Source organism: Streptomyces beigongshangae (genome assembly GCF_019710745.1).
GTDB lineage: Bacteria > Actinomycetota > Actinomycetes > Streptomycetales > Streptomycetaceae > Streptomyces > Streptomyces beigongshangae.
This window is the reverse complement of sequence record NZ_JAHKJW010000007.1, coordinates 1-57671: the sequence shown is the minus strand read 5'-3', so window position 1 is coordinate 57671 and position 57671 is coordinate 1. Positions and strand designations below refer to the sequence as shown.

General features: G+C 73.1%; 37 protein-coding genes (1 of these 37 running past the window's edge). 22 read left to right on the top strand and 15 right to left on the bottom strand.

The window, feature by feature from the left end; all coding sequences use genetic code 11:
* The 3 genes from KM933_RS07395 to KM933_RS07385 all read left to right on the top strand — a co-directional run.
* On the top strand, positions 1-1045 hold the 3' portion of the coding sequence (locus tag KM933_RS07395) for an MFS transporter (protein WP_221349403.1). 206 nt of this gene lie to the left of the window's left edge; the window shows 1045 of its 1251 coding nt (coding positions 207-1251); its start codon lies off the left edge, out of view; it ends in the stop codon at positions 1043-1045.
* Positions 984-1385, top strand: coding sequence for a hypothetical protein (locus tag KM933_RS07390; protein ID WP_308013295.1), 402 nt, complete (start codon positions 984-986; stop codon positions 1383-1385). Before KM933_RS07395 ends, KM933_RS07390 begins: the two co-directional genes overlap by 62 nt.
* Before the next feature lie 83 nt (positions 1386-1468).
* Positions 1469-1672 (top strand): SDR family oxidoreductase, encoded by a 204-nt coding sequence (locus tag KM933_RS07385; RefSeq protein ID WP_221349401.1) that lies wholly within the window; start codon positions 1469-1471, stop codon positions 1670-1672.
* 168 nt (positions 1673-1840) lie between these two features.
* Here the strand turns inward: KM933_RS07385 and KM933_RS07380 are convergent, their stop codons facing one another.
* From KM933_RS07380 to KM933_RS07370, 3 genes are all read right to left on the bottom strand, one after another.
* A complete protein-coding gene (locus KM933_RS07380) occupies positions 1841-2035 on the bottom strand; it encodes a hypothetical protein (protein ID WP_221349399.1) in 195 nt (64 codons plus the stop codon).
* Positions 2036-2259: 224 nt separating this feature from the next.
* Entirely contained in the window at positions 2260-2634 is a 375-nt protein-coding gene (locus KM933_RS07375; protein WP_308013294.1) for an ATP-binding protein, read from the bottom strand.
* 329 nt (positions 2635-2963) lie between these two features.
* Positions 2964-3590, bottom strand: a complete 627-nt coding sequence (locus KM933_RS07370) for a TetR/AcrR family transcriptional regulator (protein ID WP_221349395.1) — start codon at positions 3588-3590, stop codon at positions 2964-2966.
* Between the two features lie 122 nt (positions 3591-3712).
* Here KM933_RS07370 and KM933_RS07365 point away from each other — a divergent pair, with 122 nt between their 5' ends.
* The 3 genes from KM933_RS07365 to KM933_RS07355 all read left to right on the top strand — a co-directional run bounded on the left by KM933_RS07365 (position 3713) and on the right by KM933_RS07355 (position 7591).
* Positions 3713-4117 carry a Dabb family protein gene (locus tag KM933_RS07365; protein ID WP_221349393.1) on the top strand — a complete coding sequence of 135 codons (405 nt, stop codon included), beginning with the start codon at positions 3713-3715 and terminating at the stop codon, positions 4115-4117.
* A gap of 28 nt (positions 4118-4145) precedes the next feature.
* Complete coding sequence (locus KM933_RS07360) at positions 4146-5048, top strand: SDR family oxidoreductase (RefSeq protein WP_221349391.1); 903 nt, start codon at positions 4146-4148, stop codon at positions 5046-5048.
* A 590-nt stretch (positions 5049-5638) separates the two neighbouring features.
* Positions 5639-7591 (top strand): CASTOR/POLLUX-related putative ion channel, encoded by a 1953-nt coding sequence (locus tag KM933_RS07355; protein ID WP_221349389.1) that lies wholly within the window; start codon positions 5639-5641, stop codon positions 7589-7591.
* A 206-nt stretch (positions 7592-7797) separates the two neighbouring features.
* Here KM933_RS07355 and KM933_RS07350 read toward each other — a convergent pair whose 3' ends face one another.
* Both KM933_RS07350 and KM933_RS07345 read right to left on the bottom strand, forming a co-directional pair.
* Positions 7798-8679 (bottom strand): hypothetical protein, encoded by an 882-nt coding sequence (locus KM933_RS07350; protein ID WP_221349387.1) that lies wholly within the window; start codon positions 8677-8679, stop codon positions 7798-7800.
* 10 nt (positions 8680-8689) lie between these two features.
* Positions 8690-9253, bottom strand: coding sequence for a papain-like cysteine protease family protein (locus KM933_RS07345; protein WP_221349385.1), 564 nt, complete (start codon positions 9251-9253; stop codon positions 8690-8692).
* A gap of 763 nt (positions 9254-10016) precedes the next feature.
* Between KM933_RS07345 and KM933_RS07340 the strand changes: the two genes are divergently transcribed.
* Positions 10017-10349 carry a beta/gamma crystallin domain-containing protein gene (locus tag KM933_RS07340; RefSeq protein WP_221349383.1) on the top strand — a complete coding sequence of 111 codons (333 nt, stop codon included), beginning with the start codon at positions 10017-10019 and terminating at the stop codon, positions 10347-10349.
* 396 nt (positions 10350-10745) lie between these two features.
* Here the strand turns inward: KM933_RS07340 and KM933_RS07335 are convergent, their stop codons facing one another.
* A complete protein-coding gene (locus KM933_RS07335; protein WP_221349381.1) occupies positions 10746-11327 on the bottom strand; it encodes a sigma-70 family RNA polymerase sigma factor in 582 nt (193 codons plus the stop codon).
* A gap of 463 nt (positions 11328-11790) precedes the next feature.
* On the opposite strand from KM933_RS07335, the gene KM933_RS07330 reads away from it, so the two are divergent.
* Complete coding sequence (locus KM933_RS07330) at positions 11791-12648, top strand: alpha/beta fold hydrolase (protein ID WP_430727290.1); 858 nt, start codon at positions 11791-11793, stop codon at positions 12646-12648.
* Between the two features lie 102 nt (positions 12649-12750).
* A complete protein-coding gene (locus tag KM933_RS07325) occupies positions 12751-13584 on the top strand; it encodes an alpha/beta fold hydrolase (RefSeq protein WP_221349379.1) in 834 nt (277 codons plus the stop codon).
* Between the two features lie 160 nt (positions 13585-13744).
* Here KM933_RS07325 and KM933_RS07320 read toward each other — a convergent pair whose 3' ends face one another.
* Both KM933_RS07320 and KM933_RS07315 read right to left on the bottom strand, forming a co-directional pair.
* Positions 13745-16780, bottom strand: coding sequence for an AfsR/SARP family transcriptional regulator (locus tag KM933_RS07320; RefSeq protein ID WP_221349377.1), 3036 nt, complete (start codon positions 16778-16780; stop codon positions 13745-13747).
* A 664-nt stretch (positions 16781-17444) separates the two neighbouring features.
* Entirely contained in the window at positions 17445-17894 is a 450-nt protein-coding gene (locus KM933_RS07315) for a DUF5707 domain-containing protein (RefSeq protein ID WP_221349375.1), read from the bottom strand.
* Positions 17895-18276: 382 nt separating this feature from the next.
* Here KM933_RS07315 and KM933_RS07310 point away from each other — a divergent pair, with 382 nt between their 5' ends.
* From KM933_RS07310 to KM933_RS07295, 4 genes are all read left to right on the top strand, one after another.
* The gene (locus KM933_RS07310) at positions 18277-19425 is read left to right on the top strand and encodes a serine hydrolase domain-containing protein (RefSeq protein ID WP_221349374.1); all 1149 of its coding nucleotides are present in this window, start codon (positions 18277-18279) and stop codon (positions 19423-19425) included.
* Positions 19426-19745: 320 nt separating this feature from the next.
* Positions 19746-20102: a peptidase inhibitor family I36 protein gene (locus tag KM933_RS07305; protein ID WP_221349372.1), complete on the top strand. Its 357-nt coding sequence runs from the start codon at positions 19746-19748 to the stop codon at positions 20100-20102.
* A gap of 384 nt (positions 20103-20486) precedes the next feature.
* On the top strand, positions 20487-20855 hold the full coding sequence (locus KM933_RS07300) for a YbjQ family protein (protein WP_221349370.1): 369 nt from the start codon (positions 20487-20489) through the stop codon (positions 20853-20855).
* 65 nt (positions 20856-20920) lie between these two features.
* Complete coding sequence (locus tag KM933_RS07295; RefSeq protein WP_430727289.1) at positions 20921-21187, top strand: transposase; 267 nt, start codon at positions 20921-20923, stop codon at positions 21185-21187.
* On the opposite strand, the gene KM933_RS07290 is transcribed toward KM933_RS07295, so the two are convergent.
* The 4 genes from KM933_RS07290 to KM933_RS07275 form a co-directional block, all read right to left on the bottom strand.
* A complete protein-coding gene (locus KM933_RS07290; RefSeq protein ID WP_221349368.1) occupies positions 21106-22161 on the bottom strand; it encodes an alpha/beta hydrolase in 1056 nt (351 codons plus the stop codon). The genes KM933_RS07295 and KM933_RS07290 overlap by 82 nt on opposite strands.
* A complete protein-coding gene (locus KM933_RS07285) occupies positions 22154-22606 on the bottom strand; it encodes an ATP-binding cassette domain-containing protein (RefSeq protein ID WP_221349367.1) in 453 nt (150 codons plus the stop codon). Before KM933_RS07285 ends, KM933_RS07290 begins: the two co-directional genes overlap by 8 nt.
* 76 nt (positions 22607-22682) lie before the next feature.
* Positions 22683-23348: a response regulator gene (locus KM933_RS07280; RefSeq protein ID WP_221349365.1), complete on the bottom strand. Its 666-nt coding sequence runs from the start codon at positions 23346-23348 to the stop codon at positions 22683-22685.
* A complete protein-coding gene (locus KM933_RS07275) occupies positions 23345-24628 on the bottom strand; it encodes a sensor histidine kinase (protein WP_308013293.1) in 1284 nt (427 codons plus the stop codon). The genes KM933_RS07280 and KM933_RS07275 overlap by 4 nt, the downstream gene beginning before the upstream one ends.
* A 316-nt stretch (positions 24629-24944) precedes the next feature.
* Between KM933_RS07275 and KM933_RS07270 the strand changes: the two genes are divergently transcribed.
* Complete coding sequence (locus KM933_RS07270) at positions 24945-25778, top strand: PIG-L family deacetylase (RefSeq protein WP_221349361.1); 834 nt, start codon at positions 24945-24947, stop codon at positions 25776-25778.
* A 575-nt stretch (positions 25779-26353) separates the two neighbouring features.
* Positions 26354-28549: an MMPL family transporter gene (locus tag KM933_RS07265; RefSeq protein WP_260333204.1), complete on the top strand. Its 2196-nt coding sequence runs from the start codon at positions 26354-26356 to the stop codon at positions 28547-28549.
* Positions 28550-28929: 380 nt separating this feature from the next.
* Here the strand turns inward: KM933_RS07265 and KM933_RS07260 are convergent, their stop codons facing one another.
* Positions 28930-29835, bottom strand: coding sequence for an NADP-dependent oxidoreductase (locus KM933_RS07260; RefSeq protein ID WP_221349359.1), 906 nt, complete (start codon positions 29833-29835; stop codon positions 28930-28932).
* Between the two features lie 222 nt (positions 29836-30057).
* Positions 30058-32136 (bottom strand): pectinesterase family protein, encoded by a 2079-nt coding sequence (locus tag KM933_RS07255; protein WP_221349357.1) that lies wholly within the window; start codon positions 32134-32136, stop codon positions 30058-30060.
* Positions 32137-32312: 176 nt separating this feature from the next.
* On the opposite strand from KM933_RS07255, the gene KM933_RS07250 reads away from it, so the two are divergent.
* The 3 genes from KM933_RS07250 (at position 32313) to KM933_RS07240 (ending at position 36296) form a co-directional block, all read left to right on the top strand.
* Positions 32313-33281 (top strand): DUF389 domain-containing protein, encoded by a 969-nt coding sequence (locus KM933_RS07250; RefSeq protein WP_221349355.1) that lies wholly within the window; start codon positions 32313-32315, stop codon positions 33279-33281.
* Positions 33282-33413: 132 nt separating this feature from the next.
* Positions 33414-34697, top strand: coding sequence for a PucR family transcriptional regulator (locus KM933_RS07245; protein WP_221349353.1), 1284 nt, complete (start codon positions 33414-33416; stop codon positions 34695-34697).
* 120 nt (positions 34698-34817) lie between these two features.
* Positions 34818-36296 carry an FAD-binding protein gene (locus tag KM933_RS07240; RefSeq protein ID WP_221349351.1) on the top strand — a complete coding sequence of 493 codons (1479 nt, stop codon included), beginning with the start codon at positions 34818-34820 and terminating at the stop codon, positions 36294-36296.
* An 18-nt stretch (positions 36297-36314) separates the two neighbouring features.
* Here the strand turns inward: KM933_RS07240 and KM933_RS07235 are convergent, their stop codons facing one another.
* Positions 36315-36881 carry an AMIN-like domain-containing (lipo)protein gene (locus KM933_RS07235; RefSeq protein ID WP_221349349.1) on the bottom strand — a complete coding sequence of 189 codons (567 nt, stop codon included), beginning with the start codon at positions 36879-36881 and terminating at the stop codon, positions 36315-36317.
* A 784-nt stretch (positions 36882-37665) separates the two neighbouring features.
* Here KM933_RS07235 and KM933_RS07230 point away from each other — a divergent pair.
* From KM933_RS07230 to KM933_RS07215, 4 genes are all read left to right on the top strand, one after another.
* Positions 37666-38637, top strand: a complete 972-nt coding sequence (locus KM933_RS07230; RefSeq protein WP_221349347.1) for an ACP S-malonyltransferase — start codon at positions 37666-37668, stop codon at positions 38635-38637.
* A gap of 1 nt (position 38638) precedes the next feature.
* The gene (locus KM933_RS07225; protein ID WP_221349345.1) at positions 38639-39745 is read left to right on the top strand and encodes an arylcarboxylate reductase; all 1107 of its coding nucleotides are present in this window, start codon (positions 38639-38641) and stop codon (positions 39743-39745) included.
* Between the two features lie 134 nt (positions 39746-39879).
* Entirely contained in the window at positions 39880-54003 is a 14124-nt protein-coding gene (locus tag KM933_RS07220; RefSeq protein ID WP_221349343.1) for a type I polyketide synthase, read from the top strand.
* Positions 54004-54021: 18 nt separating this feature from the next.
* A partial coding sequence (locus KM933_RS07215; protein WP_221349341.1) for a type I polyketide synthase occupies positions 54022-57671 on the top strand: 3650 nt, incomplete at its 3' end.

The following is a 57671-nucleotide window of genomic DNA, read 5'->3' as shown; positions in this document are numbered from 1 at the left end:
GTTCTCCCCGGCGACCTGGCTGCTGGCGCCGCTGCGCGGAGCCCTCGCCGACCGGATCGGTCCCGGACGCCTCGTCATGCCCGGCCTCACCGCCCAACTGGCCGCGGCGCTGGCACTCATCGTCGTCGTGCTCCGCGAACCCGTCCCCCTGTGGGCGCTGTTCTGCCTGGCGGCCGCCGGCCAGCTGGCGGGCGGTTTCTACCAGACCGGCTGGATGACCGGGCTCGCCACCATGTTCCCGCGCAGTCCGGCGCGTGCGCGCGGCACCCTGGGCGGCCTCTTCCTCACCACCCAGACGGGCGGCGCGCTCGTCGTGGCCGTCGCCGTGCCCTGGGCCGGCACCGTCGGACTGCTCTGGTTCAACGCCGCTACCATGCTGGCCCCCATGGTGGTGTGGTGGTGCGGGATCCGCCCGGTCCCCCTCACGGAGGCAGCGCCCCACGCGGGCCCCGGCGGAGACAGGGGCTGGGGTCTGGCCGAGGGCTGGCGCGTTCTGCGGGCCGCCCCGGCGGTCTTCGACCTGACCCTGATCCGGATGCCGCTGCTGTTCTCCACCGCCCTCGGCTCCCTGGCGGTCTTCCTCCTCCAGGACCACTGGCGACTCCCGGCCCAGGACGTCGCCACCCTCATGACCGTGGCCCGTTCAGGCGCTGCCGTGGGTTCGCTCGCGGTGTCCCATCGGCGTGTGCTGAGGTTCCGCCGGGTGGCCGCGGTGAGCGTGACCGGGGCCGTGGCGAGCATCCTCGCCATGAGCGCGCCGGTGCTGCCGCTGTTCGTGACGGCATGGGCCGTGTTCACCCTCTCCTCCACCGTCCTGGGCGTGGTGGCCCAGATGACCGTCTACGCCTGCCTGCCGGCCCACGCGCTGGGGCGCGCCAACGGCACGGTGGCCGCGCTGACAGGTGCGTCGGTACTGGCCGGCCAACTGTGTGTCCCGTTGCTGGTCGCCCTGGTCGGCCCCTGCCCGGCGATCCTCCTCCTGGGTGTCACCGGGCTGCTGTCGGTCGCACGTCTGCGGCGGCTCTCGTCCCACCACGCCTGGTGAGAGGCCCACGGCCGCCGGCCGTTCGCTGGGGCGCTGCACCGAAGGCCCCAGCGCCTACCTGACCCAGGCACTGGAGGAGCCGACCGCCCTCGGTGTCGCCACCGCGATCCTGGCCGGCACCGTCCGGACCACCACCCGCCCGGCCCACCCCCATGGGTGTCTGGGCGCCCAGAGCGCCCTGACCACCAGCAACTCCGGGCAGGAAGTCCGTGACCTCCTCGTCGCCCGCCACCTCACCACCTTCGCCTACGGCATCGCCGTACAAGCCGCCGGCGGTGTCGACCGGGACGAACTCCAGGAGCTGGCCGACGCCGCCCTGCGCAACTGGCCCCTCTCCTGAGAGCCGCCCGGCGTACGTCTCCGGGCCGTCCGTGGAGGACGGTCGTCACTCACAGCGTCAACCGCCCGCCTCGGACGGATTCCGTGAGACACGAGCCGGCTGAGACACCCGCATACGGCCCCGACGGCACCGCACTCGTGCCCGTCGACGACCTCGCCATCCCCCGCAACGCCACCCCCGACGAGATCGCCGGCTTCATCCTCTTCGCCGCCTCCGACCAGGCGCGCTTCGCCACCGGCGCCGAACTCGTCGCCGACGGCGGCCTCACCCTGGGCCCCGTCACCTGACCGGGACCGACCGGACACCCGGCGCGAGAACCGGGCCCGCCCCCGGGCGCTGCGGATCGCCCCCATCCCGTGACGGCGGGGGGCGATGCATACGGATTGCTCCTGTCCTGCGACTTACCGGATGGCCGTGGGTGCTGCAGCGCCTGTCGACGGCGTCTGGCATCCGGTTCACGTGGGCAGCCACCCGGGCCACCAGGGTGGGACATTGTCCAGGGGGCAGTTGCCGTTGGTGTCGTTCCCCACCCCGAGCGGGGTCCCCAGCCAGACGAAGTGCGCCAAAACCAGCGCGACCAGTGCTGCTAGGAAGACCGCGGGTGGTATCCACATGTTCAGGTACCGGTGCTTCTGGGTGTGTCTTTCCATGCCAGGGCTTGACGCACTGCAACGCCGCGAGGTTCCTTCACCCGCCCGGCCGGGCCCGGATGTGCAGGCAGACCGGACGTGGGCCTGACGGGTGGGGTGCTGCCAGGCCCCCGCGCTGCCGTTCGGGCGTGCCGCCCGCCAGGTGGGTTGGAGACAGCCTGCGGTGGATGCCCAGGCCCGAGCAGCCCGTGTCCCGGGCCGCTGACCACGACTCGATACGCGCCCTAGCGGGACAGGGCGATGCGGGCACTGACGCGTTTGCCGGACGGTCCGAGACGGACGTGGACCGCCTGGGCGATGGCCTGGACGATCTCCAGACCGTGCTGGCCGATCCGGCGGGGATCGACGCCGCGAGCGACCGGGCGCGTACGGGCGCTGTCCTGCACGCTCACCTCCACCGTGTCGTCAGCGACGCGCAGGTCCATCCGCGCGGGGCCGGGGGCGTGCACACGGGCGTTGGTGACCAGCTCGCTCACCACGAGTTGCGTGAGGTCCACGGCACTGGCAGAGACCGGCACATCCTGCTCGGTACGGACGCGGGCGAGGAAGCTGGCTGCGTGATGGCGCGCCTGGGCGATGCAGGAGCTGCTGCCGCTCAACTCCAGCGTGGTGCAGAGGGCATGAACACGGGGCCTTCCCTCACGGCTGTCACGGGCACCACTGTCACTGGCCGACTGCACGAGTACGTCCACCTTTGCGCTTGTCCGAAGGGGCCGAGTGCCCGATGCCGTGCATCTCATGCGGCTCTCACCGCAGTGCCGGGCCGTTCGAGCAGGTTTCCGGTTCGGCCCTTCCCGGTCGGTAAGCCTGCCGACCGGGATCCGCCTCAGTGAACGCAGTGAGGACACGGTGACCGCTCCGGCTCGACCGCACCGGCATCTCCTCCCTGACGGACGTCGCCCCCGCGCTCCGCTCGTTCCTGCTCCGGTCACGATCCGCTTGAAGACGGACCCCGGTTGCTCGCCGGCATCCCGGTTCGCCAGCCGAGGAGGATCGCGCGGAGTGCCTGTTCGGCGAGGTGGCGGGCGCGATCGTCGCCGACGTTGCCGAGGTGACCGAGCGACGCGATGCCGTACAGCGTGCCCCAGAGGATTTCGCAAGCCTGGTCGAAATCGGCCAGGACCACGTCGTGTGCGGCCGACCAGGTGGTGAGCAGCTCCCTGAGGACGTCGACGACCGGTTCCGCGACGCGTCGGCGTTCGTCCGCGTCGACCAACGGGTCGTTCATGACCTGGAAGAGGTGGGGGTGCTCGCCGGCGAACCGCACGTACTGCGACGCGATGCGCGTCATGCGCCGGTCCGTGTCGGGCTCCTGCGCGGCCCGGTGGAACTCGCTCAGCATCAGGCGGTGACCGTGCGCGACCAGCTCCAGTACGAGCGCGTCCTTGTTGGCGAAGTGCTGGTAGACGACGGGCGCGGAATATTCGACGTCGGTGGCGATGCGCCGGATCGTCAGGGCCGCGACGCCCTCGGTCTCGAGGACGTGCAGCGCGGCCTCGATGATCCGTTCCCGGGTGTTCGCCCGTTCGCGGGCCCGTCTCGTGCTGGTCGGCATGGTCCGTCACTTCGCTTCGATGGTGTCCTCGAAGACTAGTCACCGCCTTGACCGCGTCGGTTGCGCGCATCATAGTTAACGGCGTTAGGAAATCTAACAACGTTAGGAACGGATGGTAGGTCATGATTCACCACATCAACAGGGTCACGATGAAGGCCACTGCGACGCCCGAGCAGATCGAGGGGGTGCTGGAGAGCTGGCGCAATCAGGGCCGTTCGAACCCCGCCGTCAAGTCCTTCGTCGTCGGCCGCGACCACGGCGGCGACTACACGTACGGCGCGGTGTTCGTCGTCGAACATCTCGACGGGCTCTTCGCCTGCCTGACGCACCCGACCACCTACCGGACCGACCACCTCGGGCTGCACCTGGTCGAGCGGCTGGAGATCTTCGACGTCAGTGACGACGACGACCCCGACCTGAACGCCGGGATCCAGGAACTGCACCGGCGCCGCAACGAGCTCAACCCGCAGATCGCCGGCCTGCTCGCGGACGTGCCCGCCTACACCGGCTCCGGCGTGGACGACTGACCGGCACCCCGGAGAAGGAGAAACCGACATGGCCAAGCACGTCATCATCGGTGCCGGTTCCATCGGTACCAACGTCGCCCGTCTGCTCGCCGAGCGCGGCGAGAGCGTCCGGATCGTCACCCGCAGCGGCTCCGGCCCCGAGCACCCGCTGGTCGACCGGGTCGCCGCGGACGCGTCCGACCCCTCCGGCCTGACCGAACTGTCCCGCGGCTCGGAAGTGATCTACCACTGCGCCAATCCACCCTCGTACACGGTGTGGGAGCGCCTGTTGCCGCCCCTGCAGACGGCGGCCGTCACCGCCGCCAAGGCGAACGACGCCGTCCTCGCGCTGACCGGCAGCCTTTACGCCTACGGGCCGCAGCCCGGTGGCCGGATGAACGAACACACCCCCATGGCCGCCACCGGGCACAAGGGCCGCCTGCGCAGACGCATGTGGGAACAGGCCCTCGCCGGGGGGATCCGCACCGTCGAGGTCCGCGGTTCCGACTACATCGGCAAGGACGCCAACGGCATCTACCCCCTGCTCATCAAGTCGGCCCTGCAGAAGGGAAAAGCAGCCTGGATCACCGGCCACCTGGACATGCCGCACACCTTCACCTTCAACGGCGACATGGCACAGGCCCTCATCACGCTGGCCCCGGAAGAACGTGCGTGGGGCCGACCGTGGCACGTGCCGTCCGCGCCCGCCGTCACCATTCGCGAGCTGGCGCGGCGCTACGCCGTCGCGGCAGGCCGGCCACCGGTCAAGCTGATCCGGATACCGCGCTCCGTGACGCGTACGGCCGGGCTGATCGTGCCGATCGCCCGCGAGATGGCCGAGATGGACTACCAGTGGTACGCGCCGTTCCACATGGACGCGACGGAAACCGCCGACACCTTCGGCCTGACCGCCACCGACCTCGACACCGCCGTCCGCGACGAGGTCGGCTGAACTCCCACCGCCACACCGCCGTACCGCCGTACCGGCAGGTCCGCCGGCACCCCGAACGTTCGTGGTCACGGCACCGGCGGCTCCTGCCCCAGGGATCCACCAGCGCATGCCGAGTTCGTCGAGTGCTGTCCGACGCCCGGGGCTGAGCTCGGCGGCCCGGCGACGGGTGTCGTTCAGGAATGCCCCGAGCTCGACCTGCCCATTGTCCACGACCTCGACTCTCGGCTAGGGGAGCAGGCCGAACATGGGAGAGGCATCAGGCGGGGTGAGGCCATTCCCGCGGGTGAGGGGAGCGGCACCCCCCGGCGTCCGGCGCGGCCTGCCGGAGGAGCCCTCCCCGCATGCGCGGGGAGGGCCCGGTACGCGCGGGGATGTCCCCGGGCGCGGGTGCGCAACGACTCGAAAGGGTGAAATGCAGTCGAATGCGCCCGCCGTAGACGCCTGCGAAGCACACTGCAGACCCGGTACGTCCGCCTCCGGGCCCGAATGTGGTGGCAGAAACAGGTCTGCGTGCAACCGGCATGAGCGCCGCCCGGCCTGTCGAAACACGGGCGACGGGGAGGACGGAGGAGACTGAGGGGGCAGGCGGGATGGGACAGCAGCGCGATCCACGCGGTGGGGCCGGTGGGCTCAAGGAGCTCGGTGATCGGATCCGTTACCGGTTCGACAGCACGCTGGCCCGTGGTGCCTCCGCGCTCGTCGGCTGGCTGGCCCTGCTGTGCCTGGCCGTCGTCGTGCCGGTGAGCGTCGTGCTGGTGTGGACCGACCCGGACGCTCCGGCGTCCGCGCCGGGCAGGCTGGCGGAGGTCTGGCGTCTCACCGGCGAGACCCTGCGCCTGGGGGGTGTGACGGACACACCGTTGCGGGTGGCGATGTCGGTGCTGCTCGCCCTGATCGCCCTGCTGTACGTCTCCCTCCTCGTCGGCCTGATCACGGCCGCCCTCACGGAACGGCTCACCGCGCTGCGAAGGGGCCGGTCCACCGTACTGGAGTGCGGGCATGCGGTGGTGCTGGGATGGTCGGAACAGGTCTTCACGGTGGTGGGCGAGTTGGTGGCCGCCAACGCCAACCAGCAACGGGCGGTGGTGGTCGTACTGGCCGACCGGGACAAGACCGCCATGGAGGAGGCGTTCGGCACCCGGGTGGGTCCTGTCGGCCGTACGCGGCTGATCTGCCGCAGCGGCCCCACCACCGACCCGGCCGTGCTTTCCTTGGCCAACCCGGCCACGGCCGGTGCCGTCCTGGTGCTGCCCCACGACGAGCCGGACGCCGACGCCGAGGTCGTCAGGACGCTGCTTGCCCTGCGAACCGCCCTGTCCCAACAGGGAGACGGCCGGGTGGCCCGGCCTTCCGTGGTCGCCGCGGTCCGGGACGACCGGTTCCGTCTGGCCGCCTCGCTGGCCGCGGGGCCGGACGGAATCGTCCTGGAGAGCGACACGATCACCGCCCGCATGACCGTCCAGACCGCTCGCCGCCCCGGGCTCTCCCTCGTGCACCGTGAACTGCTCGACTTCGCCGGTGAGGAGTTCTACCTCGTCGCGGAACCCGCCCTGGTGGGCCGCCCGTTCGGTGAGGCGCTGCTGTCCTACGCGACGTCGAGCGTCGTCGGACTGTTGCGCGGGGAGACACCCCTGCTCGCCCCCTCACCGGACACACCGGTCCGTGCGGACGACAAGATCCTCGTCATCTCCCGCGACGACGACACCGTCCAACTGGATGACTGTGCCGAGTCGGTGGAGAAGGCAGCCATGATGTGCGAGCCGCCGGCGTCCGCACGACCGGAGCGGGTGCTGCTGCTGGGCTGGAACCGCCGGGCACCGCTCATGATCGACCAGTTGCGCCGCTGCGTGCTGCCCGGATCGACTGTCGACGTGGTGACGGCGGACGGCGCAACCACCGTTCATCAGGTCGGCGTCGGTGACGCCGCCGACGCCGCCGCACCGGCCGGTGCGGGACTGGCCTTCACACTGCACCGGGGAGACGTCACCCGCCCTGAAACTCTGCGCCGCCTGGACATCGGGTCCTACGACAGTGTCATCGTGCTCGGCCGGGATCCCGCGCCCGACGGCCCCGCGGCCGAGCCGGACAACCACACACTGGTCACCCTGCTGCTGCTCCAGCAACTGGAGGAGACCACCGGACGCGAGCTGCCGGTGGTCACGGAACTGGTCGACGACCGCAACCGGGTTCTGGCACCGATCAGTCCCAGCGCCGACGTGATCATCAGCGGCAAGATCATCGGCCTGCTGATGGCGCAGATCTCCCAGAACCGGCACTTGGCGGGAGTTTTCGAAGAACTGTTCCGTGCCGGAGGAAAGGGAATCCTCCTGCGGCCGGCCGCCGATTACGTCCGCCTGGACCACGAAACCACCTTCGCCACGGTGGTGGCCGCGGCACGCCTGCGGGGTGAGTGCGCGATCGGGTACCGAGACCACGCCACAGCACGACAGGGCCCGCGGTACGGCGTGTGCGTCAACCCGCCCAAGACCGAGCGGCGACGCTGGACCGGCCGTGACGAGGTCGTCGTGATCGGCAAGGACTGAGGACTGAGGCATGAGGACTGAGGCATGAGGACTGAGGCATGAGGACTGAAGTGCGACGGTCACCGTGCGCGCGGCACGGCCAGGAGCAGCTCCAGGCACGAGCGCGGAGAGTCGACGGGGACACTGCGTGAGGTGGTCCGTACGCTCCTGTGCTCTGCCCCGGCCGGCTGCTGGGGCAGAGCACAGGAGCGTAAAGGGGTCCGGGTTCAGTGGGTGCTTGCGCGCCGGCGTCGGTGCAGCACCACGGCTCCGCCGGCGAGGACGAGTGCCGCGCTGGAACCGCCGGCGAGCAGCAGGGTGGAGGACGAGGCGTCGTCCGCTCCGCGCCGAGGGCCGTAGCCGCTGGAATAGCCCGTGGTGTCGTACGCCGAGCCGGGCAGCTTGTCGGCGTAGCGGGCCTTGACCAGTTTCTGGTAGTCGCTGAGCGACACCGACGCCTGGCCGTCGAGTCCTTGGCGGGCCTGGTCGTTGAGCGGCTCGACCGTGTTGAGCTTGAGCCGGTACCAGCCGTGGATCTGCGGCTCGATGAAGACCAGCGTGCCCACGGTGGCCTTGCCGGCGTATGTGGCGTCGCTGTCGCCTTCACGCACGGCCGCCAGGTGCCATCCGCCACCCTGGGAGGGGGCGAGCATGACGGTGACGTTGCGGCCGTTGACGGTGGCGCTGAGCGAGGAGACCAGCTGCGTCAGCTTGATCGCCTCGGTGGGCAGCGGCCGGGCGGTGCCCGCGACGAAACCGGGGGTGATCTCGTTGCGTGCCACCGGGTCTTTGATCGTGAAGACCGCGAGGCCCTGACACGGCTCGGCCGTTTCGGGGATCTTCACCACCGGCTCGTCGGCGCCACCGGCGGGCACCGGGGTGCGCAGGAAGCGACAGACGGCGTTGCGGACGTCGGCGGATTTCACCGCGTCGAGGGCGGCCTGGTAGTCGGGGATGTCGGCCGGAAGGGGGTCCTTGGCCGGCGCCGGGTGCGCCGACCCGACAACGGACAGCAGTGTGGACGCACTCAGTGCGATGGCGATGGACAGGCGGGAGGATCGAGAGGCCGCGTGCTTGCCGGATTTTTTGGTGCCGCTGGTGTCGCGCATGTCGCCTGCCTTAGCGGGAGATGCCGATGCGGGAGTGGGTCCACTTGGACGAACTGTTGCTCACGTAGTCGCTGTAGTTCCACCACGTGTATGTGGTGGTGTTCGGCCACGGGTCGGCCACGGCGATCGTGGTGTTCGACGTGTCGAAGCCGTAGACCACGTTCATGTGGCCGCCACCGGACGTCCATCCGATGCGGGCACCGATCGGCCGGCCCGCCTTGACGTCGGTGTAGACCTGATTGAACGTGGCCGCGCTGTTCAGGCCTGAGCCGGTATGGGCCATACCGAGGCTGTGCCAGCCCCTGGCCATGTCGTCGAGCGTGGCGGGCTGGTTGTTGCAGCCGTAGTAGGGCTGGGCCCGGTTGCAGAAGTCCGTCTGCGTGGAGCCGAAGCCCGCGAACTTGGCGATGGTCAGTCCGGAGGCGACCCAGCACCACTGGGACTTCTCCTGCTTCAGCATGCCGATGCTGTCCTGCCCCGCTTCCGCGTAGGCCGTGCCTCCCGCGGTCGCGAGCGATCCCAAGGCGGCCAGCACGATGGCCGACGCCACGGTTCCGTACCTGAATCTGCCCATGTTCCTGCCTTCCCCTCACGGGTTCAACGAGATGAGCGGGACGATCTGGCATGGATATGACACCGTATTACGTCAAACACATACAGACCTCTTACGGGGATTTCGCTCTTATTGATGATTTGTAAGATAATCGCGCTCATAAAGCTTCTGTGCCCGGACGTCGGCCTGTTGTGGAGCTACTGCACCTGACCGGCCTTCAGGACCTGGCCGACGACTGAGTGCATTCCGCATCACACCACCGCCCGAATCGCCCGGTGGGTCGCCCACGATTGGCGGCGCATCAAAAGGGGCGGTGAACAAACGTGCCTGGACCGTGCTCTTCGGCGAATCGGGCGTGTCGCTGCTGCCTCAGGTGCGCCGCACCTGCGCGCTCAAGCCGGGCAGCTACGACGCCACGTCCCTGTTCTGCCGCACCCGATCTGCCTCATGCCCTGGTCGGGTGGGTCACGATGCTCATCGTCAGTCCACCCCTCGGCGGGGGACGACCTGTGGGACGACGGCTCAACACGTCCGATTTCCGTGCTCGGTGAACCGCGGACCTTCACGCGACGTTGAACCGACCGGACGCCTGCACGTCCGGTCGGTGGGGTCAGGGCATGACCTGTCGTCCCACCGCCTCAGCGAACGGTGGTCGGCCGCACTGCGGCCGACCACCGTTCACCTCACGAATCCATCCGCCCCTCCCGCACATGGCAAGGGCGGATGCCGGTCACGCATCGTGCTGCTCCGCAGTACTGCACCTCAAGAAAGGCAAGTCGCATCCATGAAGCGTTCCGTTTCACACCTCGCGCTCACCGCGGTGGCGGCGGGGGTCATGACAGTCCTCGCACCTGTCTCCACGGCCTCCGCCACCAACCAGACCAGCTGCGGTGACAGGGACGATTTCGTCAAGGTCTGGTACAACGGCGGCCAAACCGCGTGCTTCGCCAACGCCGGTGTCCTGGCCCCCCAGCTTCCCAACGTTTCCAGGATCACGTCCGGCAACAACAACATCGAGATGATCCTCGGCAACGAGGTGCGAACCATGGCCAAGTGGCAGTCGATCCGCGACGTCGAGGGACTCAACTCGACGTTGTACATCCTGCAGATCCGCTGACCCACCGCCTCGGACGGACGACGTGCACAGGGGTGGTGACGCCCCGGCGCAAAGGCGGCTCTTGCCCCCGCCCGCAGCGCAGACGCTGCGGGCGGGGGCCCGTACACCCCCGAAGGACCGCACGACCTGGGTGCGGGATCGGACCAACCGCGCCGTCGGCGTGTACCGGGTGTACCGGCAGCCGTCCACGTGTACCGGGTGTACCGGCATGGAACTACGGTCACTGCACGGATTGTCACGGGGCCGGCTGGTCCGTCGCCGCTCCGCCGAGCCCCTGCTGAGACGTCCCCATCCCCTGATCATCTGATCGGTTCACCTCAGTACGCGATACGCGACACGCGGCAGGCGGAGGGAGGGGGACCCACGAACCAGCGGGCGCTGGTCGGCGGACTGGGGTCACTCGCCGAGTACGCCCCGCTCCTCCAGCGCCCTGCGCAGAGCCCGCATGGCGTAGAAGGCACGGCTCTTGACGGTGCCGGGCGGGATGCCGAGGTGTTCGGCGGCCTGGGCAACGCTGCATTCCAGGTAGTACATGAGCTGGATGACAGTCCGTTGCTGCTCGTTCAGTCCCCGGAGTGCCTCAAGCACCACGTGGGAGGTCAAGGCGGAGTCCGTGCCGTCCCGGACGGCGTCCAGTTCCTCGGCGGGCATCAGTTCCACAGGGCGGATCCGGCGGCTCCGATGATGGTCGAGGACCAGGTTCCTGGCCACGGTGAACAGCCACGGCCGGACGTGTTCGCTGCGGGTGCCCAGAAACTGAGCGTGTTTCCAGGCGCGGGCCGCCGTCTCCTGGAGAACGTCCTCCGCCCTGTGCCAGTCGCCGTCCAGCAGCCGTGTGGCGTACCGGAGGAGCAGAGGTCCGTACTGGTCGTAGATGTGTCTGATGAAGGCGTCGCAGTCGGCGTTCGACGTGACGTGCCGGGCATGAACCCGGGCCGGAGCGGGGGAGACGATCCCCGCATCCGAGGTCCCGATCATAGGTGGCGCTCGATCCTGTTCAAGTGTTCCGTGATATGTCCCCCGCACCGGCGGGGGCGTGCGGCCAACACTGGTCGGATCGCCTTCGCCGAACCTTGTCGTCTTCTTGTCGTGCCGGTCGGGGACGCCGGGCGCTCGCTGACCGGAGGGGTGAACCGGTTGCCGCCCGGCGTCGTTCTTGGCGGTGGTGCTCCGGTTCGTACGCGAGGTGCCTTCGCCGGGCGGTGCGGTCCCGGCACATGTTCCTGCGGTCCAGGGCGTTCCCGCGTCCTGGACCGTGCCGGCCGTTTCCGCCTCCAGGGCGGCGAGCCGGGACCGTACCCCCTCTCCACCGGCTCCGGCGGCACTGGTCACAGAACGTGATCCGGGCGGTACGGGAGAACCGGACCAGGCCTCCGGACACAGGAGGCGAGCCGCACCCGTCCCGCCGGTGTCATGCCCCTACCGATCTCCAAGGAAAAGGATGTTCACGATGCGCATCGCCCGCCCGCACCGCCTGCACCGCCTGAGCCGCCGGCTCGCCCTGTCCGGTGTCACCGCGGCCGCAGGCCTGTCCGTCACGGCACTCACCCTTCCCGGTGCGGCGGGAGCCGCGGCCCCCCACCGGGAGCGGCCGACGATCGTGCTGGAACACGGGGCGTTCGCCGACGGCGCGAGCTGGGACGGCGTCGTCGAGCGACTGCAGCGCGCCGGCTACCCGGTGGTGGCTGCCGCCAACCCGTTGCGCGGCCCGGCGAACGACGCCGCCCACCTGCGCGGCGTCGTCGACCACATCGACGGACCCGTGGTCCTGGTCGGCCACTCCTACGGTGGCACGGTGATCAGCCAGGCCGCCGCGGGACTCGAGGACAAGGTCGAGGCGCTCGTCTACATCGCGGCGTTCCTGCCCGACGCCGGCGAGAGCTCGCTCGGGCTGACGGACAAGTTCCCCGGCAGCACCCTCGGCCAGGTGATCGAACCGGTGAACCACACCCTGCCCGACGGCAGTCAGGGCGCCGACGTCTTCATCAAGCCGGACAAGTTCCACCGGCAGTTCGCCGCGGACGTGCCGGCGGACAAGGCGCGTCTCATGGCTGCCGGACAGCGTCCGGTCGCCGCCGCCGCGCTGGAGGAGAAGTCCACGAAGGCCGCCTGGAGGACGATCCCCTCCTGGTCACTCGTCACCACCGGGGACCGCAACATTCCCGTGGCCGCCCAGCGCTTCATGGCGCGGCGGGCGCACGCGCACACGACCGAGATCGACGCGTCGCACGCGGTGTCCGTCTCGCGCCCCGATGCCGTCACCCGCATCGTGGAGAAGGCCGCCCGCACGGTCCGCTGACCAGCGGCCCCCTCACGGGCGTCATCCACCTCGTACCGCTCCTTCGGGCATCCCGACCTTCGACCCTCGACCCTCCCGAACACACGAAAGGCAGCCATCACCATGGCGTTCATCACCGTCGGCCAGGAGAACTCCACCCCCGTCGACCTCTACTACGAGGACCACGGCACCGGGCAGCCGGTCGTGCTGATCCACGGCTACCCGCTCGACGGCCACTCCTGGGAGAAGCAGGCCGCAGCCCTGCTCCAGGCCGGCCACCGCGTCATCACCTACGACCGGCGCGGCTTCGGCCGCTCCGGCCGGCCCACCACCGGCTACGACTACGACACCTTCGCCGCCGACCTGAACACCCTCCTGGAGGCCCTCGACCTCGATGACGTGGTTCTCGTCGGCTTCTCCATGGGTACCGGCGAAGTCGGCCGCTACCTGGGTACCTACGGTTCCGCCCGGATCGCCAAGGCCGCCTTCCTCGCGTCCCTGGAGCCGTTCCTGCTCAAGACCGACGACAACCCCGGCGGTGTCGACGGAAGCGTCTTCGAGGGCATCGAGCAGGCCGTCACCGCCGACCGGTACGCCTATTTCACCGAGTTCTACCAGGACTTCTACAACCTGGACGAGAACCTGGGCAGCCGGATCAGCGAGGAGGCCGTCCGGCACAGCTGGAACGTCGCCGCCGGTGCCTCCTGGTACGCCTCGCTGGCCTGCGTGGCGACCTGGACCACCGACTTCCGCGCCGACGTCGCCAAGATCGACGTCCCCGCGCTGATCCTGCACGGCACCGCCGACCGGATCCTGCCCGTCGAAGCCACCGCCGAGCCCTTCCACCAGGCACTCCCGCAGGCCGAGTACGTCGTCGTGGAGGGGGCCCCGCACGGTCTGCTGTGGACCCACGCCCAGGAGGTCACCGACGCCCTGCTCGGCTTCCTGGCCAAGTGACCGCTCCGTGCGCCCGTCCGCCACGACCCGGCGGACGGGCGCACGGCCGGTCCAGGACCGCGCCCGGTACCGCTGCCCGGCACGCGCGTCGTGGACGGGGACTCGCGTCGTGGAGGGGAGCGGCCGGCCGGCCTGCGACCCGGTACGGCCCGGGGACGCGTCAACCCCGCCCTGCGGTACGGAGCTCACACGCAGGATCACCGCTCGCCGGAGTGGGGAGCCGATGGTTGCCGACGGCCCTCTCCGGCACGACGGGCGCGGGGTCCGCTTCGGCGTCCAGGGCGGCGAGCCGGTCCCGGGCCTCCTGGGCACTGCGGGGCAACGACCGTCGTTCGGCGTAGGCGAGCGCGCGGACCCAGTCGGCTCGGGCGGCCTCCCGGTCGCCCATGGCCAGACGGGTGTCGCCCAGGCGCATCAGCGAGCCGACGGCGTTCCGGTGATCCCCCAGCTCCCCGAATGCGTGCGTCGCCTGCTGGTAGGTGGCCACCGACTCCTCGTACCGCCCGAGCATACGGAGGGTGGCGCCCCGGACGTCCCGGCCCTGAGCCTGCTGCCACGGGGCGTCCAGGCGCTGGAACAGGGCGAGGGCCTCCTCGCTGTACAGGAGCCCTCTCTCCAACTGTCCCAGGTTGGAATGGAACCAGGCGAGCTCGACGAGGCACTCGGCCGTCCACAGCTCGTCTCCCGTCGCCCGGGACAGCGCGAGTCCTCGCTCGGAGAACGCCACAGCCTCCTGGATCCTGCCGAACAGATACAGCGCACACGCCGTGCCGTAGTGGGCGCGGGCCTGTTCGCCGACGGCGTCGATCTCCTCGAAGAGCGTGGTGGCGCGCCGCAGGTGGTCCAGGGCCTGTTCCTGGTGGCCGAGATAGCCGTGGACGCTGCCGATGTGGCGCAGACAGCGGCCTTCCTCCAGGCGGTCGCCCCGGCGCCGGGCGACTTCCAGCGCGGGGGTCAGCGCGGCGATCGCCTCGGGCCAGTACTCCCGGCGGTTCAGGTGCTCCTTCAAGGCCCAGGCCAGTCCGGTGATGTGGTGGTCCAGTCCCTGGTCGACGGCGGTGTGCAGCAGGCCGTTGAGCACCCGGTGTTCGGCAGTGAGCCAGCGGTCGGCCTGTTCCACGCCGGTGAGGTCCTCGGGGGTGACGCCCGAGCTCGGGGAGCCGAAGTCGCGCTCGGGCTCCGAGTCCTGTTTGAGCAGGCGGTTGGCCTTGTGGGCGGTGAACATGCAGTGGTCCAGGACGCGCAGGGTGGCTTGGCCGCGTTCGCCGGTGGTGTCGTGGATGTGGCTGAGTTCGGTGGCGTAGCTGCGTAGCAGGTCGTGCAGGGCGAACCGGCCGGGCAGAGGCTGTTCCAGGAGGCAGGAACGGGTCAGTTCGGTGAGGAGGCGGCGGGTGTCGGCAAGGGGCAGGTCGGTGAGGCCGGCGGCGGCCGGGGCGGTGATGTCGGGGCCGGGGTGCAGGGCCAGCAGTCGGAAGAGGCGGGCGGCGGACCGGTCCAGGGAACGGTAGGACCAGGAGAAGACGCTGCGGATGTCGGTGGTGGTGTCGGAGCCGGTGAAGGCTTCCAGGCCGGTGGGGGCGTGGCGCAGGTCGTCGGCGACGGCGTGCAGGGGGAAGGCGGGGTCGAGTTCGGCGCGGGCGGCGACCACCGCGAGTGCCAGGGGCAGGCGTCCGCACAGGCGGACGATGTCGGCGGCGGCGGCGGGTTCGGCAGCCAGGCGTTCCGGTCCCAGTCGCCGGGCGAGTGTCTCGTGGGCCTCGGTAGGTGAGGGCAGTGCGAGGGTGAGGGGTCTGGCCGCATCGGTGGCGATCAGGCCGGGAAGCTGGTTGCGGCTGGTGACCAGGGTGAGGCAGCCGTCCCCGGCGGGCAGCAGGGGACGGACCTGTTGTTCGTCGCGGGCGTTGTCCAGCACGAGCAGGATGCGCCGGTGGGCCAGCAGGGTGCGGAACAGGGTGCTGCGGGCGGCGGTCTCCTCGGGGATGCGCGAGGCGGGGACGCCGAGGGCGGTGAGGAAGCCGTGCAGGGCGTCACCGGGGTCCACCGCGGGTGCGTGGGGGTGGAACCCGCACAGGTTGACGAAGAGCTGTCCGTCGGGGAAGGAGGACGCGATCCGGTGGGCGTGGTGGACGGCGAAGGTGGTCTTGCCGATACCGGGAGCACCACCGATGACCACGACGGAGGCACCGCCCGGCCCCGATACGTCGCTCATGGCGCAGAGCCGCGCCCCTTCGGCCGTCCGCCCCGTGAACACCGGCAGATCACGTGGCAGTTGCATCGGACGCGCCAGGGGCGGCGGCTCGCTTCCGCCACCGTCCCCTGCCGTGCCCGCGGTGCCCGTACCGGTGTCGGCTGCTGTGCCCGCCGTGCCGGCCGTGCCCGCCGTGCCCGCCGTCCCGGTCGTTCCCGGCAGGGGCAGTGGCGGCAGGTCGTGGCGGAGGATGCCGTCGTGCAGGGCGCGCAGCTCGGGGCCGGGGTCCAGGCCGAGTTCGCCGGCGAGGAGCCGGCGCAGGTCGGTGTAGCGCCGCAGTGCCTCGGGGTGGCGGCCGGCCGTGTACAGGGCACGCAGCAGCAGGGCCCAGCCGGTCTCGCGCAGCGGGTGCTCCACCGTCAGTTCCCGGGCCGCCTCCACGGCCTCCGGCGTACGTCCGTCCAGGAGCAGGGCGGTGGTGCGGACCTCTCGCACGGTCTGCAGCAACCCCTCCAGGCGCGCGGCTTCCTGGGCGGCGAACAAGTGGTGCGCGGCGTCCGCGAGCGCGGCGCCGCGCCACATGTTCAGAGCACGGTCGGCCTCCTGCACGGCATGTCCGGCCCGGCCCTGCTCCAGGAGCCGGTGTGTCCGGGCGGCGGCCCGCTCGAAGCGCACGGTGTCCCGGTTCCCCGGCGGGACGCGCAGGGCGTAGCCGGTGGGTTCGGTGACCAGTACCTCGAACGCCCCTCGGCGCAGGTGCGGGGGTTCCAGAACCGTGCGGACCTTGCTGATGTGGGCATGCAGGGAAGCCGCCGTCCCGCCCGGTGTCCGTCCCGGCTCCGGGGACCACAGGTCCTCGCACAGTGTCCCTCCGGCGACCGCACGGCCGTCGGCGAGCAGCAGCCGGATCAGCAGCAGGCGCTGCTTGCGCCGCCCCGGATCCAGTACCGCCCCCGCCCGCCGCACCACCAACGGACCCAGCAACCCGAAATCAAGCTCATGTTGCACAACCGTCACCGTCCCCCGGTATCCCGCTCAACGGTGCCACCACGCGCACCCGCACCCGCACGTCCCCTCGGCACACGAACTGTCCGTTCCGGCCGCGGATCGCCGACCTGCCCGTACGGGGACGGCCGCGTCATGGAGGTGACGGAGAACGGGGTGACGGAGAACGCCGGACACCGCCCCGCCCAGGCATCCACGTGACCCTCACAACCCCTGTCGCCGTGATCTGTCCGCCCGGAACCGACAGGGGTACAGACGGGACGGAGTGGCGAGAATCCCGTCTTCCGCTTCCCGCGCACCAGGGGAGACCCTAGCAGGGCATCACCCAGGGTGAGGACTGCGCGGGCGGCGTGAGCCGCCGCTGCGGAAGTGCCTCCCCGGCCGGCCGCGGCGTCTGCGGATCCACCGGACCCTCCTCGTCCCAGGAGGAGTGCGCTTGCCGGCGGCCAGGTGCGGGACGGCCTCCTCGTCCGGCCCGGACGTACGCCCGCGTGACCGCGCTCGCACCCTGCCCTCCTCGAACCGGGTCGGGGCGTCGGCTGCATGGTGGGATCCTCGATTCAGGACTCGGGAGCGCCACGCGGTCGGCTACGACTGCGGTGCTCCCGGGGTTTCGTCGCGCCGCGCCGGCCGGGCGCCTCGGAGCTGCCCGGCCGGCGGTGGTGGGTCAGCCTTTGACGTCCACGGTGGCGGCGCGGGGAACGAACAGCGTGTCCCCGTCCTTGGCCGTCGCCAGCGCCGAGACGTACCAGGTGCCCCGGTCCAGCTCGGCCGCCTGCCTCTTCGTGACCTTCAGCGTGTAGGTGCAGCGGGATGTGTCGTCCGTGGTGCCGCGGCACCCGGCGCCGTCCACGTGCCGCAGCTCCGCCTCGGTCGGGTCGAGTGCCGAACTCGCGGGCCAGGCCACGACCTTGAGACCCCGCACGCCCGAGTCGTCCCGTACGTCCGCGGTGAAGGTGAGCGAGCCGGTGCTGCCGCTGGACGGCGCGGCGTAACGGGCCGAGGCGTTCTCCAGGGCCGGCTCCGTGGCGGTCGAGGCGATGGCGAGCCCACCGGCGGCCACTCCGCCGAGAACGGCGACACCGATGAGCGACGGGACGAGAACACGCTTGGACATGGGAGATCCCCCGGATTCTTGTGGGAGCAGGCGTGGTGTGCCTGCGGACTGGAGCGGGCGAGCGAAGCACGGCCCGATGCGGGGCAACCGCCGGCACGACCGTCGACCGGTCGCTTTCCCGATGTGTTCGAGACTAGGGGCCGGGGTGCGCGTCGCCCTCGGGCGACCGGATGATTGCCGTGTCTGACCAGAGGTGGAGAACGCCTGCGAATGATCCACCCCGCATCTCCGCGATCTCCGCGCGCGACACCTGCCGGAACGGAAGGCCCGGTACAGGAGGGATTCTCTCCGGAACAGCCCTTCGACCTGCCACGACCGTGAACCGGAACACCGGTCGTCCCGTTGAGTGGTCGAACGAACGTCTTCCACAGCAGGGAAAACCATGGTCACCGTCGAAGGAACCAGTACCGCCCGGTTCGAGCCGGTCCGGGCGGCACTGGCAGCGCACCTCGAATCCGGCGAGGAGTTGGGGGCGTCGATCGCCGTCGACGTCGACGGCGTCATGGAAGTCGACCTGTGGGGCGGCCACACCGACGAGGCACGGGCCATTCCATGGAGCCGGGACACGCTGGTCAGCCTGTGGTCGACCACCAAGACCCTCAGCAGTCTGGCGGCTCTCGTCCTCGTCGACCGGGGGGCCCTGGAACTCCACCGCCCGGTCGCGGAGTACTGGCCCGAATTCGCCGCCCGGGGCAAGCAGGACATCGAGGTGCGACACGTGCTGGCGCACACCTCGGGGCTCTCCGGCTGGCAGCAGCCCTTCACCGTGGACGACCTGTACGACTGGCCGACGGCGAGCGCCCGGCTGGCCGCACAGGCGCCCTGGTGGAAGCCGGGAACCGCCTCGGGTTACCACGTGCAGACCCAGGGGCAGCTCGTGGGAGAGCTCGTCCGGCGGGTCAGCGGCCGTACCCTGACCGAGTTCGTCGAGACCGAGATCGCCGAACCCCTGGACGCCGACGTCCAGATCGGCGCGCGGGAGGCGGACTGGCAGCGCATCGCCGCGCTGGTGTCGCCGTCGCGGACCTCCGCGGTGCCGGCCGGTCTCGATCCCGACGCGGTCCTCACCCGGACGATGCTCGGAAGTCCCGCCCGGGACGAGCACGTCGACACCCCGCAGTGGCGCCGCGCCGAACTCGGAGCCGTCAACGGACACGGCAACGCGCACGGCCTGGCCCGCGCCCTCTCCGTGATCTCACGACGCGGCGAGGCGAACGGCCACCGGCTGCTCTCCCCGGAGACCGTGGACAAGATCTTCGACGTGCAGGCCGACGGAGTGGACCTGTTCCTGGGCGTTCCCGTGCGCTGGGGCGTCGGCTACGCGCTCGCCGACCCCAGGACGATGCCGGGCATGCCCACCGGAACGATCTGCTTTTGGGTCGGCTGGGGCGGTTCGATCGTCATGATGGACCTCGACCGGCGCATCACGTTCGCGTACACGATGAACCGGCTGGGTGCCGGGATCCTCGGCTCGGAGCGCACGCACAGTTACATCCGGCACGTCTACGAAGTCCTCGACGCCACGAGCTGATCCCCGGAGACCGGTCCCGTTCCGGGAGGGGGCCGCTCCATCCCGTGTTCCGTCCGCGGCTCCGAGGACGGTACGCGTGGCCGTCGGCCGGCATCGCCGGCCCCGTGGCGGTCGCCGTGCGAGACGCGGGGTCCCGGAATGAACCATTGCGACGTCCCGGACGTCGCAGCGAATGGACGCACACACGGAAGGTCACGACACCCGGTCCCCGCGGCGGACGTTCCGCCGCGCCTTCCGGCGAGTGCTTCTCCACCCACCACGTCCCGGCGTTCCCGCCGGTGTCGAAATCGCACATCACGAATTATGAATGAGGAACATCTGTGATCGGTTCACGGCTTCGCCGCGCCCTGCTCTCCGGAGCAGTGCTGGCCGGCGCCCTGGTGACGCTCAACGCCCCGGCGGCGCAGGCCCACTACAGCCAGTGCCCCTCCGGGCATTTCTGCATCTGGCAGCACAGCAGTTACGAGGGCCGCTTCTTCTCGAGCACCCGTGACACACCCAACGTCGGCAAGGACATGAACGACCGCACCACCTCGGTGTGGAACCGGACCGATCGCACCGTCTGCATGTACCGGCACGAGAACTACGGCTACGACATGGGCTGCTACGGACCCGGCGGTTCCGTCGCCGCTCTGCCGATCCACAACGACCAGCTGACCAGCTTCCGGTTCCACTGATCCCGGACCGTCCCGCAGGGCGGCCGCACGGCCGCCCTGCGGGACGGGACCGTCGCACACGTGGCGGGAGAAGGACGGACGTCCGCAACCGGCGCAGGGATCCCGCGAGCGGTGAGCGCCGGAAGACCAGGACGTGCGTCATCACGGCAACGGAGCGGAGCGGAGCTGCCTCACAGCGAGCCGCCCACGTCCGAGGAGATCCCGGACACCGTGCAGCCGGCACCCCGACGTCCCACCGTCTGTCCCACCGTGGCCGCCACCGGGTACGGGGCACGGTGACCGCGCCCGTCCGGGGATTCGCGGTGGGAGGTGAACCGTCCCCTCACCGGCGTCGTTGAGACAGGTGTCCGACCATCCATCCCCTTCTTTTTCTTAGGCGGTTCCATGCCCATCGATGACTACACCGGAGGCCCGGCCCAGGGCTCGGACGTTCTGGTCGTGACGACCAACGAAGTGCCCGGATACGAGGTGAAGAAGGTCGTCGGAGAGGTGTTCGGGCTCACGGTGCGTTCCCGCAACCTGGGCTCGCAGCTCGGAGCCGGACTGAAGTCGGTGATCGGCGGTGAGCTGAAGGGCCTGACCAAGACGCTGGTGCAGACCCGGAACGAGGCGATGGAGCGCCTGGTCGAGGCCGCCGCCGCCCGCGGCGCGAACGCCGTGCTCGCCATGCGTTTCGACGTCACGACGGCTCAGGACGTCGGCACCGAGGTCTGTGCCTACGGAACGGCCGTGGTCGTCGCTCCGGTCGTCTAGGACAAGGCGAGGTACGGACCCGGGGCGAGCGGACCGATCCGCTCGCCCCGGGATGATCACGTGCTGTGAGGCGTGGAGATCCGGCGAACGACCGGTGGGCCCGGTCTGAGGTGTTGCCGCCGCAGGGCGTCGAGCCCGGCCGTCCGCCGGTGCGGACTCGGCGGCAGCCGACGGACGGCACACGGTGGCGGACTCGGACCGGTGCACCGTGGCGGGACATGCCGGAACGATACGGCCCGTGGGGCCGGGTCTATGACCTGTTCCGCCGCTGTGGCCCGTCCAGGGCCTGGAGCAGCAGGGGCAGGGAGCGGTGCAGTTCGCGCCGCCAGTAGGGCGGTGCGTGGGTGCCGGCGTAGAAGTGCGTGGTCACCGCAGCCCCTGCCGCCCGCAGGCGGGCGGCGAGGGCTCGGGACTCCTCGTCCATGACCGCCTCGGTCGGTGAGAGGACGTCCTCGGGGAAGGGACGGGCCGGGTCCTCCAGACCGGGGATGTGCGGGTCGGGCGGTGTGCCGGGCGGGTCGAGGGCGCCGGCGGTGCCGTCGCCGCTGGACAGGTGCACAGAGGTGCCCCGGAGGCGCTCCGCCAGGTGAAAGGGGTCGTGGGCGCGCCAGTTGGCCCGGTGGGCGACCGGGTCGCCCCAGATCGCCCCCCAGTCGAGGCCGAGATACGTGGCCCCCGCGCGTACCGCCCGCGGGTGCTGGAGCGGGTGGACGAACCCACTGTGGCTCGCCACCGCACGGAAGAGCCCCGGGTGGCGCGCGGCGTAGGAGACGGCGCAGAAACCGCCCTGCGACTCTCCCGCGGCCGCACGACGGGTCCCCGCCCCGTAGTCCCGCTCCAGCAGCGGCAGCACCTCGCGCAGATGGAAACCCTCCACCGCGGGAGGGCCGCCCCGGCCTTGGTTGAACCAGTCGGTGCAGAAGCCGAAGAGCGGCATCCCGGGCATGACGACCAGGGTGCCGCGCAGCTCGGGATCTTTCTGTATGCCGTACTCCTCGGTCCAGGTCCGGTGGTCGCCGTCGCCGCCGGGGAAGAGGTACAGCACGGGCCAGCGGTCGTCCGGCCCGCGCCGCTGCCAGCCGTCGGGGGTCAGCAGCCGCACCTCGGCGTCCCGGCCCAGCGCGGGTGATCGCACCGTGAGATCGACGATCCGGCCCTCGGACCTGCGTTCCCCGACGACGCGTGCGCCGTCGCGGGCGTACGCACCCGGCACGGCCGGCAGGAGCACGGCCGCCACGGCCGCCAGGGCCGCCACGGCTGCCAGGGCTGTCGGCGTCCGGGCGAGGTTCCGCAGCCGGTCAGGCATCGCGCCTCCCCGCCGCGACGAGCAGCGCGAGGACCGTGTACGCGGCGACCAGGCCCGGCGACAGTTCCTCGGCCCGCCGGCCGGCGGCCCCGGCCGGGCCGGCCGTCTCCAGTACCTCGTCCACGCGGCGCCGCGGAATCGCGTGGGAGCGGGCCGGTCCCGGCAGATGCCGGCGGACCGTACGGCCGCCGTGCGCCGATGTGGCGCCCAGCAGCGAGCCGGCCTCCCGCGGGGGCGCGGGGAGCCGGTCGTGGCGCCGCCCGGCCACGGTGACCGTGCCCGCGCCGGGCGCGTCGAGGCCGAGGACCATGCGCGGGGTGGTCGACCTGCCCGCGCCGTTCGGGCCGAGGAAGCCGGTGACCGGACCCGGCCGGACGGTGAAGGACAACGCGTCGACGGCGGTCCGGCCGCCGTACCGCTTGGTGAGTTCTCCTGCTTCGATCATGCCGTCGACGCTACGGAGGACGGACGCGCCGGACATCCGCCGCCGGGAGGCGGCGGCTGCTCCCGGGGGAGTACGGTCAGACCTCCCCCGCCCGCACCAGCCCCGTCTCGTACGCCACCACGACCAGCTGCGCCCGGTCCCGCGCCCCCAGCTTGGTCATCGTCCGGCTGACGTGCGTCTTCGCGGTGAGCGGGCTCATGAGCAGCCGTCGGCCGATCTCGTCGTTGGACAGCCCCCGGCCGACCAGCGCGAGGACCTCGCGCTCCCGGTCGGTCAGCGGTTCCAGCCGTTCCCGTGCCCGTGCCCCGGGTGTCCTCAGGCGGGCGAACTCCTCGATGACCCGGCGGGTGACGGCGGGTGCGAGCAGGCTCTGTCCGGCGGCGACACCGCGGACGGCGGTGCGCAGGTCGTCCGGCTCGATGTCCTTGAGCAGGAAGCCCGCGGCTCCGGCGCGCAGTGCTTCGAAGACGTACTCGTCGGCCCCGTAGGTCGTCAGGACCAGCACCCGTACGGCGTCCAGGGTGCGGTCGGCGGCGATGCTGCGGGTGGCCTGCAGGCCGTCGGCCCGGGGCATGCGGATGTCCATCAGCACCACGTCCGGGCGGGTGGCGCGGGTCAGCTCCACGGCCTGCACGCCGTCGGCGGCCTCGGCGACCACCACCAGGTCGCCGGTCAGGTCGAGCAGGGCGCGAAAACCCGCGCGCACGACGGTCTGGTCGTCGGCCAGCAGTACCCGGATCACACCGCCGCCCCCTCGTCGCCGGAGAGGCGGTCGACGGGAAGGCGGGCGTACACCCGCCAGCCGCCGCCCGGCACCGGTCCGGCCTCCACCGTGCCGCCCACGGCCGCGGCACGCTCCCGCATCCCGATCAGACCGAAACCTTCCCCGGGCCCGGATCCGAATCCCGGCTCGGACCCGGGCCCGAACCCCGGCTCGAACCCGGACCCGGGAAGGGAGGTGTCCCCGTGCGCCCCCGCACGACCGGGCGGACCGTCGTCGGTGACCTCCACCTCCAGCCGGTCACCGGCCCGGCCCACCGTCAGCGACACCGCCACACACCGGGCACCCGCGTGCTTGATCACGTTGGTCAGCGCCTCCTGGACGATGCGGTACGCCGCCAGCTCCACCAGCTGCGGCAGCGGCCGGCCGCCCGTGTCCCCGTCCAGGGTGACGCGCAGCCCGGTCGCCCGCACCCGCGCGGCGAGGCCGGGCAGCTCGGCCAGTCTGGGCGCGGGCGCGGTGACGGCATCGGCGGCGCCGTGCCGCAGCACCCCCACGGTGGCCCGCAGCTCCCGCACGGCCTCCTTGCCCGACCTCCGCACCTGCCGCATCGCCTCCCTCGACACCTCCGGCTTCGTGTCGAACGCGTCCAGGGCGAGTCCGGCCTGCACGGTCATCGCCGAGACGGTGTGGGCGACCACGTCGTGCAGTTCGCGCGCGATGCGCAGCCGCTCCTGCTCGACGCGGCGCCGGGCCTCCCTCTCCCGCTCGGCCTCGGCGTGTGCGGCCCGCGCCGCGTACTGAGCCGCCAACTCCCGCCGGGCACGCACCGCTTCGCCCAGCAACAGGGGAACCAGCGGCCACAGCATCTCCAGCAGGGGAGCTCCCTGGGGCTGCACCACGTCGATCCCCGCGATCACGGACACGGTCCCGGAGGCGAGTGCGGCGACCACGGCCGTACGGACGGTCCGGCGCCGCTCGCCCCGCACGGCCACCGCGTACAGCGCGGCCATCACCGGCAGGTTCAGCAGCTCGCCGATGTGCCCGTACAGCGCCCAGCCGGCATTCGCCGCCCCGGTGACCACCGCGACCGCCACCGGCCACCGGCTGCGTACCGGCAGCGCTCCGGCCGAGACCGCGAACAGCAGCCAGCTCACTGCGTCCGCCTGCCGGTACGGGGGAGTGTTGACCGCCAGGTCGGGCCCCGTGAGCAGCGCGACGACGGTCGCGGTCACGAGATCCGCGAGCGGCGGCGGCAGAGGCCGGGGGAGGTGACACGGCCGGGGACGGGAAGGGGTCACGGACCTCACGGTATGGGCCGGGCGCGGCAGGCGCGTACGACCACGGGAGTACGGCCGTCCGCCGCACGCGTACGCCGCCGGTGCCCGCCCTGCCGTACGGCGACGCCGGATCCGGTGCGCGCCCGTGGAATCCGACGGCCCCGCCGGGAACAGCCGGCCCGCATGGCACGCTTGCACTGATCGGGGGACCGGCGCCGTACGGGCGGGGAACGCGGAGACCACCAGGTCGTCCGCCCCCGCCGGGTCCGGCCCCCGGTATCGCGGTACGCCCTTCGCGTACCGGAACCAGCACGTATGTCCGCAGGAGGACTGTTTTATGACACACCGTCCCTTGACGCTCATGGCGGTACACGCCCACCCCGACGACGAGGCCACCGGCACCGGAGGGGTCCTCGCGCGGTACGCGGCGGAAGGCATCCGCACGGTTCTCGTGACATGTACCGACGGCGGTTGCGGTGACGGACCGGGGGGTGTCAAGCCGGGCGATCCCGGGCACGACCCGGCGGCGGTCGCTCTGATGCGCCGTCAGGAACTCGAGGCGAGCTGCGAGGCCCTGAAGATCAGCGATCTGGAGATGCTGGACTACGCCGACTCCGGGATGATGGGCTGGCCGAGCAACGACGTCCCCGGATCCTTCTGGCGGACCCCCGTGGAGAAGGGCGCCGCCCGGCTCGCGGAGCTCATGCGGCACTACCGGCCCGATGTGGTCGTCACCTACGACGAGAACGGCTTCTACGGCCATCCCGACCACATCCAGGCCCACCGCATCACGATGGCGGCACTGGAGATGACCGAGGGGGCGCCGAAGGTGTACTGGACCACGATGCCCCGCTCGACGATGCAGCGGTTCGGCGAGTTCATGCGCGAGTTCCAGCCGGACATGCCGGAGCCGGATCCCGCCGAGGCGGCCGCGATGGCCGAGATCGGCCTTCCCGACGACGAGATCACCACATGGGTGGACACCACCGCGTTCAGCGGCCAGAAGTTCGACGCGCTGGCCGCGCACGCCAGTCAGGGCGAGAACATCTTCTTCCTCAAGATGGGCAAGGAGAGGTTCGGTGAGCTGATGGGCATGGAGACCTTCCTGCGGGTCCAGGACGCCACCGGCGCGGCCGTGCCCGAGAACGACCTCTTCGCCGGACTGCGCTGATCCGCCGCACTGCGCTGATCCGTCCGTCCGCCTCCCGCTCCCCCGGCGGTCCGTCCCGTCCGGGACGGACCGCCGGGGGAGCGGCACGGAGTCGAGGCCGGGACGTGCACCGTGCCGCGGGACGGACGTGCGCTGGCGTGACACCCGGTCCTGGATACAATTGGAGGACGCGGACCTCATCCCGGAAGACGGGGGCCACCGGCCCCTGCGCCCGCCCGCCGGCCTTGTCGCCGGCGCAGATTTTCAGTCGATCTTTTCAGCCGATGTCGAAGAGAGCCGCAGACCGGTTCGGGTCCGCCGCACGTCCTGTCGGTGCCGTCTTTGGGAGGACTGGACCGTTTTTGTTTCCCGTCACGGTCCGGATGTTCCAGACCGTCCGCGGTGCGGAACCGGGAATCGTGTGCGTGGATGCCTCGCGGCACCGGAATATCTCGTGGATCAGGCCGCCCGGGTCAATACGATAAGAGCCAAAGACAATTGTGAGACCGGTTCGCCGGCAAGGACCGGTCAGGATCGCCGATGTCGGGGTCCGCTCCCCGGGTCCGGTGATCTTCCTGTTCAGGAGGCCCTCACGCATGTTCCGACGTATTGGCAACGCCGTCGTCCGACATCCCGTCTGGACGATCGTGGCATGGCTGATCGCCGCCGTGGCGATCGTGGCCACGGCGCCGAGTCTGCCTTCGAGCAGCGACGAGAGCAGTTTCCTTCCCCGGAGTTACGAGTCCATCAAAGCGGCGGACCTCCAGCAGGAAGCGTTCCCCAGCGCCTTCACCCCGTCCGCGATCGCCCTGTACAAGCGCACCGACGGCGGCAAGTTGACCGCTGCCGACCAGCGGGACGTCGCCCGGATCACCTCGGAGTTGAAGAAGAAGGACATCGACCAGGTCCAGAAGGTGGTCCCCGGCCAGCCCTCCGAGGACGGCAGATACGCCCTGACCCTGGTCCAGATGGACAGCAAGAAGGCCGGTCAACCCGAACAGGCGGACGCGGCGAAGGTGCTGCGTGACGACGTCAAGGAACTCGCGAAGGGCACGCGGCTCGACGTCAAACTCGGCGGTTCCGCCGCGCAGGCCCTCGACCAGCAGGACTCCTCCGAGCGTGGCGAGGCACTGATCGGCATCGGCACCTTCGTCATCATTCTGGTGACCTTGCTGATCATATTCCGGGCACCGATCCTCGCGGTCCTGCCGCTGATCCTGATCGGCCTGGTCTCCGCCATCGCCAACGGGCTGATCGCATTCGCCACCAAACTGTTCGACCTGGAGGCCAACAGCTCCATCTCCTCCATTCTCATCGTCGTGCTCTTCGGCGTGGGCACGGACTACTTCCTCTTCCTGATCTTCCGCTACCGCGAACGCCTCCGTCTCGGCGACGAACCCAAACAGGCCATGATCAACGCGGTCGACCGGGTCGGAGAGGCCATCGCGTCGGCAGCCGGAGCGGTCATCATCGCCTTCCTCGCGCTGGTGCTGTCCACACTGGGCTTCCTCAAGCAGATGGGGCCCGCCCTCGCCATCGCGGTCGCCGTCACCCTGATCGCCGGCCTGACCCTCATCCCGGCCGTGGTCTCCCTCATCGGACCGAAGGTCTTCTGGCCCTCCAAGTCCTGGCGGAAGGAACCGGACAACGCCCGGTTCGCCGCTCTCGGCCGCGGGGTGCGACGCCGTCCGGCACTGACCGCCGCGCTGTCCGGCCTGGTCCTGGTCGTGCTGTCGCTCGGGATGTTCGGCTACCAGGCCACCTTCGACCTGGCGTCGGGCTCCATGCCCAAGACGAAGGAGTCCATGGTCGTCCAGGACGAGATGCAGAAGGCGTACTCGGCCGGCGCCGCCGCCCCCACCGACGTCTACCTCTCCACCACCGACGGCCGGCGGCTCGACGAGTCCGCCCTCGCCCCCTACGCCAGGAAACTCGGCGCCGTCGACGGCGTCGCGAACGCCCGCCTCACCCAGGTGAACAAGGAGGGCACCACCGCGGACTTCACCGTCACCCTCGAGTACGAGGCGTCCACGGACAAAGCCATCGACGCCGTGAGCAGGGTGCGCGACATCGCCCATGCCAACACCCCGGAACGCACCGAAGCCCTCGTCGGCGGCATGTCGTCGATCTACAAGGACATCGACACCGCCGTCAACCACGACTACCGGACGGTCTTCCCCGTCGCCGCCGCCCTGATCATGATCATTCTGGGGCTGCTGCTGCGCAGCATCGTCGCGCCCTGGTACCTGATGGCCTCGGTCGGGCTCGGTTTCAGTGCCACCCTCGGGGCCACGGTGTGGATCTTCCAGGACTGGCAGGGGCACCCGGGTCTGATGTTCATGCTCCCGGTGATCATGTATCTCTTCGTGGTCGCCATCGGCACGGACTACAACATCCTCATGATCGCCCGGCTCCGTGAGGAGGCCCGCGCGGGCCGGGAGCCGCGTGAGGCGGCGGGAATGGCGCTCCGGCACGCCGGTCCCACGGTGGCGGCGGCCGGCTTCATCCTGGCGGCGACCTTCGCCACGATGATGCTGGCGGGCAACTCGCTGCTCACGGAGATGGGATTCGCGGTCTCCTTCGGCATCGCCGTCGCCGCCTTCGTGATGGCGATGTTCTTCACGCCCAGTCTCACCGCGCTGATCGGCCACGCGGCGTGGTGGCCGGGCCACGGGGACCGGGCCGAGGCGACGGCAGCCGACGCGGGCACCGCCCGGCCCGGCTCCGCACCGGCGGCCCCCGGGGACGGCGCGTCGACGGCCGCGTACGATCCGGCGGAACGCCGCGGCTGACGCGGACGAACCGCGGGTGCCCGCCGGACCGTACGGCCCGGCGGGCACCCGGGCAGCCCGGCCTCCCGACTGCCCGAGCCCGGCTGCGAGCCCGTCGACCGGCACGTCACCACGGACCCGCGCCCCCCGTTCCCCGGCGTGCGTACGGCGGAGGCGCCGGGCGGCAGGACCGGATGCGCACGCTGGGCCTCACGGCCCCGTTCCGTACCCCTGCCCGGTGAGGACCGCAGCCACCGGTTCCGCCGCGCGCCGCCTTCATCCTCCGGCCCCGGCGGAGCAATCGTGGAAACCGGGACAGGACGGCAGCCTCGACGCCACGGCAGCGCGTGGCGTCGAGGCTGCCGTCCTGCCCGCGACCCGGGCGGAGCGGCGGGGCAGGCTCAGATGCAGATCACGATCTTGCCCCGCGTGTGTCCGCGCTCGGCGTACGCGTGCGCTTCCGCGATCCGCTCCAGCGGGTGGACGCGCTCGACACGCGGCCTGTAACGGCCCTGCCGGCCGAGCTCGCCCGCTTCGGCGAGGAGCGCGGAGTCGTTCGACGCGTTGGCCAGATGAACACCCAGGCGATGTGCATTGGCGTAGTCGGCGACCGTGGACACGCGGGCAGGGTCGCCCACGATCGCGACGAGGTCGGCCAGGGACCCGGAGGCCGCGGTGTCGAGCGCGAGGTCGACACCCTCCGGAGCCAGGACCTCGAGGCGCTCCGCGAGGCCCGCGCCGTAGGTGGTGGGAACGGCTCCGAGAGAGGCGAGGAACTCGTGGTTGCGCTCGCCGGCCGTCCCGATCACGGTGGCGCCCCGGGCCACCGCGATCTCGACCGCGGCACTGCCCACGCCTCCGGCGGCGCCCTCGACGAGAAGGGTGCGCCCCCGCAGGGGACCGAGCGCCTTCAGCCCGCTCATCGCGGTCACGGATGCCAGACCGGCGCCGGCGGCCTCCTCGTCCGTCCAGGCGGCGGGCGCATGGGCCCAGGCCGAGAGCACGGCCAGCTCCGCTGTCGCGCCGGTCACGCCGCCCAGCCCGAAGACGCGGTCGCCGATGTCCACCCCCCGCACGCCCTCACCGATCTCGTCGACCACGCCGACGGCGTCACGCCCGGGAATCGCGGGCAGGTCCACGGGCAGCACCTCGTGCACCGCGCCGGACCGCACCTTCCAGTCGACGGGATTGACACCGGCCGCCGCGACGCGGATGCGGATCTCGCCGGGGCCGGGACGCGGGTCCGGCACCTGCTCGATCACCAGGGTCTCCACACCGCCGTACTCGTGATAGCGGGCTGCGCGCATGAGGTTCTGCCTTTCCGCACGGCCCGGACCGGCCGTGCGTGAAATCGGTGGGGTGAATGTTCGGCGGGTGCCGATGCCCACCACGCTAAAAGCTGACACCGGTGTCAGCTGCAAGTCGAAGACGCTCCGGACGTGCCCGGCAGGCCGGGCCGGCTCCCGGCGAACGGGGGATGCCGCACCCGTGATCCGCGGCCCGTGCCGGTGGCGGCGTCCGCCGCCGGCTCAGGAAGCCGTGGGCGTCCAGTCCCCCAGCCAGTCGGCGACCTCCTGGTCGGCTGCCTGGGCGTCGGTCAGGAAGGGACGGTCGCTGCTCGCGGGGCCCGCCCCGGCGCCGGTGTTCCGGTACTCGGCGAAACGGTCGTCCTTCCAGGAGAAGCCGCTCATGTCGGTCCACGGCGTGGACTTGACCGCCGCGCTGAGGTTGGTGTTGCGGACCGTCGTCTGCGGGTCCAGGGTCGCGTCGCCGCCCGCGTGCCAGGGGCGGCCCAGGTAGAAGGAGTTGCCGGACACGTCGCCGTTGACCGTGGAGTTGGCGATCAGGAAGCCCTTGCGGCCGGCGGCCGTGCTGGGGGCGGTGACGTATCCGGCGGAGGAACCGTCCCAGCGCTTGCGCAGGGTGATGACGGAGCGGTCGATCACGGCGGTGGCGCGGCCGAAGACGAAGTCGACGTTGCCGAGGACGTAGGAGTTGGAGACGTGGACGCGGCCGGCCTTGTCCTTGGCGGCCGTGTCGAGAAGCAGGGTGTCCTGGTCGCCGGTGACGACGACGCCGTCGAGGAAGACCTTGTCCGCGGCGGTGCGCAGGGCGACGGCCTGGTGGCCGGAGAGGGACTGGTTGGCGCCCTCGTCGAAGTCGTTGGTGACGGAGAGGTTGCGGGCCTGGAAGTCGTCGGCCTCGACGGTGACCGTGGCGCTGCCGCTGGTGCCGTAGGTGCCGGAGCCGTCGGGTTTCCGCGTGCCGGCGGCGTTGTTGTAGACGATCACCGTGTCCCTGCGGCCGGCGCCGGTGCCCTGGATGGTGACGTGCGGCTTGCTGGACGGGACCCTGACCAGTTCGCGGTACGTGCCGGGCGCGACGGCGATGACGACACGGGAGGGGTTGTTCGCGGGGACGGCGTTCACGGCCGCCTGCACGGTGGTGTACTGGCCGGTGCCGTCCTTGGCGACGGTGAGGGTCGTCGCGGCGGCGCCCGTCGTGGACGGGGTCCCGATCGTGGAGCGCGGTCCCGCACCGGACTTGACGACGGACGGCACGTTCGCGGCGGCGTCCGGGGAGTAGGAGTAGTACGCCTTCGGGTCGAAGGCCGTGCCGCCGGACTCGTTGCGCCCCGAGGTGCCGGAGAAGACGTTGCCCTTCTGTACGAGCGAGGCCGTGCTGTCCTTGACGACCGGGTTGCTGAAGCCCTGGAAGTAGCTGTTCTCCAGGACCATCGCCGTGCCGCCGCGGGCGTAGTTGCCGTAGGAGGAGGAGATGGCGGTGCCGGGCGTGTCCTCCAGGTAGTTGTTGTAGAGGTGTGCGTGGGCGCAGTTGTCGGCGGAGGGATTGCGCTGTTCGGTCTCGCGGATCCAGTTGTGGTGGAGCGTGATGTCGGTGGTGACGTTCTCGGTCCAGCCGATGCCGAACGTCTTGTTGTTGTTGCTCAGCTCGTTCCAGGAGACGGTGATGTTCGTGGAGTCCTTGCGGACGTCGATCAGACCGTCGGCCATGTTCCGGAAGTCGTTGTGGTCGATCCAGACGTGGTGGGCGCCGTCCATCTGGATCGCGTCGTAGTCGTGGTCCTTGTCGTTCCAGACGCCCTGGTACGTGTCCCGCACCGTGAGGTTCCGGATGATCACGTTGTGGACGCCGGTGCCGAGGAAGAAGCCGCCGCCGACGATCTGCCCGGACGTCCCGGACCCGACGATCGTCTTGTCCGAGGCGACCTTGATCTCCTTGCCGACCGGGGACATGCCGATCGCCCCCGCGACGACGATGACGTACGGCTCGGCGGCCGTGGCGTACTTCTCCAGGTCGGCCTGGGTGCGCACGGTGACGGTGGCGCCGTCCCGGCCGCCGTACGTGCCGTTCTGCCCGAGGGTGTCGACGGAGGCGAAACCGTCGGCAGTGGCAGTGGCAGTGGCGGTCGCGGCCGCGGTGGTCCGGGCGGGAGCGGCCACGGCGCTGCTCACGGCCCCGGCGCGGCCGGCGCCGGCGTCCGTGCCGTACGCGAAGGCCGCGGCGGCGGCCAGCGCCAGGGGGAGGCCGGACGCCAGGACGCTTCTGGCGCGGCGGTGGTGTGCCCTGCTGCGGGGGTGGCTCATCAGCTGCTTCCGATCAGTGCGGGTGCGTACATGACACCTACCGGTCGCAGCCGGGCGACGGGAGGTTGCCGCCCGTGGGAGGCGTCCTGGCGGCGGACGGTCATCCTCCTGACCGGGTGCGGGGACGCCGGCCACCCACTGCGCCCGCCGTTGCGCGGCGTGGTTAACCTGCTCGCATGCTGCACCTGCGCCTGATCACCCCGTCCGACCGGACCGACGCCGCGGTGCGGCTGATCGAGGAGACGGTCGGCACGGCCCACCTGGCGGTCGTGCCGGGGGCCGCCCGCGACCCCGTCGGTGACATCGTGATGGTGGACGTGGCGCGCGAGGCGGGCGACGAGCTGATCAGCGGGCTCTGCGACCTGGGCATCGACGAGTGCGGGTCGATCTCCGTCGAGAACATCGACCTGTCGTTGTCGAAGCGCGCCGACGACGCGGAGGAGGAGGCTCCGGGAGAGGGCGCGGACGCGGTCCTGTGGGAGCAGCTGGCGGAGGGCACGCACGAGGAGTCGACGCTGTCGGTCACGTATCTGGCCTTCATCACGCTCGCCACGATGATCGCGGCCTGCGGTGTGGTCCTCGACAACGCGATCCTCATCGTGGGGGCGATGGCGGTGGGCCCGGAGTTCGGTCCGCTGGCGGGCTTCAGCACCGCTGTGGTCCGGCGCCGGCCGCGTCCGGCCGTGCGCTCGCTGACCGCCCTGCTGGTGGGCTTCGCCGTGGCGATGGCCGCCACCGTGCTCTTCAGCCTCCTCATGGACGGCCTGGGCCTGTTCACCGAGGCACAGCTGGAGGCCGAGCGGCCCAGCACCGCCTTCGTCTACGCTCCCGACGCGTTCTCCTTCGTCGTGGCAGTCCTCGCGGGCATCGCCGGCACCCTCTCGCTGACCTCGGCCAAGTCGGGTCTCCTGGTGGGGGTGGCCATCTCCGTCACCACGGTCCCGGCCGCCGCCAACGCGGCGGTGGCCCTCAGCTACGGGGACACCGCCCAGACCCTCGGCTCGGTCAACCAGCTCCTGCTGAACCTCCTGGGCATCGTCCTGGCCGGTACCCTCACCCTCCTCACCCAGAAATGGCTGTGGCACCGCGCCCAGAGCCGAACCCGAACCCGAGCCCGTCCGGCCCGTTCCGACCGCCTGACCTGACACCACCCCGGCGCGTGGCGCGGCAAAACATCGCAACAGCCCAATCCACAGCAGCAGTTCACCCGAACACCTCCAGGAGTCCGCATCGCGACGGCGGTGCGGGTCGGACGGGAGCGGGACGGGGAGGACGAGATGGAGAGTCTCTTCACGAGGCTGACGAAACGGGTGGACACCAACGCACGGCACGCGATGGACGTCTACCGGCAGGAGGTCCGCGAGTACGGGGTGCTGGAGCGGGACGCCCGCTCGCGGGCGGCGGCGCTGGAGTACACGGTGTGGTTACGGCGGCGCACCATCGAGCTGGCGGAGCGGGAGCAGCCCCTCGGCCCGGACGATCTCGCGTTGATGGCGTCGGTCGGGAGACAGAGAGCCGAGAAGGGGCTGTCCCTGCGGTCGCACCAGCAACTGGTCGTCTCGCACACCAGTCTGATGCTGCGTGAGATCCAGGAGGCCACCGAGCCGGGTGACGGCGACGACCTGATGCGCCTGATGCGGTGGTTCGGTCCCCAGGGGACACGGGGCGGCGACGCCTACACGTCCGGCCACGTCGAGGGGCAGGGGCGCCGCGCGTCCCTCGTCAGCCGCGTCCGGGCACTGACCGAGGCGCTGCTCGCCGACGATCCCGCCGCGTCGCACCTGGCGCACGGCGTCAGCATGCGCCTTCACCCGGGTTATCTGGTGGCCGTCATCCGTCTCCCCGCCCGCCCGTGTCCCCCCGCCGCCCGCCGGGAGAAGATCACCGAAGCACTCGTGCGGCGCCGAGGGGTGCCGATCATGTGGCGTGACCCCGGGGAGGTGGTGGCACTGATCCCTGCCGGCCCCGACCGGTCGAGCGACCCGGACCAGCCGGCCGGTCCGGACCAGCCGGCCGGTCCGGACCAGCCGGCCGACCCGGACCAGCCGGCCGACCCGGACCGGTCGGCCGGTACGGCGCCGGCGGCGGGGGACCGCGCTCTCTCCTTGGTGTGCGACGTCGCGGAAGGGGTGGGAGGCGCGTGCGCGGTCGGCGTGTGCGCGGGCTCCGCCGGCGCCCTGGCCGAGACCTTCGCCCGGGCGCGCGGTGTCAGCCGGGTGGCCCCGATGCAGGACGGACCACGCCGGCTGCACACCCTGGCGGACGTCTTCCTCGAACTCGGCGTCGCGCGGCTGCCGGAGGCCCAGGGCTGGCTGCGGGACATCGGCAGGAGGCTCTCGGACGGACCCGACCTCATCGCCACGCTGGAGACGTATTACCGCAGCGACATGAACCGGGCGCGGGCGGCCGTGGCGCTGAACGTCCATCCACGGACGCTCGACTACCGCTTGCGGCGCGCCCGGGAGCTCACCGGGATCCATCCGGGTTCCACCCACGGCGTACGGGTCCTGAGCGTCGCGGTGAACCGGGTGCTCTCGGCAGGCCCGCCGGGCACGAGGTGAGACGGCCACGGCTCCCGGAGCAGCGCGCGCGGGGCGGTGCCGGGCAGTGCGTCCGCGGGCCGGCCGTCCTAGGGTGGGCGGGTGCCGCACGGTTCACCGGATCCTTCCCTGGAGGAGCGCATGTCCCGCACACCGCCCCGGCGTGCCGCACTGCGTGGCCTGGCGGCCGCCGGGACCGCCGTGATCGGCTTCGACCCCTTCACCCGGAGCTGGACGGCCGCGGCGGCCGGCCGGCCGCCGCACGGCGTTCCCGGGCTGGACGGCAGCCTGCACACCGACGAGGCGTCGCTGAGCGCCGCCGCCGACGACTTCGGGCACGTCGTGCACCGCCGCCCGGCCGCGGTGCTGAGGCCCGGTTCCGTCGAGGACGTCGTGACGATGCTGCGGTTCTGCGGCAGGCACGGCATCCCGGTCGCACCCCGTGGACAGGGGCACGGCACGAACGGCCAGGCGCAGGCCGAAGGCGGTCTGGTCGTCGAGACCGCTCCGCTCGACGCCGTCCGCCCCCTCGGACCCGGCAGCGCCGGGGTGCGGGTCGGCGCCGGAGCCAGCTGGAGCGACGTCGCGAAGGCCACGCTCGCACACGGCCTGACGCCTCCCGTCTTCACCGACTACCTCGAACTCTCGGTCGGCGGGACGCTGTCCGTCGGCGGCCTCGGAGGTCAGGCCCACCGGGTCGGCGCCCAGGTCGACAACGTCATGGAACTGGAGGTCGTCACCGGCGAGGGGGAGCGGACCCGCTGCTCACCGGCCCGGCACCGCGACCTGTTCCACGCCGTGCTCGCCGGCCTCGGCCAGTGCGCCGTGATCGTCGGCGCCACCGTGCGCCTGGTCCGGGCCCCCGGGTCGGTACGCCGCTACGTCCTGCCGTACGGCGATCTGCGGACCTTCCTCGACGACCAGCGCCTGCTCGTCGAACAGCGGCGCTTCGCCTACGTCGAAGGGCAGGTCACCGAGGACACCTCCGGAGCCTTCCGCCGGTACGCCATCGAGGCCGTCGCCTACGGACCGCCCGCCGGGGAGACCCCCGACGACACGGCGCTCCTGCGCGGGCTGCGGCACGACCCGTCGGGCACGGAGATCACCGACCTCGCGTACTACGACTTCCTCGATCGGATCGCCCCCGGCGTCGCCGCGCTCAAGGAGGCCGGCCTGTGGGCGTACGCGCACCCCTGGCTCGACGTGCTGCTGCCCGGCCGTGCGGCGGCCGAGGTCGCCGGCCGGATCCTGGGCGCGCTCACCCCGGCGGACCTGGGGCCGGGCGGCGTGGTGCTGCTGTACCCGCTCGTACGCGAGCGCCTGCGGACCCCGCTCCTCCGGACACCCGACGACCCCGTGCCGTACCTGCTGGCCGTCCTGCGGACCGCGCCGCCCGGGGACCCGGCGACGGTCCGGCGCCTGCTGGCCGCCAACCGGTCCGCCTACGACCTCGTCCGCGCGGCCGGCGGCACCTGGTACCCCACCGGCTCAGTGCCCTTCGACGACACGGACTGGCGGCAGCACTTCGGTCCTGCCTGGCCCCGACTGGCCGCCGCGAGGAGGACGTACGACCCGCACGGGATCCTCGTCCCCGGACAGGGAGTCTTCCGGCGCCCGTGAGGGCGCCGGACCGGTGGTTCACCAGGTGTGGGCCACGTCCACCACGAGGCGTCCGTCCAGTTGCAGGACCCGGAAGGGCAGCCGGGCGCGTAGCCCGAGTCCGAACTGCGACTGGCCCTCGAAGCTGCCGGCGAAACCGGCGTCCTGGAAGGTGCGGTGGCCGGTGAGGTCCACGCCCGGCAGCGGCTGTCCCACCCGGCCGGGGTAGGTGGGCGTACCGGAGTCGTGCGCGGGCGCCCTGACGACCACCTCCAGGACGGCGCCGCCGCGGACCGGGACGGGGGTGCCGGTCGGGTCCTGGATCAGCCGGTCGACGTAGCGCACGGTGTACCCGAGCCGGTCGGCGGGCGCGCCCGGAACGTCGACGACGAACCGGTCGTAGCAGTCCTGGCGGCCGGTCCTGGCGTTCGTGACGTACGCACCCGAGGTGCTGGACCAGTCCGTCCTGTCGAGACTGCCCCAGCCCGCCGGGCAGGCCGCCGTCCGCCCGGCGGCGGCCGGTGCGGCCACGGCCGGGACCGCGGCCGCGCCCAGTACGGCGGTCACCAGAACCGTGGTGACCCAGATGTTTCTGCTTTTCGGCATTCCGTCCCCCCATACGAGATTGTTCAGCACCCAGGGAGACCGCCGAGGTGACGCGGAGGTTGCACACCCCTGGACGGGAAGTTCCGCCCCGTCACCGGCACGCCGTTCGATCCGGTCCCCGGCGGTGCCACTGGGCTGTGAACGCGTCAACTCCGCGAGGCGCCGGAGGCGACCGGAAGCGCTCCCCGGTCCGGGGGCGCGCCCGTGCGGGGCATCTTCGGAACGACCGGCCACGGCTTTGCGCCACCTCCGGCGGACCGGGCGCGCGGAAGCGCGCCGGGCGGCGGCTCCGTCGCCTGCGCACGGCGATCACATGCGGCACTCGCCGGAGCTGTTCCTGACCCCGGACGGAGGCCGGGAGGATGACATGGAGGTCATTGTTCCGGGCGTGGGCGAACGCGTGCCCGAGCGTGCGAAGTGATTGACCGCCAGGGTGCGCGGGCTGTTCCGGGCTGGCTCATTTCTTCTTTTCCGCCGTGGACGGACGGCCTGTGCGGGCATGGCTGGATCGGTGAGGTGCCCTCCTGTCACCACCGTCCCGGTGTTAGGCTCGCCGAAGTCAATTCCCGTACTTCTCGACGTCTGCATGCCGTCGCCCGCCGGCTCGACCCTCATTGATTAATTACTTGGTGCCTGCGGGCGCGAGCCGGGTCCCGGTCGCTGTGATGTCGGTTCTCGTGAAGCTCTTTTGTCAAAGCGCGGGAGATCCTCGCCGGTGATTCCCCATCGGCGCCGCGTCCGTTCTCTGCGGAAAGAACCTCACTGAAGTGTGACAGGAGTGGGCATGTCCCTGGGGTACTTGTTCGGCGGTGGCGTCGGCACCGAACCGCACGGGATCGAACTGTACGAGGCGTCACCGCTCGTACGGCGGCTCTATGAGGAGATAGCCGGGTGGACCGGTCTGACGGCCGAGCAGATCCTGCGCGGAGAACTGCCCGAGGGGCGGGAGCGACGGCAGAGCGCGGGCACGGTACGCGAGGCGGCGCTCGCCGTCGCCGTGCACGACCTCCTGGCGGAGGCGGGCCTGCGCCCGGACGTGGTCGGCGGACTGAGCCTGGGCGCGATGACCGCCGGCTGCCTGGCCGGCGCCCTGGACCGCCGGGAGCTGTTCACGATGCTGGCCCGGGCGGCCGACGCCCCGGACCCGCCGCCCGGGGCCGTCGACGAGGGCATGGCCCTCGCCTTCGTGCGGGCCGGGGACGAGCAGTCCCCACCGCCCTGGCAGGACCTCCCGGACGTCCACCTCGCCGGTGACTTCGGCCCCGTCGCGGACGGCTCGCAGCGCATCGTCATGCTCGCCGGCCACCGCACCGCGATCGAGCACCTGGCCGCCGGGGCCGAACCCGGCGCGATCGTGCCGCTGCCCGGCCGGACCATCGCCGTGCACTCCCCGCTGCGCAGGCCCTTCCGCGACTTCATGGCGCCCTGGGTGGCGAAGATCCCGTTCACCGCGCCCCGTATCACCCTGCTTTCCTGTCTGGAGCGCGCCGAACTGAGAACGGCGGACGAAGTGCGCGACATGTTCGAGCGGAACCCCACCGATCCGATCAGCCTCGTCGACATCTACGAGGGCATGCTGAGCCGCGATGTGCGACTCGGTCTCGTCATGGGGCCCGCGATTCCCGAGGGAATTCTCGCTTTCCCGTTCCCCGTCGTTCACGTGGAGACCCCCGAGCACATAGAACTCGCCGTCAGTACCGCCTACGACCTCGGAATCGAATTGTCCGAGGCCGGCTCCGGAATCCGGGAACGCTGACATGCGACGAGCCGGGCACGCAGAAGAGCCTGAGGAGGACCATGCGATCTCCCCCGACGTGCTCGTCGCGAAGTGGCTCGACATCGACATCGACGAATGGACCCGCAAAGTCGTGCGGCGCACCTTCGACGCCGATGACGGAAGCCCGTACTGGCTGGGCCGCCGCGAGCAGCTCGACTTCGACCCGTACGACATCACCCGCCATGAAGAACTCACGGCATTCGGCCCGTTCCCGCTCGACGACCTGCGCGGTGTGGACCCGATGGACCTGGTGCCACGTGCCCTGCGCCGGCCGCTCGCCGGCCGCGTCTGGGACACCGGCGGCACCACGGGTACGCCCTGCCGCGTCTTCTACACCCCCGCCATGCTCCGCCACCGTGCCGTCTGGCGCCACTGGTCCTTCGTCCACGAGGGGTTCGCACCCGGCCGCAGCTGGCTCCAGGCGACACCGAGCGGACCGCACCTCATCGGGCACGGCGCCTGGGAGGTCGCCGAGCTGCACGCGGGTCTGGTGTACGCCGTCGACATGGACTCCCGCTGGGTCAAGCGCCTCATCCGTGAAGGCCGCCCGGCCGACGTCGAGCGTTACACCAGCCACCTCCTGGACCAGATCGACGACGTCCTCGACCGATCCGGCATCGACTACCTCAACACCACCCCCGCCCTCTTCGCGGCGCTGTGCAGACGCTCGCCCGAGCGCGTCGCCGCCCTCGCCGGGGCACGCCTGAGCGGCACCCAGATCAACACGGCGATGCACCGTGACTTCCTTATCGCCCTCGACGGTGGCATCTGCGGCATCAGTTACGGCAACACCTTCGGGAACGCCGCCTTCCTCGGCGTACCGGAGAGCGGCGGTCCCATCGCGTACATGCCGAACTATCCGCAGGTCACCATGGCCGTGGTGCGCAAGGACGACTGGCGCTCGACCGTCGCACCCGGTGCGAACGGCCGGGTCCGCCTCACCGTTCTGCACGACGACCTCTTCCTGCCCAACATCCTCGAACGCGACCAGGCGGCACGCCACACCGACGCCGGGTGGCCCTGCGACGGCGTGGCCGACGTCCGTCCGCTCCAGATCGTCGGCACCGCCCCCGAGGGCCTGTACTGACGAACCCCCGCTCCGAGACCCACCCGCACCGACGCGGACCCCGGCCCCCGGCCCGCTCTCCCCACCGGGGCGTCCGCACTCGGCGCCCCGCGGCCGCTGTCCCGTAGTCCCCGTGCGTGCTGAGGAGCCATGGCGTGAACCTGTCCGACCCCCCTGCCGGGACCCCCTTCCTGTGGACGCTGTCCGGCGACAGCAGGGGCGCCCTCGCGGCGCGGGCGCGACGGCTGCGCGACCACCTGCGCACCCTGTCCGGGTGGAGCCCGGCGGACGTCGGGCTCGCCCTCGCGCACACCACGGCCGGCCGGGGACGACGCGCCGCCCTCGTGGCCCGGGGACGCGAGGAGTTCCTGGAGCGCCTCGACGCGCTCGGCCGCGGGCGCGGCGCCCCCGGTCTCGCCGAGGGACCCGGTGGGCCCGGCACCGCAGTCGCCTTCGTCTTCCCGGGGCAGGGTTCCCAATGGCCCGGCATGGCCGCCGGACTCCTCACGTCCGCACCCGGGTTCCGCCGGCGCGTGGACGCCTGCGCGCAGGCCCTCGAACCCTTCGTCGACTGGTCCCTCATGGACCTGCTGTGCGCCGCCGACGGCGCGCCCGCCCCGGAGCGCCCCGACGTCGTGCAGCCCGCCCTGTTCGCCGTCGGTATCGGTCTGGCCGGCCTCTGGAGCGACCACGGAGTGGAGCCGTCCGCGGTCCTGGGCCACAGCTGCGGCGAGATCTCCGCCGCGGCGGTCGGCGGCGCGCTCTCCCTCGACGACGGCGCCCGGGTCGTCGCCCTGTGGAGCCAGGCACAGGCCACCCTGTCCGGGCGCGGGGAGATGGTCTCCGTCATGGCTTCCGCCGCCGACGTGACAGCCCGGCTGGAGGACTACGACGGACGGTTGGGGATCGCCGCCGTCAACGGGCCGGACTCGGTGATCGTGTCGGGCGACACCGCCGCGGCCACGGAGTTCGCCGCCCGGCTCACCGCCGAGGGCGTCCACGCACGCCGCATCGCCGTCGGACTCGCCGCGCACTCCCCGCACATCGACGCCATCGTGCCGCGCCTCCACGCGGACCTGGCCACCGTCCGTCCGCTGCCCGCCGCCCTCCCGTACTACTCCGGGCTCACCGGCGGCCGGCTCCCGGAACCGGTCCTGGACGCGGACTACTGGGCCCGCAACCTGCGCGGCACGGTCCGCTTCCACGAAGCCACCGCGGCCCTGCTGCGGGACGGCCACCGCACCCTCCTGGAGATCAGCCCGCACCCGGTCCTCACCACCGCCCTCCAGGCGACCGCCGCCGAACAGGACGTCACCGCCCGTGCCGGCGCGACGCTGCGCCGCGGCCACGGCGGTCGCGCGCAGTTCCTCAGCGCGCTGGGCGAGGCGTACGTGCACGGCGTGACCCCGGACCGCACGGCCGTCTTCGCGGGGTTCGACGCCCGCCCCGCCGAACTGCCCGCCGGCCTGTGGGAGGCGGACGACGACGCGGACACGGCGGACCCCGCAGCCGCCCTCCGCGAGGAGCTGGCCCGCCTCACCGCCGCCGGACGGCGCGAGCGGCTGCTGCGCGTCCTGGGCCAGGAGATCTCCGCGGTGCTCGGCGACCCGGGGCCCGTCGACGCAGACACCCCCTTCACGGATCTCGGCCTCGACTCCGTGACGGCGGTGGAACTGCGCAACCGCGTCGCCGCGGTCACCGGCGCCACGGTGCTGCCCGTGACGGCCGTCTTCGACCACCCGACGCCGGCGGAGCTCGCCGAGGCCCTCGGACGCGAACTGCCGGCCGGTCCGCCCCCGGAGGATCCGCGAACGGACCGGAAGGGCGTCGCGGGACACGGCACGGCGGCCGTGGCCGCGGCCGCGGACGACGACCCGGTGGCGATCGTCGCGATGGGCTGCCGGTACCCCGGCGGCGCCGACAGCCCGGAGCGCCTGTGGCGGCTGCTGTCGGACGGCACGGACGCCGTGACACCGTTCCCCGGCAACCGCGGCTGGAGCACCGAGGGGGCCTGCGCCCCCGAGGACACAGCGCCGGGCCGCCACTACCAGCGAGAGGCCGGCTTCCTGCTCGAGGCCGACCGCTTCGACGCCGATTTCTTCGGCATCTCGCCCCGCGAGGCACTCGCCATGGACCCGCAGCAGCGCCTCCTCCTGGAAACGTCCTGGGAGACCTTCGAACGCGCCGGGATCGACCCGCACACCCTGCGCGGCAGCCGCACCGGGGTCTACGTCGGCGCGATGACCATGGACTACGGTCCCCGCCTGCACGAGGCGACGGACGGCAACGGCCACCTCCTCACCGGCAACACCGGCAGCGTCGCCTCCGGGCGCATCGCCTACGCCTTCGGCCTCGAAGGCGCCGCCGTGACCGTGGACACGGCCTGTTCCTCGTCGCTCGTGGCCCTGCACCTCGCGGTACAGGCACTGCGCCGCGGCGAGTGCGACCTCGCGCTCGCCGGTGGCGCGACGGTGATGCCGACCCCGGGCATGTTCGTGGAGTTCAGCAGCCAGGGCGGCCTGGCCGCCGACGGCCGTTGCAAGGCGTTCTCCGCGCGGGCCGACGGGTTCGGCCTGGCCGAGGGCGTGGGCGTCCTGCTCCTGGAGCGGCTGTCGGACGCCCGCCGGGGCGGCCGCCCGGTACTGGCGGTGGTGCGGGGCAGCGCCGTCAACCAGGACGGAGCGAGCAACGGCCTGACCGCGCCGAACGGGCCCAGCCAGCAGCGGGTGATCCGCGCGGCACTCGCCGACGCGGGACTGTCGGCGAAGGACGTGGACGCGGTCGAGGCCCACGGCACCGGGACCACGCTGGGGGACCCCATCGAGGCGCAGGCGCTGCTCGCCACGTACGGCAGGGAACGCCCGGAGGGACGGCCGCTGTGGCTCGGCTCCCTCAAGTCCAACATCGGCCACACCCAGGCCGCCGCCGGTGTCGGCGGCGTGCTGAAGATGGTCCTGGCGATGCGGCACGGACTGCTGCCCCGGTCCCTGCACATCACCGAACCGACGCCGTACGTCGACTGGGGCGCGGGCGACGTGCGCCTGCTCACCGAACCCACGCCCTGGCCGCCGGGCGAGGGGCCCCGGCGGGCCGGGATCTCCGGGTTCGGGATCAGCGGGACGAACGCGCACGTGATCGTGGAGCAGGTTCCGCAGACGGCCGCCCCCGCGGCCGCCGACGCGCGCACGCCGCTGCCGTGGGTGCTGTCCGCCAGGTCCGCGGACGCGCTGCGGGAGCAGGCGGCGCGCCTCGCGGAAGCGTGCGGCACGGATGCGCGCGCCGGTGACGTGGGCCTGTCGCTCGCGGCGACCCGCGCGCTGCACGAGTACCGGGCGGTGGTGGTGGGGGACCGCCGGGAACTCCTGGCGGGCGTACGGGCGGTGGCGGCGGGCGAGCCGTCCCCGTTCGTGGTGGAGGGCCGGGCGGCGAAAACCGGCGGGACGGTGTTCGTGTTCCCCGGGCAGGGGACGCAGTGGCTCGGGATGGCGCGTGAACTCCTGGCCGAATCGGCGTGTTTCGCCGCCTCGATGGAGGAGTGCCGGGCCGCGCTGGCCCCGTTCGTGGAGTGGTCGCTGCCGGACGTGCTGCGTTCGGGCGAAGGGCTGGGCCGGGTGGACGTGGTGCAGCCGGTGCTGTGGGCGGTGATGGTGTCACTGGCCCGGCTGTGGCGTGCGTTCGGCGTGGTGCCGGACGCGGTGATCGGTCACTCGCAGGGGGAGATCGCCGCGGCGGTGGTCGCCGGAGGGCTGTCCCTGGAGGAGGGGGCGAAGGTGGTCGCCCTGCGCAGCCGGGCGGTCGTCCGGCTCGCCGGACACGGCGGGATGGCATCACTGGCGCTGGACGCGGCGGCGGCCGGGGAACGGCTGTCCGGCTGGGCCGGACGGCTGTCGGTGGCCGCGGTCAACGGCCCCTCGGCCGTGGTGGTGTCCGGCGACACCGACGCCCTCGGCGAACTGCTCGCGGCCTGCGCCGCGGACGGCGTGCGGGCCCGGCGGATCGACGTGGACTACGCGTCCCACTCGGCCCACGTGGAACGCATCGAGGACGAGGTGCTGGAGGCGCTGGGGACGATCGGAGCGGCCCCCGGACAGGTACCGCTGCTGTCCACGGTGACGGGGGAGTGGCTGGACACCTCGGAGATGGACGCCGGGTACTGGTACCGGAACCTGCGGGGCACCGTCGCCCTCGAACCCGCCGTACGCACCCTCGCGCACCAGGGCTTCGGCACGTACATCGAGGTCGGCCCGCATCCCGTGCTGACCATGGCGATCGAGGAGACCCTGGAGGCGACCGGCACGGCGGGCGTGGTCCTCGGCACGCTGCGCCGCGACGAGGGCGGCCTGCGGCGCATGCTCCTGGCCGCCGGCCGGGCGCACGCGCAGGGCGTCGCCGTCGACTGGTCCACCGTCTTCGACGGCACCGGCGCCACCCGGATCGAGCTGCCCACCTACCCCTTCCGGCGCGAGCGGTTCTGGCTGTCCTCCGGCCCGCGTACGACGCCGGCGGCCGGCGGGCCCGGGGAGGCGGACGGGCTGTGGGAGGAACTCGCGACAGCGCAACCGGCGCCTCTGGCCCGGACGCTGGGGGTGACACCGCAGGCCCTGGACGAGGTGCTGCCCGCGCTGGCGGCCTGGCGGGCCGGCCGGACGCGGGAGCGGCGCGCCGACTCCTGGCGGTACCGCGTGGGCTGGCGGCCGCTGGAGCTGCGCCCCGCCCCGGCGCCGCCCGGGCACTGGCTCGCGGTGTGCCCCGGGGAGAAGGCCGCCGCCGACGTCGTGCGCGGGCTGGAGGCGATCGGCCTCGAACTCACCGTCGTGACCGCCCAAGGGCCCGGGCAGGACCGCGCCGCACTGGCCGCCGCGCTCACCGCGGCCGCCGGACGGCGACCCGTCGCCGGAGTCCTCTCCCTGCTGGCGGACGAACGGCGCACGCATCCCGGGCACACCGGACTGCCCGGCGCGCTCGCGCTCACCCTCGCACTCGTCCAGGCGCTCGGTGACGCCGCGATCGACGCGCCGCTGTGGTGCGTGACACGCGGCACGGCCGTGGTCGAAGCCGGTGAGCGGCCGGGGGCGTACGCCCACGCGGCCGTCGCGGGCCTCGGCCGCTGCGCCGCGCTGGAACACCCCGGCCGCTGGGGCGGGACGGCCGACCTGCCCGACGAACCGGACGAGCGGACGCTGCGGCGGCTGTGCGCCGTGCTGACGTCCGTGACCGACGAGGACCAGGTCGCGGTGAGGGCGACCGGTGTCCACGGACGGCGGCTGCTGCCCGCGCCCGCGCCCGCCGGCCCACCCGTCCCGGACGGGGCGTTCGGGCACGGCACGGTCCTCGTCACCGGCGGCACCGGAGGCGTCGGTTCCCATGTGGCGCGGTGGCTGGCCGCGCGCGGCGCCGGGCATCTGCTCCTCGTCGGCCGGCGCGGACCGCGGGCGCCGGGCGCGGACGCGCTGCGGGCCGAGCTGGAGGAGTCGGGTGCGGCCGTGACCGTGGCGGCGTGCGACGTCGCCGACCCGCAGCAGGTGACGGAACTGCTCGGGACGCTGCCGCGGGACCGTCCGCTGACGGCCGTCGTGCACGCGGCGGGCGTCCTCGACGACGGCGTCCTCGACGGCCTCACCCCCGCACGGCTCGCCGCGTCGCTCCGGGCCAAGGTGACCGCCGCCGACGTACTGCACCGGGCGACCGCGCACCTCGATCTCTCGGCGTTCGTCGTCTTCACCTCCGTCATGGGCGTCGTGGGCAACGCGGGACAGGCCAACTACGCGGCGGCCAACGCCGCGTCGGAGTCCCTCGTCGCCTCCCGGCGGGCCGACGGGCTGCCCGGCACCGCCCTCGCCTGGGGCGCCTGGGGTGCCGGTGAGGGCATGCTCGCCGACGGGGTCGCGGACCGGCTGCGCGAGCGCGGCCTGTTCCCCATGGACCCCGCGGCCGCCGTCACCGCCCTCGGGCGTGCCCTCGCCGAGGACGACGCGCTGGTCGTCGTCGCCGACGCGGACTGGCGGCGGTTCGCCGGCACGGCGGGACCGCACGCCGCCACCCTGCTCTCCGAACTGACCGGCCGCAACGACGACGGCGGTGACGGCGACCGCGGCAGCCACGGCCGGGACCGGACCGGCGGCCGGGACCGGACCGACGCGCCCGAGGGGACGCTCCGCGAGCGGCTCGCCGCCGTGCCCGCCGCCGAACGGGCCCGGTTCGTCACCGACCTCGTACGCACGCACGCGGCGGCCGTCCTCGGGCACCGCACTCCCGACGCCGTGCGTCCCGAACGGGCCTTCACGGACATGGGGTTCGACTCGCTGACGGCGGTCGAACTGCGCAACCGGCTGTCCGCCGCCACCGGCGTACGGCTGTCCGCCACCGTGCTCTTCGACCGACCCGCGCCGGCCGCCCTCGCCGGCCACCTCCTGGACGAACTCGGCGGGCCCGGCACGTCCGGCGCACAGGGCGGCCCCGCCGGCGCCCGGACCCCGGCCGGCAGGTCCGCCGCCCCGGCCGCCCCGGCCGCCCACGACGACGAGCCCATCGCCGTCGTGGGCATGGGCTGCCGGTTCCCCGGCGGCGTACGACGCCCCGCCGAGCTGTGGAGGCTGCTCGCGGAGGGCCGGGACGCGGTCACGGACTGGCCCTCGGACCGGGGGTGGGACACGGCCGGACTCCACGACCCGGACCCGGACCGGCCCGGCACCACCTACTGCACGCAGGGCGCGTTCCTGACGGACGCCGCCGATTTCGACGCCGCCTTCTTCGGGATCTCGCCGCGCGAGGCGCTCGCCATGGACCCGCAGCAGCGGCTCCTCCTGGAGACCTCCTGGGAGGCCGCGGAGAACGCCGGACAGGATCCGGCCGCACTGCGCGGCCGGCGGGTCGGGGTGTTCGTCGGCACCAACGGCCAGGACTACACGGGTGTCGCCGGCGCCGACCCCGGGGTGTCCGAAGGGCACCTCCTCACCGGCAACACGGCGAGCGTGATGTCCGGCCGCATCTCCTACGTCCTGGGACTCCAGGGCCCCGCCCTCACCGTGGACACGGCCTGCTCCTCGTCGCTGGTCGCCGTGCACCTCGCCACCCAGGCGCTGCGGCGCGGCGACTGCGACCAGGCGTTCGCGGGTGGCGTCACGGTGATGAGCACCCCCCGCCTGTTCGTCGAGTTCAGCCGCCAGCGCGGCCTGGCCCGCGACGGACGGTGCAAGGCGTTCGGCGCGGGCGCGGACGGCACCGCCTGGGGCGAGGGCGCCGGGGTGCTGCTCCTGGAGCGGCTGGGCGACGCCCGCCGGGACGGCCACCGGGTGCTTGCCGTGATCCGGGGCTCGGCCGTCAACCAGGACGGCGCGAGCAACGGCCTGACCGCCCCGAGCGGGCCCGCCCAGCAGGCCGTCGTCCGCGCCGCCCTCGCCGACGCGGGCCTGCGCCCCCACCAGATCGACGCCGTGGAGGCGCACGGCACCGGCACCGTGCTCGGCGACCCCATCGAGGTCCAGGCGCTCCAGGCCGTGCACGCGGGGCGTCCCGCCGGCAGGCCGCTGTGGCTCGGCTCGGTCAAGTCCAACATCGGGCACACCCAGGCCGCCGCCGGAGTCGCCGGGCTCATCAAGACGGTGCTCGCCCTCGGTGCCGGGGAACTGCCCGGCACGCTGCACGCCGACCCGCCGAACCCGCACATCGACTGGTCCGCCGGTGACGTACGGCTGCTCACCGGGCCGGCACCCTGGCCGGAGACGGGCGAGCCGCGGCGGGCCGGGGTCTCCTCGTTCGGCATCAGCGGCACCAACGCCCACGTCGTCGTGGAACAGGCACCGCCCCCCGAGGGACCCACCGCCGGGGCACCGGCGGTGGACGGAGCACCCGGCACAGCGGTCGCCGTGCCCCTGCTGCTGTCCGCCCGCACCCCGGGCGCCCTGCGCGCGCAGGGCGCCCGGCTGCGTACGTATCTCGGCGAACGTCCCATCCGGGACCTCGCGGACGTGGCCCACGCCCTCGCCACCCGGCGCGCCCTGCTCGACCACCGCGCCGCCGTCCTCGACCACGACCCCGAGGCGGTCCTCGCCGCCCTGGACGCCCTGGCCGACGGAGCCTCCTCGGGGCGGCTCGTCACCGGCCACGCGGGCGCGCCCGGCCGCACGGCCTTCCTCTTCCCCGGCCAGGGCAGCCAGCGGCCGGGCACGGGTGCCGGGCTGTACCGCACCGAACCCGTCTTCGCCGACGCGCTCGACGACGTCCTCACCCACCTGGCACCGCATCTCCCCCCGGACCCCGGACTGCCGCTGCGCGACGTCATGTTCGCCGCCCCCGGCACCCGGGAGGCCGCGCTCCTGGACCGCACCGGCTGCACCCAGCCCGCGCTGTTCGCCCTCCAGGTGGCGCTGTTCCGGCTGCTGGAGCACTGGGGCGTACGGCCCGACGCCCTGCTCGGGCACTCCGTCGGCGAGCTCGCCGCCGCCCACGTGGCCGGGGTGCTCGACCTGCCGGACGCCTGCGCGCTGGTCGCCGCGCGCGGCCGGCTGATGGACGCGCTGCCCGGCGGCGGCGCCATGGCGGCCGTGGAGGCCGGCGAGGAGGAGGTACGGGCGCTGCTCGCGGACGCCGGCGCCGACGCGGACGGCGTCTCGGTCGCCGCCGTCAACGGACCGCGCTCCACCGTCCTGTCCGGTGACCGCACGCCCGTCCTGCGCCTCGCCGGGGTCTTCCGCGCGCGGGGCCGCCGCACCAAGGAGCTGGCCGTCAGCCACGCCTTCCACTCGGTACGCACGGAGGCGATGCTCGACGCGTTCGGTTCCGTGGCACGCCGGATGACGTACGCGCCGCCACGCATCCCCGTCGTCTCCAACCTCACCGGCGAGCGCGCCACCGCCGGCGAGCTGTGCGACCCCGGGTACTGGGTGCGGCACGTCCGCTCCACCGTCCGCTTCCTCGACGGCGCCCGCACCCTGCTCGCGGAGTCCACCACCAGCTGCCTCGAACTCGGCCCGGCCGGCGTCCTGTCCGGCCTGGTCGAGGAGTGCCGCGCCGCCGGGGACGACTGCCGCGCCGTACCACTGCTGCGCGAGGGGCGCCCCGAGGCCGAGTCGCTGGCCGGGGCCCTCGCCGCCCTGCACGTACGGGGGGTGCCCGTCGACTGGACCGCGGGCACCCCCGCCCGCACGCCCCCGCCCGACCTGCCCACCTATCCGTTCCAGCACCGCAGGTACTGGCCCGCACCGCGCCCGGCCGACGCGGCCGGGGCCGCGGACGCGTGGACCTACCGCGTCACCTGGCGCGCCCTGCCCGACCCGGGCCACGCCCGGCTGTCCGGCACCTGGCTGCTCGTCGTGCCCGCGGCGGCCGCCGGCGCGCCGCTCGCCGAGGCGTGCCGGACCGCGCTCACCGAGCACGGCGCCGACGTGTCCGTCCTCACCGTCCCCGACGGCACCGACCGGTCCGGGCTCGCCGCCCGGGTACCGCCCGGCCCGGTCGGCGTACTGTCGCTGCTCGCCCCCCGCACCGGTCCCGAGAGCACCCTCCAGCTCGTCCAGGCACTCGGCGACGCGGGCGCCGACGCCCCGTTGTGGTGCGTCACCACCGGTGCCGTCGCCGTGGACGGCCGCGGACCCGACCGGCCCGAACAGGCCCAGGTGTGGGGTCTCGGCAGGGTCGCCGCACTCGAACACCCGCAGCGCTGGGGCGGTCTCGTGGACCTGCCCGACCAGCCCGACAACGCCGCCCTGCGGCGCCTGTGCGCCCTGCTGGCCGGAGCCGTGCGCACCCGCGACGGCGGTTGCGCCGAGGACCAGGTGGCCGTCCGCGCGGACGGCCTGCACGGCCGCCGCCTGGTCAGGGGGCCCGCTGCCGGCGACCGCCGCACGCCGGGGCGCGGCGGACCCGCGTGGACCGTACGCGGCACCGTCCTCGTCACCGGCGGCACCGGCGGTCTCGGCGCGCACGTGGCCCGCCGTCTCGCCCGGGACGGCGCCGGCCACCTCGTCCTGACGAGCCGCCGCGGGCCGCGGGCCCCCGGCGCCGCCGAACTCGTCCGGGAACTCACCGCGGCGGGCACCCGCACCACCGTCGTGGCCTGCGACGTCGCCGACCGGCCGGCGCTCACGGACCTCCTTGCCCGTCTCGCGGCCGACGGCGACACCGTACGGGCCGTCTTCCACGCGGCCGGTGTCACCTCCGGCACCCGGATCGCGGACTGCACGCCCGCCCTGTTCACCGAGGAGACCGCGGCCAAGGTGCGCGGAACCGCACACCTCGACGCCCTGCTCGGCGAGGACCTGGACGCCTTCGTGCTCTTCTCGTCGGTCTCCGCCGTCTGGGGCAGCGCGGGACAGGCCGCCTACGCGGCCGCCAACGCCGCCCTCGAAGCCACCGCGCGACGACGGCGCGCACAGGGGCGCCCCGCGACCTGCGTGGCCTGGGGGCCGTGGGCCGGGCCCGGCATGGCCGAAGGGGAGACCGGCACGGCGCTGCGCCGCCTCGGCCTGGTCCCGATGGCGCCCGATACGGCGCTCGGCGTGCTGTGGCGGGCCCTGGAGCACGACGACAGCGCCGTCGCGGTCGCGGACATGGACTGGCCGCGCTTCGCCCCGGCCTTCCGCTCCGGACGGGAGAGCGCGCTGTTCAGCGACCTTCCCGAAGCGGCACCCGAACCGGCGCGCGACACGGGGTCCGACGCCGCGGCCCGCTGGCGCGAGCGGCTCGCCGCCCTGCCCGACGCCGAGCGGCACCGTGTGCTCACCGAGTTCGTGCGCACCGAGGCGGCCGCCGTCCTGGGCCACGGCGCGGCGCGGGCCGTCGACGCCGGGCGGTCCTTCCACGACCTCGGATTCGACTCGCTCACCGCCGTCGAACTGCGCAACCGCCTCGCCGCCGCCACCGGCCTCACCCTGCCCGCCGGCACCGTCTTCGACCACCCCACGGCCACCGAGCTCGGCGAGCGCCTGCGCATCGCACTGAACGGCGCCGACCCCGCGCCGCGGGACGCGCCGAACACGACCACCGCCACGACCGCCGCCGATGAGCCGCTGGCCGTCATCGGCATGGCCTGCCGCTTCCCGGGAGGGGTGCGCGGCCCCGAGGACCTGTGGGACCTCGTCGCGGGCGAGCGGGACGCGATCGGCCCGCTGCCCGACGACCGCGGCTGGCCGCTCGACGCCCTCTACGACCCCGACCCGGCGTGCGAGGGGACCCTCTGCACGAGCGGCGGCGGGTTCCTCGACGGCGCGGGCGACTTCGACGCCGCCTTCTTCGGGATCTCGCCGCGCGAGGCGCTCGCCATGGACCCGCAGCAGCGGCTCCTCCTGGAGACCTCCTGGGAGGCCCTCGAACGCGCGGGCCTCGACCCCGGATCGCTGCGCGGCAGCCAGGGCGGCGTCTATCTGGGCGTCGCCGGGCAGGGCTACGGCACCGGACCGCGGGACCCGGCGGCCGACGTGGAGGGCCACCTGCTGAGCGGCACGGTCACGAGCGTCGCCTCCGGACGCGTCGCCTACACCCTCGGCACCGAGGGGCCCGCCGTCACCGTCGAGACCGCCTGCTCCTCCTCCCTGGTCGCCCTGCACCTGGCCGGGCAGGCGCTGCGTGCGGGGGAGTGCTCCTTCGCGCTGGTCGGCGGCGCCGCCGTCATGGCGTCCCCCGACCCCTTCGTGGAGTTCAGCAGGCAGCGCGGACTCTCGCCCGACGGCCGGTGCCGGTCCTTCGCGGACGGCGCCGACGGCACCGGCTGGGGCGAGGGCGTCGGCGTCGTGGTGGTCGAACGGCTCTCGGAGGCCCGCCGGCGGGGTCACCGGGTCCTCGCCGTCGTCCGGGGCTCCGCCGTCAACCAGGACGGCGCCAGCAACGGCCTCACCGCGCCGAGCGGGCCCGCGCAGGAGCGCGTCCTGCGCCGGGCACTGGCCACCGCCGGGCTGACCGGCGCCGACGTCGACCTCGTCGAGGCGCACGGCACCGGCACCCGCCTCGGGGACCCCATCGAGGCACAGGCCCTGCTCGCCGTCTACGGCCGGGACCGGCCCGCGGAACGGCCGCTGTGGCTCGGCTCGCTGAAGTCCAACATCGGCCACACCCAGGCCGCCGCCGGCATCGCGGGCCTCATCAAGACGGTCCTGGCGCTGCGCCACCGCCTGCTGCCCCGCACCCTCCACGTCGACACGCCCTCCACCGGGGTGGACTGGTCCCAGGGCGCGGTACGGCTGCTGACCGAGGCCCGCCCGTGGGAGGGGACCGGCCGGCCGCGCCGCGCCGGGGTCTCCTCGTTCGGCATGAGCGGCACCAACGCGCACGTGGTGCTCGAACAGGCCCCGGACGACGACCCGGCGGCCGCCCCGCGCCCCGCCTCCACCGCACCGGAGCCGGTGGCCGGCGACGCCGTGGCCCTTCCGCTGTCCGCCGCCTCCGCGCCGGCCCTGCGCGCCCAGGCCCGCCGCCTGCGCGCACACGCCGACGCGGAGCCCGGACTGCCCCTCGCGGATCTCGCCCACGCGCTCGCCACCACCCGCACCGCCTTCCGCCACCGCGCCGCGGTGACCGGCCGCACCCGGCAGGAGATCCTCGGCGCGCTGACGGCCCTGGGGGACGGGGCCCCCGGACCCGGCGCCGTCACGGGGCGCGCGGGCGAGGCACGTACCGTGTTCGTCTTCCCCGGGCAGGGGTCGCAGTGGCCGGGCATGGGACGTGAACTCCTGCGCACCTCCACGGTGTTCGCCGCACACGTCGCGGAGTGTGCCGAGGCTCTCGCCCCGTACACGGACTGGTCGTTGCCGGACGTGGTGCGTGGGTCGGCGGGTGTGCCTTCGCCGGAGCGGGTGGACGTGGTGCAGCCGGTGCTGTGGGCGGTGATGGTGTCGCTGGCGCAGGTGTGGCGGTCGTACGGGGTCGAGCCCGCTGCGGTGGTGGGGCATTCGCAGGGGGAGATCGCGGCGGCGTGTGTGGCCGGGGCGCTGTCCCTGGAGGACGCCGCCCGTGTCGTCGCCCTGCGCAGCAGGGCACTGGTGGCGCTGACCGGCCGCGGCGGCATGGTCTCCCTGGCCGCGCCCGAGGAGCGCGTACGGGAACTGCTGCTGCCGTACGACGGGCGGATCGGTGTGGCCGCGGTCAACGGCCCGCAGGCCGTCGTCGTCGCGGGCGGGTCCGCCGCACTGGAGAGACTGCTCGCCGACTGCGCACGCGCGGCCGTACGGGCCCGCCGGGTCCCCGTGGACTACGCCGCCCACTCCGCCCAGGTCACCGACGTGGGCGACACGCTGCGCAGCGCCCTCGCCGCGGTACGGCCCCGGACGCCGCGGGTGCCGCTGTACTCCACCGTGTCCGGCGATCCCGTCGACGGCGCCGTCCTGGACGCGGCCTACTGGTACCGCAACCTGCGCGAACCGGTCGCGTTCGCGCGCGCCACCGAGAACCTGCTCGCCGCCGGGCACGACCTGTTCGTGGAGGTGAGCCCGCACCCGGTGCTGACCGCCGCGGTCGCCGGGACCGCCGAACGGGCGCGGCGGCCCGTCGCCGCGGTCGGCACCGTACGCCGCGACGACGGCGGCGCCGACCGCCTCCTCGCCTCGCTCGCCGAGGCGTGGACGTACGGCGCCCCCGTGGACTGGGCCGCCGTGCTGCCCCCGCCCACGCGTGCGCACGTCCCCCTGCCCACCTACGCCTTCCAGCACGAGCGCTACTGGCTGCCCACCCCGGGCCGGTCCGCCGTCGCCGCGACGGCGGCCGGCACCGCCCCGGAGTCCCCGGCCGGACCGCTCGGGCCGCCCGCGGCGGACCCCGCGGCCGGACTCGCCGCACGGCTCGCCCCGCTGGACGGGACCGACCGCCGCCGCACCCTCCTCGGTCTGGTCGTCGCGCACACCGCCGCCCTGCTCGGACACTCCGAGGCCGCGTCCGTCGAACCCGGACGGCCCTTCGTCGAGGCGGGGCTGGACTCGATGCTCGCCGTGGCGCTCAGGAACAGGCTCGGTGAGGCGACCGGGCTCCCGCTGTCGTCCACCGCGGTCTTCGACCACCCCACACCCGCCCGGCTCGCCGCCCACCTCGACGAACGGCTGGGCGCGCCACCCGGACCGGAGCGGCCCGTCCTCGCCCAGCTGGACCGCCTCGCCGACGCGCTGGCCGGCGCGGACACGGACACCTCCGAAGCCGGCGAGATCGGTACCCGGCTGCGGGACCTGCTGCGCGCCTGGAACAGCCGCCGGACGCGCGAGGGCGGCGACGGGGCGGCGGCCACCGGCACGACCACGGACACGACCACCGCCACGGCCGACGAACTCTTCGAACTGCTCGACAACAACTACGGCGCCTGAGGGAGAAGCGGGACACCCATGCCGGACAACGACAAGCTCCTCGAATACCTCAGGCGCGCCACGGCGGACCTGGGGGACGCCAGGCGGCGCCTGCGCGAGGCGGAGGACGCCCGTCACGAGCCCGTCGCGATCGTCGCCATGAGCTGCCGCTACCCCGGTGGCGCCGACACCCCCGAGCGGCTGTGGGACCTCGTCGACAGCGGCACCGACGCCATCACCGAGTGGCCCGTCGGCCGGGGCTGGGACACCGAGGCGCTCTACCACCCGGACCCCGGCCACCCCGGCACCTCCGCCACGCGCCACGGGGGTTTCCTGCACGACGCCGCCGACTTCGACCCGGGCTTCTTCGGGATCTCGCCGCGCGAGGCGCTGGCCATGGACCCGCAGCAGCGCCTCGTCCTGGAGACCGCCTGGGAGGCCGTCGAGCGCGCGGCCGTCGATCCGGCCGCGCTGCGCTCCACCCGGACCGGCGTGTTCATCGGCGCGATGCGCAATGACTACGGCAGCACCTCGCGCGGCGTCCCCGAACTGCAGGGACTCCTCGACACCGGTACGGCCGCCAGCGTCGTCCCGGGCCGCGTCGCCTACACCCTGGGCCTGGAGGGCCCCGCGATCAGTGTCGACACCGCCTGCTCGTCGTCCCTGGTGGCCCTGCACCTCGCGGTCCGTTCGCTGCGCTCCGGCGAGTGCGCCCTCGCCCTCGCGGGCGGCGTCGCGGTGATGGCCACGCCGGACGCGTTCGTCGCTTTCAGCCGTCAGCGGGCCCTGTCCGCGGACGGACGCTGCAAGGCGTTCGCGGCCTCCGCCGACGGCACCGGCTGGTCCGAGGGCGCCGGTGTCGTCGTCCTGGAGCGCCTCGCCGACGCCCGCCGCAACGGCCATCCGGTCCTCGCCGTCGTCCGGGGCTCCGCCGTCAACCAGGACGGCGCCAGCAACGGGCTGACCGCGCCCAGCGGCCCCGCCCAGGAACGCGTCATCGCCGACGCCCTCGCCGACGCCCGGCTGACGGCCGGGGACGTGGACGCCGTCGAGGCGCACGGCACCGGCACCCGCCTCGGCGACCCCATCGAGGCGCAGGCCCTGCTCGCCGCGTACGGGCGGGGGCGCGACGCCGGACGGCCGCTGTGGATCGGCTCGCTGAAGTCGAACATCGGCCACACCTCCGGTGCGGCCGGCGTCGGCGGCGTCATCAAGATGGTGATGGCGCTGCGCCACGGCCGGCTGCCCCGCACCCTGCACGTCGACGAGCCGACCCCGTTCGTCGACTGGTCGCAGGGCGCCGTCCGCGTCCTGACCGAGTCCCGCCCCTGGCCGCGGGCAGGACGGCCGCGCCGGGCGGGAGTGTCCGCCTTCGGCGTGAGCGGCACCAACGCCCACCTCGTCATCGAAGAGGACATCGGGCAGGACGCAGCACAGGACACCGCGCAGGGCGCCGGGAAGGGCGCCGGGAAGGACGCTGCACAGGGCGCCGGCAAGGACATCGGGCAGGACGCAACACAGGGCACCGCGGAGGCGGCCGCCGTGCCGGGGCCCGTGCCCGCCGCGGGCCCGCTGCCGTGGGTGCTCTCCGCCCGGCAGGAGGACGCCCTGCGCGCCCAGGCCGCGCGCCTCCTCACGCACGTCGGGTCCGGCCGGGCCGGGGCCGCCGACGGCGCCGTCGGCCGGGCCCTCGCGACCACCCGCTCCGCCTTCGAGCACCGCGCCGCCGTCGTGGCGCGGGACCGGGCCGGGTTCGTCGAAGGGCTGACCGCGCTCGCCGCGGGCACCCCGTCCCCGCGTGTCGTACGGGGGACCACCGGGCCCGTCGGCAGGACCGTGTTCGTCTTCCCCGGGCAGGGCTCGCAGTGGCCGGGGATGGCGGTCGGCCTCCTCGACGCGGAGCCGGCGTTCGCGGACCGGATGGCCGCGTGCGAACGGGCCCTCTCGCCGCATGTGGACTGGTCCCTGGAGCAGGTGCTGCGCGGCGCCCGGGGCGCGCCGTCCCTGGAGCGCGTGGACGTCGTGCAGCCCGCGCTGTTCGCGGTGATGGTGTCGCTGGCGCACCTGTGGCGCTCGTACGGCATCGAACCGGACGCGGTGGTCGGGCACTCCCAGGGCGAGATCGCCGCCGCGTGCGTGGCGGGCGCGCTGTCCCTGGACGACGCGGCCAAGGTCGTCGCGCTGCGCAGCCGGGCGCTGGGGGACCTCGCCGGACAGGGCGCGATGGCGTCCGTGCCGCTGTCCGCCGCCGACCTCGGCCCGTACCTGGAACCATGGGAGGGGCGGCTGTCCGTCGCGGCGGTCAACGGGCCCGCGACCACGGTGCTCTCGGGGGACCCGGAGGCCGTCCGGGGCGTCGTCGACGCCCTCGTCGCGCGGGACGTACGGGCCCGGGTCCTGCCCGTCGACTACGCCTCGCACTCCGCGCACGTCGAGGGGATCGAGGAGCGGCTGCACAGCGCGCTGTCCGGCCTCGTCCCCGTCGCCGCCGACGTGCCCTTCTGCTCCACCGTCGACGCCGGCCCGCTGCCCGACACGACGGTCCTCGACTCCCGTTACTGGTACCGCAACCTGCGGCGGACCGTACGCTTCGACGAAGCCGTCCGCGGCCTGCTCGACCAGGGCTACGGCTTCTTCGTCGAGGTCAGCCCCCACCCGGTGCTGACGACGGGCGTGGAGCAGACCGCCGAGTCCGCGGGCCCGGAGCGGCCCGCCGTGCTCGGCACGCTCCGCCGCGGGGAGGGCGGCCCCGACCGCTTCCTGCTCGCCCTCGGCGAGGCCCACACCCGCGGTCTGTCCCCGGACTGGTCGCGCGTGTTCGACGGCCACGAGGACGGCCACCAGGCAACGGCCGAACTGCCCACCTACGCCTTCCAACGACGTCCGTACTGGCTGGAGTCGGCACCCGCACCGTCCGCCCCGGACACGGCGGGCGTGCGCACCGATCCGGTGGAGGACCGCTTCTGGGAGGCCGTCCGCACCGGCGACCTGCCCGAACTGACCGCCACCCTGGGGGTCGGGCCCGGGGAGCCGCTCAGCGCCGTCCTGCCCGCGCTCGCCGACTGGCGGCAGCGGCGCGCCGAGCGCGCCACCGTCGAGTCCTGGCGCTACCGGCCCGCCTGGCACCCCCTTCCCGAACCCGCCGCCGCCCGCCTGTCCGGCACCTGGCTCGTCCTGTCGCCCGCCCCCCTCGCCGAGGACGCGCGGACCCTCGCCTGCGTGCGGGCCCTGGAGGACGCCGGGGCCACCGCGGTCACCGCCGTCCTCGACGAGCCCGACACCGCACGGAGCCGGCTCGCCGCCCGGCTCACCGACGCCCTGGCGGGCACCGTGCCCACGGGCGTCCTGTCGCTTCTCGCCACCGACGAACGATCCCACTCGCGCCGGCCGGCGGCGCCCGTCGGCACCGCCCTCAACCTCGCCCTGGTGCAGGCGCTCGGTGACGCCGGCATCGAGGCGCCGCTGTGGTGGGTCACGCGCGGCGCCGTCGCCGTCGGCCCCGCCGACCCGGCCGTGCGCCCCGCCCAGCACATGAGCTGGGGCCTGGGCCGGTGTGCCGCCCTGGAACACCCGCGCCGCTGGGGCGGCCTCGTGGACCTGCCACCGCAGCCGGACGCACGGGCCGCGGCCCGGCTGTGCGCGGTGCTCGCCGCGCCCGGCGCCGAGGACCAGCTCGCCGTACGGGGCGC

Coding starts and splice junctions, on each gene's coding strand:
- KM933_RS07380 (WP_221349399.1), bottom strand. CDS start 2,035: ATGGAAAGACACACCCAGAAGCACCGGTACCTGAACATGTGGATACCA.
- KM933_RS07370 (WP_221349395.1), bottom strand. CDS start 3,590: ATGCCGACCAGCACGAGACGGGCCCGCGAACGGGCGAACACCCGGGAA.
- KM933_RS07365 (WP_221349393.1), top strand. CDS start 3,713: ATGATTCACCACATCAACAGGGTCACGATGAAGGCCACTGCGACGCCC.
- KM933_RS07360 (WP_221349391.1), top strand. CDS start 4,146: ATGGCCAAGCACGTCATCATCGGTGCCGGTTCCATCGGTACCAACGTC.
- KM933_RS07355 (WP_221349389.1), top strand. CDS start 5,639: ATGGGACAGCAGCGCGATCCACGCGGTGGGGCCGGTGGGCTCAAGGAG.
- KM933_RS07350 (WP_221349387.1), bottom strand. CDS start 8,679: ATGCGCGACACCAGCGGCACCAAAAAATCCGGCAAGCACGCGGCCTCT.
- KM933_RS07345 (WP_221349385.1), bottom strand. CDS start 9,253: ATGGGCAGATTCAGGTACGGAACCGTGGCGTCGGCCATCGTGCTGGCC.
- KM933_RS07340 (WP_221349383.1), top strand. CDS start 10,017: ATGAAGCGTTCCGTTTCACACCTCGCGCTCACCGCGGTGGCGGCGGGG.
- KM933_RS07335 (WP_221349381.1), bottom strand. CDS start 11,327: ATGATCGGGACCTCGGATGCGGGGATCGTCTCCCCCGCTCCGGCCCGG.
- KM933_RS07330 (WP_430727290.1), top strand. CDS start 11,791: ATGTTCACGATGCGCATCGCCCGCCCGCACCGCCTGCACCGCCTGAGC.
- KM933_RS07325 (WP_221349379.1), top strand. CDS start 12,751: ATGGCGTTCATCACCGTCGGCCAGGAGAACTCCACCCCCGTCGACCTC.
- KM933_RS07315 (WP_221349375.1), bottom strand. CDS start 17,894: ATGTCCAAGCGTGTTCTCGTCCCGTCGCTCATCGGTGTCGCCGTTCTC.
- KM933_RS07310 (WP_221349374.1), top strand. CDS start 18,277: ATGGTCACCGTCGAAGGAACCAGTACCGCCCGGTTCGAGCCGGTCCGG.
- KM933_RS07300 (WP_221349370.1), top strand. CDS start 20,487: ATGCCCATCGATGACTACACCGGAGGCCCGGCCCAGGGCTCGGACGTT.
- KM933_RS07290 (WP_221349368.1), bottom strand. CDS start 22,161: ATGCCTGACCGGCTGCGGAACCTCGCCCGGACGCCGACAGCCCTGGCA.
- KM933_RS07285 (WP_221349367.1), bottom strand. CDS start 22,606: ATGATCGAAGCAGGAGAACTCACCAAGCGGTACGGCGGCCGGACCGCC.
- KM933_RS07270 (WP_221349361.1), top strand. CDS start 24,945: ATGACACACCGTCCCTTGACGCTCATGGCGGTACACGCCCACCCCGAC.
- KM933_RS07265 (WP_260333204.1), top strand. CDS start 26,354: ATGTTCCGACGTATTGGCAACGCCGTCGTCCGACATCCCGTCTGGACG.
- KM933_RS07260 (WP_221349359.1), bottom strand. CDS start 29,835: ATGCGCGCAGCCCGCTATCACGAGTACGGCGGTGTGGAGACCCTGGTG.
- KM933_RS07255 (WP_221349357.1), bottom strand. CDS start 32,136: ATGAGCCACCCCCGCAGCAGGGCACACCACCGCCGCGCCAGAAGCGTC.
- KM933_RS07250 (WP_221349355.1), top strand. CDS start 32,313: ATGCTGCACCTGCGCCTGATCACCCCGTCCGACCGGACCGACGCCGCG.
- KM933_RS07245 (WP_221349353.1), top strand. CDS start 33,414: ATGGAGAGTCTCTTCACGAGGCTGACGAAACGGGTGGACACCAACGCA.
- KM933_RS07240 (WP_221349351.1), top strand. CDS start 34,818: ATGTCCCGCACACCGCCCCGGCGTGCCGCACTGCGTGGCCTGGCGGCC.
- KM933_RS07235 (WP_221349349.1), bottom strand. CDS start 36,881: ATGCCGAAAAGCAGAAACATCTGGGTCACCACGGTTCTGGTGACCGCC.
- KM933_RS07230 (WP_221349347.1), top strand. CDS start 37,666: ATGTCCCTGGGGTACTTGTTCGGCGGTGGCGTCGGCACCGAACCGCAC.
- KM933_RS07225 (WP_221349345.1), top strand. CDS start 38,639: ATGCGACGAGCCGGGCACGCAGAAGAGCCTGAGGAGGACCATGCGATC.